Genomic DNA, 57,671 nt, shown 5'->3' on the forward strand with positions numbered 1-57,671 from the left:
ATGATTAATTCAGGATTGACCTGTCTATGGCTTTATAGTCTAAAGTACAGTTGGTAGCTTTAAAAATGAGAAACTGCCACTTCTGGATGCAGGCATAAGCCTCATACTAAATTCAATTTTTCTATTAAGATATACTCGGTATGTACAAAATATCTGAACTCGCTAAACAAGTCGGAATGTCAAGGACCGCCTTGCTGTATTACGAAAAACAAAATCTTATATCTGGCCATCGGCTTGAAAATGGCTATCGCAGTTATACACAAAAAGATGTCCAACGCGTCCGATTAATCCAACAGTTGCAGGCTGGCGGCTTAACTTTGCAAGAATGCAAAGCGTGCCTAGAAACAAAATTAGACAAAGCCATCTTAAAGAACCGCCTCAACGCATTAGATATTGAAATCGAACAAAAACAGAAATCACGCAATTTGCTCGCAGCACTGCTCGGTGAAGGAGAGTTAAAGACGTGGCATGAAAAATTAAACAAAGTAGCGCCTGACATCCACACAGATTGGCTTATACGCCAAGGCTTTGAAGAAAAAGAGGCTTTGCGACTCAAATGGTTATCGAAAGACATGAACGAACATGACCGATACATGGCTGACTTTATGCGTGTATTTAGCACGCTTGAACGCTGGGGGCCAGGGAGTGTTCAAGATACACTCAGAGCACTGAAGCATGTCCCCACAGTTGTTGAGCAAATATTAGAGATCGGCTGTGGTAAAGGTCAAGCAACTCAAGTCTTAGCCCAAAATTGTGCTGCACACATCACCGCAATTGACAACGAGCAAATCGCCCTCAACGTCGTGCTAGAAAGCTTCGAAAAGCTAAATTTGACAAACAGAATTACTACTGTGTGTACCAGTATGACTGACCTTAATTACCCAAATGAACGCTTCGACCTAATTTGGTCGGAAGGCAGTGCCTATATTATGGGAGTAGAGAACGCCTTACATGATTGGAAACCTTTATTAGCGAAATCAGGCGTTCTGGTTCTTAGCGACTTGATATGGCGTACTGGCACCCCTAGCAAAAGGGCTAATTCTTTTTGGCAAAAAGAATATCCAGATATGAAATCCCTCGCAGCCAGATTAATACATTTCAAAAACGCCGGCTATCGCCTTATCGAGCACTTCCCACTCAGTGACAAGGCTTGGGAAAATTACTATGGGCCATTACACAAACGGGTCGAAAGTCTAAAAAGAGGCGTCTTCAAATCGCCAGTACTTGATGATCTTGAGGTTGAAATTGATATTTGCACGCAATATCAGCATGAATTTGGATACCATATGTTCATTATCAGCAAGCTGTAGCCATACTTTAGACAGGACGAATCAGAGCCCCTTTTGATCAATTTAACTTAGTCAAACAGTATGCTTATGAGAGAATTTATAAGATAGGGTGTTAACATAAGTAAAATTACAGCATAACGCTAATAAATCAGATATGAAGATTGTAAAACTCTTATCTCTCATTGTTATCTCTACCCTGTTTGTGCTGACTTTTTTTCACCAAAAGGTCATTTCGATGGTATTACTGCCCCAATATATTGAGTGGGCATACACGGTTGAAGAAAAAGGCCTTATGGCGGGCAAGTCGCTATCTGACAGGGAGTTATCTCTAGCCAAAGAAATCGGGATCACAAACCCTGAGAAAATAAAAATTGTGTATGTTGAAGAAGTCCCGTTTCCCCATGAAAACTTTGCTCTAAAAACATTAGGTGAAGCGCTTGGGTTTATTGGTGAAGGTATTATCAATAATGCACAAGTTTTTGGTTATACGATATATGTCAGAAATGGCTTTGACTTAAATAAACCTAAATTAGCCCATGAGCTTGTCCACGTATTACAGATGGAAAGAATGGGACTTGATAACGTCGTTACCCAACACTTCTCTGACCTTGCACAATATGGCTATAACAATGCACCTTTAGAAGTCGAAGCATTTGAGGCCAATAAAAAGTACAGTCAAGATTGGTAATCTCGATAACCTAAATCAAAAGTGAAGCTCACTTTAAATGACAATGCAAAACGATTTGCAATGGATACTCGCATAAACATGAGGAGCACCGACCAATGGAAATGTTACAAACCAAAAATGTGATCCGGTTTTTGGCCATTTTTTTAGCATTCCCGCTTTGGGTGATTACAACTGCCATATTATTTGCAATTATGTTTGGGGAATATAAAGGCGTGTATGCATGGGCACTGACCATGGGCACATTTATTGGTGCCATGAGCTTTTCTTATGTTGCAATAACCGGCCACTCTAAAAATCCCATTTGAGCGACCTATTTAGCGTTTACGAGTAGTCAATAACAAAGCTCCAAAGTACCGCCCATAGATATCAATCTTTAGTATGAATGGTACCTGTGCGAGTATAAATTTATCGATAAAGTGCGATAGCAAGTGATTCACCTACAGGATGATTTATGATTTCTCTTTTTGATAGACGCCAATCTGAGTAATCAACAGAGCTGCGCCAATTAGTGCAAAGCCCTTGAGAAAATGTGCCTGTTGCAATGCTCGGACAACTTCATGCTCTGCGTAAAGCATCTCGTAACCGTGCACTACAATCGTCACCGGTAGTAAAAAAATCACCAACAACCACCCGCCAAGTTTAGGCCTCCAGTTTAATAAAATCATCCCAGCGCCCACCAGCTCAACAACTCCAGAAACCCAAATTAACGCGACTTTATAAGGAATTGCCTCTGGCATTAAGTTCAAATAATAAGGGAGATTGGTAAAGTGGGTAATACCCGATAACAAAAATAACGACGTAAAGAGAAAACGGGCGAGCACATTAATAGATATGTGCTGAGGCAATTGGCTTTCTGAAAACATTTAAGTGTTCCTATTCTGTACTAAACTAATTTATGACTAGTATTTAAAAAATCTGACTAATGAATACTCTTAAGAGGAAAATGCAGCGTTTTGTTCTATCCAAGCTTTAATGCGTGTTTTTCTTTCATCGCTGACATCGAGTGCAATCCCAGCGACTAATTCTGGCAGCTTTACACTGTTGAGTTCTTGCCTAAATTTATCTTCCGCATTTCGAAAAGACGCGGCAATTTTGCAAGGCGTGATGACTTCATCTGAAGATGCGCCGCATGGACCATTTTTTCTTACTTCTGTACAACGAAAGCTTGGAGTTGTTCCATCAACGGCCCCTGTTATATCCCACAGAGAAATGGTTTCTGGCAAGCGCGCTAGCTTATAGCCTCCAGCAACCCCTCGTTTCGCTTTAACTATGCCTGCTCGACTTAGCATCTGCATTTGTTTAGCCAAATAAGGCGATGGCACTCCAATAAATTCCGCGAGGGTATCTAATGCGAGTGCGGCATTCGCCGGTAGCAAAGCTAGCAATGCACAAGTATGCGCAGCCCATTCAACGCCCTTTCCTATTTTCATACTATAAAAATCCAGCTCACTCAATTACGGATAAAATTTATCTGCAATTAACACTACCGTCAAGTTCTATAATAGATATTTTTTATCCATAATAATAATCCCCATATGTTCACACGCACTAAGTAGCTGAGAGGCAAGCGAAAACGCATATAAAACAGATGCTAAAAATATATAGCTCATCAGAGCATTTATAGATACGAAATGTACCTAATTTTATATAGTGGATAGGTAATTGAGTGATAAGAAGTTTTCTTTTAGGCGTTATATGCCTATTTGTTGTTGGCTGTGCTACCACCAAGAGTGTTAAAAAAGGCTACCAGTTAAATGAAGCAACAGACAAAGGCGTATTTGTCGCTTCTATCAGTTACCAAGGCGGTTACTCTGGCTATTCCATTCGTTTTTCTGCTTCAAATGGGCAATCCAGCGGCCAAATTGAATTTGGTAAAGGCATGTCATTAATTCCTATTCCACCCAAAGGGGACTACAGCCATATAGGAAGAAAGGGACAGCTCTATGTCGTTGAGCTACCAGCCGGCGAGTATACAGTTTATGGCTGGCAAGTATCCAGTGGCTATGCAACCACAAAACCACAGATGCCAATTTCAATTAATTTTAAAGCCCAACCCGGTAAAGCTACTTATATTGGCAACTTTGATTTTGTACAAACAAATGGATTAGGCCTTACTGTCACTGGTGTAGAAGTCAATTGTACAGAACAGTCAAACATAGATCTTGAGGTCTTGAAAAGGAGATTTCCAAATATAAACGTCAGCGACATGATTATGGGTATTAAACCGAGTTTTTCAATGGAAGGCATTGGTGGTGAAAACAGCACCTCTTGGAACATGCCAATGGTCATCTTGTAGCACTTTAAAAACTGACCCCCTCAATTTGAAGTAACAAGCGCTTGCAGTCTTTGGCTGCAAGCGCACAACGTTATAGCAAATCCGCGATGAACTCCACCGGATGTTTAGGTTTAACACCTTCAAAACGCTTTACTTGGCTACGACATGAGAACCCTGTTGCAATCACCTTTTGTGACTTAACATGCATCTTCCATGACATATCATATAATTGGCGAGAGGCCGCTTGGTTCTTAGACTCATGTCCAAATGTGCCAGCCATACCGCAACAACCCGTACTTGGCGCTTCGAGTACAACACCTAAGCGATTAAAAATAGATACCCATGCTGCGGTTGAAGCTCTTGGATTTGTCTCTTCAGTGCAGTGAGAAAGGAGCGCCAAAGAACCTGCATATGATGCGACTTGAAGCCTAGATAGATCTTGCTGTTTGAGCCATTCATGGATCGCGTGGACTTTATAATCGCCTCGCTGGGACTCTGTCAGTACTTTACGATACTCATCTTCATAAACAAAGACCAAAGCCGAGTCCAACCCAACCATTGGGATCTGTAATCTTGATACTTGCTGTAAAAAGGCACTTGTTTTATGCGCCGTCGCCTTAAACGCGCTTAAAAAGCCTTTGACATGTTTAGTTTTACCATTTTCATAATAGGGTAACAAAATTGCTTGCTTACCGAGTTTTTCGATGAGCTTTATTGTCGCCTCGAGTAGCTCAGCTTCATAGTAACGCGTAAATGGGTCTAGTACGATTAACACGTACTTACCCCTTTGGTGCTCGTTGAGCTTACTCAGTTCTTCAAAATCAAAGGCTTTCGTTTTAAGCTCATGCAGACTAAGTAGAGGAAGATCTTGATAACCAATCGTTTTTTTCGCCAAAATATTTATGAGCCGCGAACCAATGACAGGGTTAAGTAACTTTGCAAAACGCGACATAATTGGTAACACGCGTTCGATATTTGCAACCAAGTAATCTTTGAGACTTCTGCCATATTTTTGGTGATAAAAATCGAGAAAATAGGCACGGGCATTAGGAATATCTACTTTAACAGGACAGGCACTCGAACAGGCTTTACATGCAAGACAGGCATCCATGGCTTGTTTTACTTCATGGTTTAATGCTTTTAAATTACCAGCTTCAGAAATCTCTACCCTAGGTAGCTGGGTATCCGGCTCATAGTAATCTGACTGCAGCTCGGGCAACTCTACCCCTTGCATGGCCTGTAATCGAGACCACTCTTTGAACAAGGTCGCTCTACCTTTTGGCGAGTCGCGTCTGTCTTTGGTGACTTTATATGACGGGCACATCTGTGTCGTTTCGGTGTAATTGAAACAGAGCCCGTTACCATTGCAGTTTAAAGTGTCTTGGAAGCTCGTTTTAATATTAATCGGTACTAATTCATCATATCGAGCTCGCAAAGGGCCTGTGACTTTAGCGAGTTCTGAGTCACTGCCCAACGGCGTACAGATTTTTCCGGGATTCAGTTTGTTACGTTTATCGAAAACAGTTTTGATTTTACGCAGTTCTAAAAAGAGCGCTTCTCCAAAAAACTCAGGGCCATATTCACTGCGAAACCCTTTACCGTGTTCACCCCAAAATAAGCCCCCATACTTTTTTGTTAACTCCGCGACTTTATCGGATATTGGTTTAAGCATCGCTCGTTGAGACTCATCACATAAGTCTAACGCAGGGCGAACATGCAAAACGCCTGCATCTACATGTCCAAACATACCATAAGTCAAATTATATGAATCTAACAGTGAGCGGAACTCGGTGATGAAATCTGCGAGATTTTCGGGAGGAACAGCCGTATCTTCAACAAATGCTATTGGCTTTCTGGTACCCTTGCTGTTACCCAATAAACCCACCGCTTTTTTGCGCATTGCATATATCTTTAGAATATCCGCCTTACTTGTCGTAATAGAATAAGATAAAACACCAGATTGATTGCTAGCGATGAGCGAATCTAATTTGGACGTTAATGTCCCAACCTTTTCTTCAATGTCATTTTGGTCTGTACCATTAAACTCCACCATATTTAGACCGTCTGATGCGATATGTGCGGGAGTTTCTAAAAAGTCCGATACGCTGCGCCATATCATGTCTGCTTTGGCTAGGTTTAGAACTTTACTATCCACTGTTTCTACAGATGTAGAGTTAGCACTCACTAAAAATGGCGAATGCCTTAGCGCTGAGTCAAAATTGTCGTAATTAATATTAACCAGTGTTTTATAGGGCTCTATGGGTACGATATTGAGCTTTGCTTCAGTAACGACCGCCAATGATCCTTCACTGCCAGCAATGATGCGGGAAAGATCAAATGTCTTCAAATCATCGCTAAATACATTCTTTAAGTCATACCCTGTCAGAAATCGATTGAGACTGGGAAATACCGATAGAATCCTGTCTCTGTTCTGTTCACAGCTTGTTAGGGTGGCCTGTAGTATCTGCCCTTTTCTATCGTTGTGTTTCGCATCTTGTTTTGCTTCTTGTGTACTGACTTTTTGCGTATCTAATTCGTATCCGTCTGACAAAAAACATTTTACAGATAGTAAATGGTCGCTCGTTTTACCATAAACCAAGGACCCTTGGCCCGAAGCATCAGTGTTTATCATTCCGCCAACAGTTGCACGGTTGCTGGTTGACAGGTCCGGCGCAAAGAAAAAACCATACGGCCTTAGAAAGTCATTCAGCTGATCCTTTATCACACCCGCTTGAACCTTAACCCATCGCTCCTCGGTATTTATTTCTAGAATCTGTCTCATGTACCGAGATAAGTCAATAACGATACCCGCCGTCAATGATTGTCCGTTAGTGCCCGTCCCACCACCTCGAGGAGCAAAATACAATTGGTTAAATTCTGGCTTTTCTGACAGCTTTAACGCCAGTTGTACATCTAAGTTTGACTTGGGAAAAAGCACCGCTCGGGGAACTTGTTGATAAATACTGTTATCAGTTGAATGCACTAACGTCGTGGAATAGCTGTTATCTATATCTCCTTCAAACCCTTGTTTATTCAATGCCTCCAGATATGACTGAACGGTCTCCTCTAGAAGGACACTTGCTATATTTTCTCGACCCATTTTCGCCCCACCCCAAAACGATACAATATAACATAACCTTTATTTTATGATAACGCCCCTTTCTGTTATTTCCTATTATGGTTCCATGGGTATATGCAGTATCCTCAAAGGGAAAGGCTAGATGGGGATAAAAGTACAGGAATACCAAGAGACTCTGTGACGTTAACTATTCATCTGTTTTATGAGAATTAGCGCTTAACTTGGACTCAAAAAACTATAGATTTATATGAATTAGGTTTAGTACCAGCAAGCCTGCCCGAGCACTTTTGTGAATCGCTTATTTCAAAACACGTGACTGTATTAAAGTTAAACTGTCTTCAATTAAGCAGCCCAACACTCTCGAGAGCTGCTTTATTTATAGCTTTAACATAAATTACTTTTACAGTTTTGCGCGACCAGCATTGATACTATAACCGTCAACATTTTTTGCAGTTAGGTCAAAACATAGTCGATTTCTGGAAATACACAGAGTGTGCTTCCCAACCGTCGCGGACAGCTCCAACCATTCTTTTTGGCCAAACTCACTTGCGGATTGGCCGTTAAAACTGACAACCTCATCACCAACTTTAATACCTGACCCAAATGCCGCCATTTCAGGCATAATGTAACGCACGACAAATGCACCATTGGTGAGCTTTCGCAGCTCCATTCCCAATAAATTGTAACGTGCCTTAAAGGTTGCACTTTTGTATGGCTTTAAATGTAACTTAAGGTTGTGGTAATCGATAACATAGCTAAAGTGACTCAATGCAGAGCTGCCAATGACAGATTTACCATCATCCCCGCCTTCAATAAAATTAGTCTTAACGTTTTGTAGTGTAAGATCTGAAATTTGGAGCTTAGGAATAGTTCCTCTTTGATGAATAGTTTGCCCACTTAAGCCAAAATCTGAGCCTGTAACCGTCACGCCGTTAAATGAGTAGCCCTCATCCTGCACATAGTAATTATTGAGTTTAAAGTAGTGCCGACTGCCCGTATCCAGCAATATTTCGTGCTCCATAATCTGGTTGTTTCCCAAATCAATTGTACTGTCAAAATACAGCTTACTGAGAAAGACGCGCATTGGGATGGTTATATCTTTGTCAGTCGAAATGTAAGGCTTGCTCGCTATCTCTATAGTACCCTTCCGCGGATCAATATGCCAAGCAAAGTGCTTCATAATGTCATGACCCAAAATTCCGTCGTACACAGCTTCATCTGGCCTCAAAAAATACTCACTTTGCGAGACTGGCAAATATGCAAAACTGACGTCTTCAAATCTAACGTCACCTAACTTAATACTCTCTACATCAGTTTGAAAACCATGGGAGTTTTTACCATCACCCCAACCACCTACTTCAAGAGGGTAACCCTCTTTGAGTGACAATGATTTTACTTTTTCAGAGTCCTTTAGGAAGGATACAGACGCCCCTGTGTCCAACATCATTTTGAACCCTTTGATGCCATTAATGGATATGTAAACATAGGGCTTAACGCCGGTATCAGCTTTAATTTGGGCACTTGTTTTCTGTCCTTGCCATTGTGGCTTAATATCGTCATTTTCATATTTAAGTCGAACATAATTAGCAACACTGCAACCGCTTAGTACGATTGAGCAAAGCATAAGAGCCAGTAGTTTCATAACACATTTCCTTTTAACCATTGCGTGCCACTACATTACTTTTATGTTTGTGAAGAGAACGTCAAATATCCACGATGGCAAATGAAAACTTTATTGCCGTATTCCACATTTAATCTCCAAAAGAGAATGGCTTATCCTATTTTTTGATTTTTTGTTCTCATGAGATAAATACTAAAATTGTCCTGTTTGTACTAAAGCTCAGATAACCCACAAAGAGGTAACCAGAACATGGCTCAACTCCTTACACCCACAAAACATGAACTTGGTGGACTTAATGTACAGCGTTTATTACCGCATATGAAGAAACGTATGGTGGGCCCGTTTATCTTCTTTGACCACATGGGCCCTACGCAGTTTTCATCTGGTCGAGGAGTTGACGTTCAACCTCATCCGCATATAGGCCTATCCACTCTAACCTACTTGATTGAGGGATCACTACTTCATCGAGATTCTTTAGGTAACCATATAGAAATTACGCCTGGTGATGTCAACTGGATGACCGCTGGAGTTGGTATTGTCCATTCGGAACGCGAGAGCTTTGAAACACGAGCACAGCCCCACACAATTAATGGCCTTCAATCGTGGATTGCATTACCCAAAGAACATGAAACAGCATCACCGAGTTTTGAGCACTTTAACCGCCATAAACTCCCGCAAACAGTAATAGGGGGCGTTATGAAGCGTGTCATTGCAGGACAAGCTTATGGACTCACTTCTCCTGTAAAAACTTATTCTCCAATGTTTTATGTTGACATCATTGCCAATAACAACAGTGATATTTCACTACCCAGCGACACCCAAGAAACAGCGCTATACATCATTTGGAGTGAAATCCGGTTGGGAAAACACCATTTCAAGACTGGCGACTTTATGCTGATAGATGACTTAACACTCACAATAGAAGTTGTACAAGATGCTAGATTTATCCTGCTCGGGGGCGATAAATGGGAGAAGGTTCCTTATATTCATTGGAATTTTGTGTCATTCAGCAAAGAACGTATAGAGCAAGCCAAGCTGAATTGGCAAAACAACAACTTTCCACAAATCCCCGACGATAACCTTGAATATGTCCCACTTCCGGTTAAACAAATAAGGGACTCGAACAGTTGAAACCATCGTAACAGACCTAAATAGCACCAAGAAATGCGCTTGTAACGTCAATCTAACCTTAACTGAGATTCAGTTAAGTCAATTGGATAGATCTTAGAGATTTTGTCCTCTTTGGTACATTTAATGGCGACTTTTTTAGATGTACCGATTTGAGACTTACGACATGATATAAATTGCGCTTTCATACCAAACTTGCGCCGATAGTCCGCAACGACCGCATCTATGCGTAATTGCATCTCTGGGCTTGCTTTGCGATGTACTTTATCGTAAAAAGCTACCCACTCTTCGATACCTGACTCTGCAGCAACGCCTAACCAACCCATGCCTATCAAAGTAGACTGTTCAACATGTTGGCCTTTTAAAAACATAAAAGCCAAGTAGTATTGGGCATCTTTGTAACCCCATGTAGCCAGCTCACCCAGCTCCTCAAACGCGCCTGCATACTGCCCTTGTTGATAGAGTTTGATCCCATTTCGCTCTTGCTTGTGAATTGCATCGATGTCTTTGATGATGGCTCTATTAGACTGACAGGCAGGCAATATAACAGCGATTATGATGACGAAGAGTATTTTATACATGATAACTATGAAGGCGTGCTCAACTTTTAACTTACAAACCATTTTACATCAGTTCGAAGAAATTAAAACTCGGAGTTATAGATAGTTAAGAAAGAAAGTTGAAATAAAAAAGCGGCGGGACACACCCCCACCGCTTTATTCAACACACTCTCTTCTTTCGAAGATAAAGGAACATAAGTATGCGAATACTTTGAATACTAACGATATTTTATTACAAAATAGCGAAAATACTCGATAAATTTTAAAGTCTGATACCACCGTCGATTTCAACTACGCGACCCGTAAAAAACTCGTTCTCAATGATGTATTGGGCAGTATGCGCAATTTCTTGTGCTTCACCCAAGCGGCCCACAGGCTTCATCTTAACCAAACGCTCTTTCGCTTCAGGCTTCATTGCATCGGTCATCTTAGTACGAATTACGCCTGGCGCAATTGCACCAACACGAATGCCGTAGCGACCGAGTTCTTTAGCCCATGTAGTCGTCATAGCCACTACACCCGCTTTCGCTGCAGAGTAGTTAGTTTGGCCGATATTTCCTGCACGCGCCACACTCGACATGTTAATAATCACGCCACCTTGATCTGCCTCAATCATTTTTACAGCCGCCTCTCGACCGCATAAAAATACGCCCGTTAGATTGACATCCATCAGTGATTGAAACTGCTCAAGAGACATCTTATTTACAACTTCACCTTCTTTGACTTTAACGAATAAGCCATCACGTAGAATGCCCGCATTATTGATAAGCACAGAAAGAGATCCAAAGTCCTCAACAATTTTGTCAAACACTTCTTCCACATTGCTCTCAATACTTACGTTTGCAACATACGTTTTAACGGTTACATCAAATTGGCTCAGCTCTTCTACCGCTGCTTGCAAGACTTCTTCTTGCATATCAACCAAAGCAAGGTTAGCGCCTAAGCTTGCCATCTTATGTGCCATAGCAAGACCTAAGCCTTGTGCGCCCCCAGTAATAACAACCGTTTTATTTTCTACATTCATATTAATTTTTTAAACCTTTACGTTTTAAGACTTTTCAGAGAAAAGTTTAAATATCGCACTGAAATCTTCTGTCCCTTTGCCTTGATTCTGCATTAGGTTATAAAGATTTTTAGCAAGTGCGCCCATTGGGGTGGCTGAATTTGTCTGCTGAGCGGCTTGCATTGCAAGTCCTAAGTCTTTTGCCATCAAATCCACCATAAAACCCGGCTTGTACTCATTTGAAGAAGGAACATTGTCCAGTACATTCGGGCATGGGTTATACACTTCAAGTGTCCAATTGCGCCCAGAGCTATTAAGCATGATTTCGCTCAATACTTTGGGGTCTAAGCCGTGATCTACACCCATTTGGAGTGCTTCGCTGGTCCCTGCCATTAAAATTGACAGCAGCATATTATTACAAATTTTTGCGACTTGCCCGGCACCGATATCCCCAGCATGATAGATATTCTTACCCATATCCTTCAACACTGTGTGCGCTTTGGCAAAATCTTCGTCGCGTCCACCAACAATGAAAGTTAACGTCCCAGCAGCAGCTCCGGCCACACCCCCAGACACTGGTGCATCAACAAAAGATACACCCGCATTTGCTAGCTCTTTACCAACAAACTGGGCTGACTCTGCATCTATTGTCGAGCAGTCAATAACCAGTGCCGACTTACTAAGGTAGTTGATTAATCCATCTTCGCCAGTATAAATTGAGCGAACATGTTTCCCTGCTGGTAGCATGCTGATCACAAAGTCTGCATCTGCGCAGGTATCAGACACTTTCGATGCTGCACTCGCACCTTGTTCAACTAGTTGATTTACAACTTCATCATTCAAGTCGAAAACCGTAACTTGGTGGCCTGCTTTTACCAAATTTGCAGCCATTGGGCCACCCATATTGCCAAGGCCAATAAATCCTACTTTCGCCATTTTTTATTTCCTTACATATCCGCCAATGGGTGGTTTTCTTCATTCCATTTCGGTTTGAAGAACCCTTCGATTACGTCAGTTTCTACATCATTAATCGATTTAAAGCGCCAGTTTGGTTTGCCGTCTTTATCAATTAACAGTGCACGCACTCCCTCTTTAAACTCACCTACCTCACCACAGTGAACGGACATAGTCAGCTCTTGTGAAAAGCAGTCTTTTAAAGACTTGCCAGCTAAGCGCTTAAGTTGTTCGCTCACTAACACGGCACTAATCGGCGAGCCATGCTTTAAGCCAGCTTGCGCTTTGCTTAGCCACTTATTCTCATTGCTGTCAAAAGATAGGATATGATCAACCTGTGCAGATAAATCGGGGAGTTCTACTAATTTAGCGATGTCATTTGCCAGTGGCCTCAACGCACTATTAGGCAACGAATGCGCACCATCTTCAATTGACAAAAGGAGTTGTGTTAGCTTGTCATGGTTTAAAACGTTGGTTTTGCCCCAATTCACTTCCCTTAAGTTGTGAAGCAAAATGTCAAAGTGATCAGCATTGATGAAGTGATCTGCAAGTCCGACTAACTTCGCATCGTTTGCATTAACAGAAGCGCCTGTCAAACCTAAGAATAATCCCATACCTGCTGGCATTTTATTTAAGAAATACGAGCCACCCACGTCAGGATACAAACCAATGGTAATTTCAGGCATAGCAATGCGTGACGTTTCGGTCACAACTCGGTGACTAGCACCGGCCATTAGCCCTAATCCGCCCCCCATAATTATACCGTTGCCCCAAAGCAAAATAGGTTTGTCGTAATTATGGATTTGGAAATCTAAACGATACTCTTCGCTGAAGAAGGTTTCGATATAATTGTTGCCGTCATTTGCAGCCATTGAATTATAAAGGCTAACAACGTCTCCTCCAGCACAGAAGGCTTTTTCACCCTCTCCCCTTAATACCACCATGGTAATGCTATCATCGTTTGCCCATTCGGTCAGTTGCGGAGCAAGTAGTCGGATCATGTCTAAATTAAGCGCATTTAACGCTTTTGGCGCATTCAAGGTGGCTATCGCCACCTTCATATCATCATTACAGTGCGCCAATTGGAACACGACTGGCGCGTCCTCTTGGTTTAATAACTGTAATTCTACCATTAGCCATTCACCCAATTTGCTTTGCGCTTTTCTAGGAACGCATTTACACCTTCTTTTTGGTCCTGCGTATCAAATAACGTTACAAAGAGCTCTCGTTCAAGCGGCAATGCACTATCAATCGTGCCTGTACGCCCTTTTTGAATAAGTGATTTACATGCTGTAACCGCCACAGGGCTTTGATCTTCAACCTTAGTCGCCAATGCAAGCGCCGCTTCAAGCGCCTGACCTTGCTCAACAACTTCTTCCACTAGACCGATTTTCTCAGCTTTATCAGCTTTTAAACGCTCGCCACATAAAATCATGCGCTTAGCCCAGCCTTCACCTACTAACCAAGCTAGATTTTGTGTACCGCCAGCACATGGAAGTAATCCTACTTTCGCTTCTGGTAACGCCATTTGTGCCTGAGCTTCAGCAATACGAATGTCACAAGCAAGTGCCACTTCTAAACCGCCGCCCATTGCAAAACCATTAATTGCCGCAATAGATACGCCACGGAAATTGCTTAGTGTTTCGAATGCTTCGCCAAACACACGTGACATATCGGCTGCAACGCCTTTATCACCATCTGCAAATACGTTTAAATCAGCACCCGCAGAGAAGAACTTCTCACCTTCACCAGTAATAATCAGCGAGTAAATCTCTTTATCCGCGTTTAGTTCATTAACCAGCTCTTTTAAACCAGCTAGCGTGTCACGGGTCCAAGTATTTGCTGGCGGGTTAGACATAGTAACAATTGCAATGTGACCACGTTTTTCAAGTTTTAATTGTGCAGACATTAATTCGCTCCTTATAAAACGCTTGCAGCGCCTTCAGCTAAAATTCGACGGGCAATGATCACACGCATGATCTCGTTTGTGCCCTCTAGGATTTGGTGAACGCGTACGTCACGTAAATGGCGCTCAAGTGGGTATTCTTTGATGTAACCGTAACCACCATGGATCTGCAGGGCATCATCACATACCTTGGTACCGACATCGGTAGCAAAGCGTTTAGCCATCGCACAGTAAGTGGTTTTTTCTGGGTCATTGCTATCAAGTTTAAATGCTGCCAATCGCACCATTTGTCTTGCTGCAACAAGCTCAGTATTCATATCGGCAATTTTAAATTGTAATGCTTGGAAAGCAGCAAGAGGTTTGCCAAATTGCTGCCGTTCTTGCATATATTCTTTGGCAGTATTAAGCGCTTGTTGTGCCGTGCCAATTGAACAAGTGGCAATATTAATACGACCTCCATCCAAGCCTTGCATAGCAAATTTAAACCCTTCGCCTTCTTTACCCATCAGATTCGCCGCAGGAATTCTGACATCTTCAAAAGTGATCAAGCGAGTTGGCTGAGCATTCCAGCCCATTTTCTCTTCTGCTTTACCATAAATTACGCCAGCCGCATCGGCTGGAACAACAAATGCAGAGATCCCCTTAGGGCCTTCTTCACCAGTACGCGCCATAACCACTAGCACATCTGTTTCGCCCGCCCCAGAGATAAACATTTTTGAACCGTTCAGAACATACTCGTCCCCGTCTAACACTGCTTTCGTTTTCAGTGATGCAGCGTCTGAGCCAGAACCAGGTTCAGTTAAGCAATATGATGCAAGCAATTCACCCATAACTAGCTGGTCCATATACTGACTTTTCACTTCATCAGTACCAAAGCTTGCAATCATCCACGTTGCATGTTGTGAATCGTCAACATGGCGGTGGTTGCTGTACAACCCATCGATAGTTGCTCAAAAATAATGCTTGAGTCAAGGCGAGACAAACCTAAACCACCGGCCTCTTCTGGTGTGTATAATCCACAGAACCCTAGCTCACCGGCTTGTTTAATTACGTCTTTAGGAAAAATATGCTCTTGGTCCCAACGCGCCGCATTTGGCGCAAGCTCGGTCATTGCAAATTGGTAAGCGGTTTCGGCGAATGCCTGTTGATCTTCATTCAGATTAAAGTCCATAAAAGACCTCTCTTGTTGTCATACCAAGCGATTTAAATCACTTGTTTTTATTCTTGTTACACCTGACTGCGTCAGGCGGTACTACTAAAAGCCCAGCATAGGTACTGGGCTTAGGGATAATGCAGAATTAACGAAGGTTAATACTCATGTTCGGGCCTGTTACTGCTTCATCAGCAAACCAGCGAGATGTAATGGTCTTCGTCTCTGTGTAGAAACGTACGCCTTGTTTACCATAAGTGTGAACATCGCCGTAGAATGAATTTTTCCAGCCAGTAAAGGAGAAGAAAGGCAGTGGTACAGGAATTGGAATATTGATACCAACCTGACCAACTTGGATTTCTTGCTGGAATTTACGCGCAGCTGCACCGCTTGCAGTAAACAATGAAACACCGTTACCGTATGGGCTGTTGTTTACAAGCGCTATCGCTTCTTCTAGCGTATCTACAAATACACAGTTCAATACTGGACCAAAGATTTCTTCTTTGTAGATGTCCATGTCTGTTGTCACATTGGTAAATAGTGTTGGACCAACCCAGTTACCGTTTTCATAACCTGCAACTGTAAAATCTGAACCATCCAGTAAACAGGTTGCACCCTGTTGTTTCCCAGACTCAATTAAAGACAAGATACGTGCTTTAGCAGCAGCTGATGTCTGAGGACCATACGCGGCTTCCGGATCATCCCAAACGCCCGGGCGTACTTTTTCAAGGCCTGCTTTTAAATCATCAACCCACTCTTGAGATTTGCCCACAAAGACAGCAACCGAAATACCCATACAGCGCTGACCGGCAGCACCAACAGATGCACCCACAAGGTTGTTGATTGTCTGTTCTTTGCTTGCATCTGGCATAATCACCATATGGTTTTTAGCACCGACACATGCCTGTACACGTTTTAGGTTTTCAGTACCTTTACTGTAAATGTATTGTCCTACACCACAAGAACCGACAAACGACACAGCACGAATTTCAGGTGCTTCTAAAATTTGGTCTACCTGATCTTTTCCACCATGAACCACTTGTAGCACGCCCTTCGGAGCACCCGCTTCTTCGAATAACTCTACCAAGCGCATTGGCGTCAGTGGGTCTTGCTCAGATGGCTTAAGAACAAATGTATTACCGCATACGATTGCCATTGGGAACATCCACAATGGGATCATTGCTGGGAAGTTAAACGGCGTGATACCCGCACAAACACCTAAAGGTTGAATGTAAGAATACGTGTCGATGTTACGCGCGACATTTTCAACCGTCTCACCCATCATCATTGCAGGCGCGTTAGCTGCTTGCTCAACCACCTCAATGCCACGCCAAACATCCCCTTTAGCGTCTTCAAATGTTTTGCCAAGTTCATGACAAATGATGGTAGCGATCTCTTCTTGGTGCTCTTTTAATAGTGCGGCATAACGCATCATGATACGTGCACGCTCTGGTACTGGCACATTTTTCCAAGTTTGGAATGCTTCTTGAGCAGAATTAATTGCTGCTTGTACTTCTTGTGACGTTGCGCAAGGTACCTGTGCAAGTACTTCTTGATTTGCTGGATTAACGACGTCTAACCATTTGTCAGACTGCGACTGTGTGAATTCACCGTTGATGTATAATGGTACCTGGTGCATTTTGCACTCCTCCCCAAATAAACTGAAAGTAGCGCCGCGTTAAAATTTAGTATAGTTACGGCGCTTTGACGATTTAAACTTCTACTGCTAGTGCAACCGCCTCACCACCACCAATACATAGTGATGCAATACCTTTTGATAGGCCGCGATTGCGAAGTGCGTGAATAAGTGTAACGAGTATACGTGCGCCACTCGCGCCAATTGGATGACCCAGTGCACATGCACCGCCATTGACGTTGACTTTTGCACTATCAAGTTTCATTTCATTGATTGCCAGCATCGTGACCATGGCAAATGCTTCATTGATTTCCCAAAGATCCACATCTTCTTTTGACCAACCAGCTTTATCTAAAAGTGAGTTCATCGCGCCAACTGGTGCAATAGTGAACTCTGCTGGCGCTTGCGAATGTGTTGCATGCGCCACGATTTTACAAAGTGGTGTTAGGCCATGCGCTTTTGCTTCAGACTCACTCATCAGAATCAATGCCGCTGCACCATCCGAAATAGACGATGAGTTAGCTGCTGTAATCGTGCCATCTTTTTTGAACGCAGGACGCAATGAAGGAATTTTGTCTGGACGCGCGTTACCTGGTTGTTCATCAGTCGTTACCTCAACATCACCTTTACGAGTAGAGATGATGTGTGGGATAACTTCGTTATCAAAACTGCCATTTTCGATTGCCGCGTTTGCTTTGCTCAAAGAGTTCAACGCAAACTCGTCCATATTTTCACGAGTGATGCCATACTGATCAGCGGTGTCTTGTGCAAAACAACCCATCGCTTTTTTGTCATAAGCATCTTCAAGACCATCTGCCATCATGTGGTCAATCACTTGATTGTGACCCATGCGCATTCCGCCTCGTGCATTTGGCATAAAATAAGGTGCATTAGTCATGCTTTCCATGCCGCCTGCTACTGCCGTTTTAATGCTACCGGCCTTGATCAAATCATGTGCAAACATTGCTGCTTTTAGACCTGAACCACAAACTTTGTTGATAGTTGTTGCCCCTGTCGAACGTGCAAGGCCTGCGTGCAGCATTGCTTGACGCGCTGGCGCCTGCCCAAGACCTGCTGGTAAGACACAGCCCATAATGACTTCATCGATGCTGGCATCCGATAAACCAGTATCATTCATTACAGCTTTAATTGCAGTTGCACCTAAATCAGTTGCTGCTGCACCTGATAGGCTCCCCATAAAACCACCCATAGGTGTACGTTTTGCTGCTACAATGACTACGGCTTCGTTACTCATTTAAAACTCCTGTTAACAAGCAAATAGCTTGCTTTTAGTAATCTATTACGTCGAGCATACCTAAAATTTACGTTTACGCCAACGTAAATCTAAAATCAAGCGTTTTGCGTTTTTTAAAAATGTAAAGTTTACTTGCACAGTTATCTTGCCAGATTGGAAAATAACCGCGCATTCCCTTGCTATATCCTATGTCGAAGAGCAATTTAACAAAGCATATAGTGCCTTATGCGAGCTAAAAGTAGTTCAAGATCCAGATTTTGCATATGCGACTAAAGCATGATGCCAAAAACGACACTTTACCTTTACGTAAACTTCACTTATATTGGTCTAATCAGTTTCGAAGTAAGCGTGTAAATAATGCAAGACACCAATAAAGAACCAACCTACTCAATAAGCGAGCTCGCTAAGGAATTTGACATTACCACACGAAGTATTCGTTTTTATGAAGATCAAGGATTACTTTCGCCTGAGCGTAATGGACAAACCCGAATTTACTCAAAAAGAGACAAAGTTCGTCTCAAACTCATTTTGCGCGGTAAGCGACTTGGTTTTACGCTTGCCGAAACTGGCAGACTATTTGAGCTGTACGATGCGGACAAGTCCAGTGAAAAGCAGCTACATACCATGCTGCAACTAATTGAAGAGAAAAAAGCAGATCTCAGCCAACAAATGGATGACATCAAAGTCGTTTTGATGGAACTCGTTACAGCAGAAAGACGCTGCTTAGATACATTAAAAGAACTACAAGATTAATTAATACACAGTATGTGTCAGCCCGGAGTGATTAACTATTTGAACAATCACTTCGGTTCCCAATGGGAAACGAAATACACAATCTCACACAGGATGACAACAAATGAGCACTGTATCACTATATAAAGAACTGAATTTTGGACTTGGCGAAACAGCAGACATGATCCGAGATCATGTAAACAACTTTGCGACAAGCGAAATCGCACCTCTTGCTGAGAAAACAGACCAAGAAAACACCTTTCCAAATGAGCTTTGGCCTAAGTTTGGCGAAATGGGCTTACTGGGGATCACAGTGCCCGAAGAGTTTGGTGGTGCAAACATGGGTTACTTAGAGCATGTCATCGCAATGGAAGAAATCAGCCGTGCAAGCGCGTCCATTGGTCTAAGTTATGGTGCACATTCAAATCTGTGTGTAAACCAAATCAATCGTAATGGTAATCAAGCACAAAAGGAAAAATACCTTCCAAAACTAATCAGCGGCGAGCACATCGGTGCACTGGCTATGAGTGAGCCAAATTCAGGTTCAGACGTCGTATCGATGAAACTAAAAGCTGAGAAAAAAGGCGATAAGTTTGTTCTTAATGGCAACAAAATGTGGATCACGAATGGGCCAGACGCTGATGTTTTTGTTATCTATGCAAAAACCGAATTAGATGCGGGGCCTCGCGGTATCACCGCTTTCATTGTTGAGCGCGATTACCCTGGTTTTTCTACCGCACAGAAGCTGGATAAACTAGGTATGCGTGGCTCAAATACGTGTGAACTGGTCTTTGAAGACTGTGAAGTGCCTGAGGAAAATATTCTAGGTACTTTAAATGAGGGCGTGAAAGTCCTCATGAGCGGACTTGATTATGAGCGCGTTGTATTAGCAGGTGGCCCGCTCGGTATCATGCAAGCATGTATGGATGTGGTTGTACCTTATATTCATGAGCGTCAACAGTTCAATCAATCGATTGGCGAATTCCAATTGGTACAAGGCAAAATCGCAGATATGTATACGCAAATGAACGCTGCCCGTTCTTATGTATACACCGTAGCCAAAGCCTGTGACCGCGGTGAAACAACCCGTAAAGATGCAGCAGGTGCAATTCTATATGCTGCCGAGCTAGCGACCAAATTAGCGTTAGACGCCATTCAGCTTCTCGGCGGTAATGGTTACATCAATGAATACTCAACGGGCCGCTTGTTGCGTGATGCCAAACTGTATGAAATTGGGGCCGGTACCTCTGAAATCCGCCGTATGCTTATCGGCCGTGAGCTATTCAACGAGAGCCGCTAAGGAGAATTGGCATGACAGTATTAAATACGACAGTTAATACGCATGACCAACAGTTTAAAGACAACCATGACGCTATGGCGTCATTGGTTGCTGATTTAAACGATAAGGTCGCAAATTTAAGCCAAGGCGGTGGGGAAGCCCTTATTGCTCGTCATCAAAGTCGCGGAAAACTCTTTGTCCGTGACCGTATCGATACCCTGCTCGACGAAGGCTCGCCATTTTTAGAAATTTCACAGTTTGCTGCGTTTGGCGTGTACGAGCAAGATATACCGTGTGCTGGCGTTGTTGCAGGTATTGGCCGCGTAAAAGGTGTTGAATGCATGATTGTGGGCAATGATGCGACCGTTAAAGGTGGAACTTACTTCCCACTGACCGTTAAAAAGCACTTGAGAGCCCAAGAGATTGCTGAACGTTGTCACCTACCTTGTATTTACCTAGTCGACTCTGGCGGTGCTAACCTACCCGAGCAAGATGAAGTATTCCCAGATAAATTGCATTTTGGCCGTATATTTTACAATCAAGCACGTATGTCAGCAAAAGGCATACCGCAAATTGCAGTGGTCATGGGCTTATGTACCGCTGGGGGTGCTTATGTACCCGCTATGGCAGATGAAAGTATCATTGTAAAAGAGCAAGGCACGATTTTCTTAGCTGGCCCACCGCTGGTTAAGGCCGCAACGGGTGAAGAGGTCAGCGCAGAGGACCTTGGCGGTGCCGATGTCCATTGTAAGGTGTCTGGCGTAGCCGACCACTATGCAGAAAATGATGAACATGCCCTGTCAATTGCTCGCCAATGTATTGAAAGACTCAACCACCAACGCCCTACCCAACCCATACTGAAAGACATAAAACCACCTAGATACGACATCCGAGAAGTTTACGGTATTGTCGGCACAGATCTTAAAAAGCCATTTGATGTTCGTGAAGTAATTGCACGTATTGTTGATGATTCTCAATTTGATGAGTTCAAGCGCTACTTTGGTGAAACTTTGGTAACTGGCTTTGCTGAAATCTTTGGCCGACCCGTTGGTATCGTCGCGAATAACGGCATTTTGTTCTCTGAGTCTGCACAAAAAGGGGCTCATTTCATTCAGCTTTGTGCGCAACGCGATATCCCATTACTGTTTTTGCAAAATATTACTGGCTTTATGGTTGGTCAAAAGTACGAAGCCGAAGGTATTGCAAAACACGGAGCCAAAATGGTGACAGCGGTATCTTGTGCGGATGTGCCTAAATTTACGGTGTTAATCGGTGGCTCATATGGTGCCGGTAACTACGGCATGTGTGGTCGCGCATACGAGCCGACTATGATGTGGATGTGGCCAAATGCACGTATTTCTGTCATGGGTGGCGAACAAGCTGCGGGTGTGTTAACTCAGGTTCGTCAAGATGGACTGGCTCGCAAAGGTATGAGCATGAGCGATGAAGAAGTCGCCGAGTTCAAAAAGCCTATTGTTGAACAATATGAGAAGCAAGGCCACCCATATTATGCGAGCGCACGACTTTGGGATGATGGCATCATAGATCCAGCCGAAACACGCAACGTTTTGGGGCTGGCGTTAGAAGCTGCGGCCAATGCACCGCGCCAAGAATCTAAATTTGGTATATTCAGAATGTAGGGGGCGTACATGTCTGTCACTTTAAATATTACGAAAAGCAAGGTGGCGATTTTAGAACTAAGTCGCCCCGAAAAACACAATGCATTCAACGCTGAGATCATTGCCGAGCTAATAAAAACAATAGAATATGCAAATGAACTCGACGTAAAAGCTTTAGTTTTGAAAACACAAGGCAAACACTTTTCAGCTGGTGCAGATTTGGCTTGGATGAAATCAATGGCGGATAACAATTACGAAGAAAACGTCGCCGATTCAATGGAGCTTGCAAAACTCATGCACGTGCTGGCCAGCTCTCCACATCCAACTCTTTGCTTGGTACAAGGTGCTGCATTTGGCGGTGCACTGGGGCTTATCGCCTGCTGTGACATTGCCGTCGCAGCGAATGACGCTAAATTCTGTTTAAGTGAAGTTAAGCTGGGACTCATCCCTGCGGTTATTAGTCCTTACGTGATTAAAGCCATTGGCGAAAGGCAAGCTCGTCGGTACTTCTTAACAGCAGAAGTCTTTAAAGCTGAAAAGGCACTGGAATTGGGTCTTATCCACGAAGTAACCGACAACCTAGGTGAAAGCGAAACGCACTTCATTGAATTGCTATTAAATAATGGGCCTATGGCAGTAAAAAGTGCGAAAGCACTGATAGAAGAAGTTGCAGGCAAGCAGATTGAAGATGCTCTGATTAAACACACTGCAAAGCGCATTGCTGAGATCCGTGTCAGCGAGGAAGGGCAAGAAGGCCTCAGCGCCTTTTTCGAAAAACGCGCCCCTAATTGGCAACCCGCGGCAAGCGAATAAGGAGTTAATCATGTTGAAAAAGATTTTAGTCGCTAATCGTGGTGAAATTGCCTGCCGCGTCATGCGCACTGCTAAACGATTAGGTATGAGTACTGTTGCTGTGTATTCAGACGCTGATGCTAATGCATTGCACGTACAAAATGCAGATGAAGCTTATTATATTGGCGCTGCGCCGAGTAAAGACTCGTACTTGGTGAGTGATCGTATATTAGAGGTCGCCAAGCAAAGTGGCGCGGACTGTATCCACCCAGGTTATGGTTTTCTGTCAGAGAATGATGCCTTTGCAAATGCTTGTGAAGACAACAACATTGTTTTTGTAGGTCCTCCAGCCAGTGCAATTGAAGCAATGGGATCTAAAACTCGCGCTAAAGAGATCATGGCACAGGCTAATGTCCCTTTAGTCCCTGGCTACTACGGCCAGCAACAAGATACTGAGTTTTTAACTGCCGAAGCCGAGAAAGTTGGTTACCCTGTGCTGATAAAAGCGGCATTTGGTGGCGGCGGTAAGGGCATGCGAGTAGTAAGAAGCGCGGATGAATTTCTTGGTGCCCTAGAAGGCGCTAAACGTGAAGCACTCGCTAGTTTTGGTAACGATCTCGTATTATTAGAACGCTTTGTTGATAAACCCCGTCATGTTGAAGTACAAGTATTTGCGGATAATCACGGTAACTGCGTTTACCTAGGTGACCGAGATTGCTCGTTGCAGCGACGCCATCAAAAGGTTATCGAAGAAGCCCCTGCGCCAGACTTGAGCGATGCACTGCGCAAAGAAATGGGTGAAGCGGCTGTACGCTGTGCGCAAGCCATTAATTATCGCGGTGCAGGTACTGTTGAGTTCTTATTGTGTGGCAATGAGTTTTTCTTTATGGAAATGAACACGCGCCTACAAGTAGAGCACCCAGTAACTGAAATGGTCACAGAACAGGATCTGGTTGAGTGGCAAATTCGTGTCGCAAACAATGAACACTTACCCCTCGAGCAATCTCAAATCACGTTACAGGGTCATAGCTTCGAGGCACGTATTTATGCAGAAGACCCAGAAGAAAACTTTATGCCCTACTCTGGTAATCTTGCCCATTTAAGCTTTCCAAAAGCTCAGCGTGGTGTGCGTATAGATACAGGCGTAAAGCAAGGCGATGAAATTAGCCCGTTTTATGATCCGATGATTGCCAAACTCATTGTTCACGGTCACGATAGACGTACCGCTTTACTCAAGCTCAGATCCGCGTTAAATGAAGTGCATTTAGCGGGCGTAAAAAGCAATATTGCATTTTTACATCACCTTGCTGAACACCCTACCTTTATGGCAGGTGCACCGGATACGCATTTCATAGATACTCAAACCGAAGAGTTAACAGCATCACAGGCCCCAAGCGATACGTTAGTGTGTTTAGCTAGCATTGCCTATCTGGCACATAAACAAGCGCCCAAAGCGCAATCTCCGTGGCAGCAAGTTGGCTTTAGACTCAATCAACCTCGCAAGCTCACCGTGCCATTTACTGAGCACTTTGTGGTAGCGCAAGCACAAGGTCACCATTGGCAAGTTCACTATCACGACTTTGAGCATCGTGTTGAAGCTAAACTTGAAGGCCATAAGCTAACTGCAAACATCGATGGTAAACGCCTCATCGCAGATGTGCTAATTAGTGAAACTGACATCACTGTCATGTATGGTCCTTATCAACACACTTTCGAGCTAAAGACCAAGCACTATGTTAGTGAACACGAACATCAAGAAGCACCACTCGCCGCCCCACTAAACGGTACCGTGGTTAAGCACCTGCAGGAACTTGGCGCTCAAGTATCCAAAGGCGACCCTATCGTTGTGATAGAAGCAATGAAAATGGAATATACACTCAATGCACCTTTTGATGGCACATTGACAAGTTACTGTTTTGACGAAGGTGAGCTTGTTAACCATGGTGCAATGCTCGCAATCGTAGAGGAAGCTTGATATGCCCAATTACCCAACTCAAGTAAAAATTGTTGAAGTTGCGCTCGAGATGGCCTGCAAAACGAAGCGGCAGTTTCCACTGCCGATAAAGTTAATTTGCTCAATGCACTCGCGGAGGCCGGCCTCAAACACCTTGAAGCCGGCGCATTTGTGTCACCCAAATGGGTGCCACAAATGGCTGACTCTGCAGATGTGATAAAAAGTATAACTCGTAAAGACGGCGTTGAAATAAGCGCATTAACACCTAACTTAAAAGGTGCTGAACTCGCCCTTGAAAATCAAGTGGACGAATTTGCTATTTTTACTGCTGCGAGTGAAGCTTTTACTCAAAAAAACATCAACTGCTCCATAGAAGAAAGCATAGAACGCTTTCGACCCGTCGTTGAACTTGCTCAAAAAAACAACATAAAAGTAAGAGGTTATGTTAGTTGTATCGCCGGGTGCCCATATCAAGGTGAAGTCGACCCTCAGCAAGTTTTAGCAGTCTGTAAACAATTATTGGCACTTGGCTGCTATGAAATAAGTCTTGGCGATACGATTGGTGTTGGGACGGCAAATCAAATAGAGAATTTACTTACCCTATTGCTCGAACATATACCAGCGCAAAGGCTTGCCGTGCATTTCCATGACACCTACGGACAAGCCTTAGCAAATATTCACAAAGCACTCGAAATGGGGATCTCGACGATTGATAGTGCAGTCGCGGGTCTCGGTGGGTGCCCATATGCAAAAGGTGCGTCAGGAAATGTTGCCACAGAGGATGTTATTTACTTGCTCCAAGGACTTGGCATTAGTACCGAAATTGATTTAGAAAGGCTTGCAAAAGCAGGTTGGCAAATTTGCGATGCACTCAATAAGGCACCTGTTAGCAAGGTATCTTTAGCACTTAAAAATACCTGCCAATCTTAACAATAAGACAATATTGACAACGAGGAGTGGGCTAATGGCCGGTTTCGATAAAGTAGTTTCTAGCTACGCAGAAGCGATGGAGGGTCTCAAAGACGGAGACACCATCATCGCAGGTGGTTTTGGACTATGTGGTATTCCAGAAGGTTTGATCGCTGAAATTAAACGTAAGCAAACTAGAGAGCTTACAGTTGTTTCGAACAACTGTGGTGTGGATGATTTTGGGTTGGGTATTTTGCTACACGACCGCCAGATCAAAAAAATCATCGCATCTTATGTTGGTGAAAATGCGTTGTTCGAGCAACAATTGCTCGATGGAATCATCGATGTAGAATTAACTCCACAGGGCACATTAGCAGAAAAAATGCGTGCCGGTGGTGCTGGTATTCCTGGTTTTTATACTGCAACTGGTTACGGTACTCCTGTTGCTGAAGGAAAAGAAGTCAAAGAATTTGACGGCCGCCCATATATTCTTGAAGAATCAATTACAGGTGAATTTGCCATCGTTAAGGCATGGAAAGCAGACCGCTACGGCAACCTTGTTTTCCGCCACACGGCGATGAACTTCAACCCAATGGCAGCAACCGCTGGTAAGATTACTGTGGCTGAAGTTGAAGAGATTGTAGAGCCTGGTGAACTTGAACCAAGCCAGATCCATACACCTGGTATTTATGTAAATCGCGTTATCAAAGGTGATTTTGAAAAACGCATCGAACGTGTAACAACGCGCAAGTAAGGAGATCACCATGGCTTTAAATCGTGAACAAATTGCAATGCGCGTTGCGCAAGAACTTCAAGATGGTTATTACGTCAATCTTGGTATTGGTATTCCAACGCTTGTAGCTAACTATGTGCCAAGCAATATGGAAGTCATGCTTCAATCTGAAAATGGCTTGCTGGGCATGGGTCCGTACCCAGATGAAGACCAAGTTGACGCAGATATGATCAATGCGGGTAAAGAAACCGTGACAGCAGCCACAGGAGCGGCTATTTTTAATAGCGCAGAAAGCTTTGCCATGATACGTGGTGGTCATGTAGACTTAACGGTATTAGGTGCATTTGAAGTGGATCAGAACGGTAATATTGCATCGTGGATGATCCCGAAAAAGTTAATCAAAGGCATGGGTGGCGCGATGGACCTCGTCGCTGGCGCACAAAATATTGTTGTGACTATGACCCATGCTAGCAAACACGGCGATTCCAAATTACTTGAGTCATGTACACTACCATTGACTGGGGTAAATTGTGTGAAAAAGATTGTCACTGATCTCGCTGTGTTAGAAGTAAAAGATGGCGCATTTCATTTGCTTGAGCGCGCGCCAGGTGTTAGTGTTGATGAAATTATCAGCAAAACTGCAGGTAAATTAATCGTCGATGGCGATATCCCTGAAATGCAGTTTGCAGAATAGATTAATCAATAAGGTCAAAGACCTAGTCAATAACTAGCAAAAATGTACCGACCTCATTCCCAGTGCCAAAGGCGCTGAGTTACCCAAAATCCCTCGCAAGAGGGATTTTTTTTATCCTTCTACGACAGCTTATATGTCACCTCAAAAAAGCCAAGCAGTTTTACGCACAATTGCACATCACAACATCTTGTAACACTTCATCGCCAAACTGACACTTGAGAAACACCGCACGGCCTCCATATTGGTAGTATGTGTTAAACGTTTTTTATCTAGCAAGAGTAAAACTAGTAAGTAAACTTTAAAGAGGTGACTATGAAACGCGTGTTACTTTTCTTAGCGACAAACCTAGCCATCATGGTGGTTTTGTCCATTATCTTATCTATTCTAGGGGTATCCTCTAGAAGCTATACTGGCATGCTAACCATTGCTGCTGTATTTGGCTTTGGTGGTGCCTTTATCTCACTGTACATCTCTAAGTGGATGGCAAAAAAATCAACTGGCGCTTATGTCATCGATCAGCCTCGTAATGAGACTGAGCATTGGCTTGTTAGTACGGTCGCTGAACAAGCGCAAAAAGCGGGTATTAAAATGCCTGAAGTCGCTATCTACGACAGCCCAGAGATCAATGCCTTCGCCACAGGCCCGAGCAAGAATGACAGTCTCGTCGCTGTCAGTAGCGGACTGTTAGCGGGTATGAGCCAAAGTGAAGCTGAAGCTGTATTGGCCCATGAAGTATCACATGTTGCAAACGGTGACATGGTCACGCTGACGCTGATCCAAGGCGTAGTTAACACCTTCGTTATTTTCATTTCTAAAGTGCTTGCCAATATCGTAGACGGATTTTTAAATGGCGATGAAGAAAGTGAAGGGTTTAGCTGGACATATATGATCTTTGATCTCATATTCCAAATTCTATTTGGCTTCCTCGCGTCGATGATTGTGGCGTACTTTAGCCGTAAACGCGAATATGCAGCGGATAAAGGCGCTGCTGACCTTGTGGGAGCACACAAGATGAAAGCAGCACTGGAGCGCCTTCGCAGCAACCAAGAGTCGAAACTTGAAGGCTCAATGATGGCATTTGGCATCGCTTCGGGTAAAAGTGTGATGGACCTGTTTGCTTCCCATCCCCCACTTGAACAAAGGATCGCTGCATTGTCTTAAGTTACAATGTAAACAATTTGTATGTATTATAACCAAAGGCCCACTCGGGCCTTTTTTATGACGATTTACAATTAATTAAATTTAGTCATTTATCGCCACGCCATTTTCCCAAATCTGTTATAAAAAATAATATTGTTATACGACAAGGGCATATAGAATTCGTAACCTTTATTTAAGTCAAAAGTAGCAATCAAATAAATCTCATAGAACTAAATCCAGTAAATACAGCGTAGTATTTTTAAACAAAATGGCTTTATTCTCAACTTAAGGTTAAAAATTAACCTCAAATTAATTGTAATATTAATTTAAACCATACTTTTTGCGTGTATCCATACCGGGCCCATTTGTTTAAAATATGTAACTCATTTTATTGATATAATAGCAATATTAAATTTCAGATAAGGTAAAAAAGAAGTATGCTAATCAAAACCCGATTACTCATTTCATTTATGCTTATTGGCTTAGTACCAGCAGGCATACTCGCGATGATTTCACTGTGGACTGCGTCTTCGGCGCTTGAGGAACAAGCATACAATCAGCTCACCTCCATCAAACACATTAAACACAAACAAATCGATGACTACTTAACCGCTCGAAAAGGTGACTTATCGGTCATCGCCAAAAAATGGCAACTGGTTGTACAGCAGAACCCAGACCAAACTAATGCACAACTTGCGCATAACTACCACTCCCTTTTCGACACCTTTATCAATGAAAAAGGGTTCTACGATCTGTTTGTCATTGAGCGGAACGGATTGATCAGTTATACCGTTGCGAGAGAATCGGATTATCAAACAAACCTTATTACGGGTCCTTACCGAGATTCTGGCCTTGCAACGCTCTTTAATCGTGTTGTGACCTCAAATCAATTTGTGATTTCAGATTACAGCCCGTACGCCCCAAGCAACCAAGAGCCAGCAGCGTTTATCGGTATACCGGTAGTGATTGATGGACAAGTGCATTCAGTGATGGCCTTGCAATTATCTATCGATGCAATCAATGCCATAATGCAACAACGTGATGGCATGGGCGAGACCGGTGAATCTTATCTAGTTGGTGATGATCTTCGCATGCGCTCAGACTCCTACTTAGACCCGATTAACCATACTGTGATTGCGAGTTTTGCCGGTACGGTTGCTGCAAATGGCGCTGATACGGAAGCCGTCAGAAAAGGGCTACAAGGAATTTCAGACACAGAGATCATTATTGATTACAACGGCAACCCAGTACTCTCCGCTTATCTCCCCTACACTTTCGCCGGATTAAAGTGGGTATTGCTTGCAGAAATAGACAAAGCAGAAGCGTTTGCACCTGTGCACAAATTGTATTGGGTAATTGCAATCATCTTTGTACTCACCGTGTTGAGTGTTGCAGTGGCTACTGTGATAATTTCGCGAGCAGTGCTACGCCCGTTAGGCGGAGAACCAACAGAAATGCGTATGATCAGTGAGCGTATTGCCTCTGGTGATTTACGTGAAAACTTTGGTTCTGAGCAACACGCTATCGGTGTTTATGGTGCGATGAAGCAAATGAATACCTATTTAACCAGCGTCATTGGTACAATTGTAGAAACCACCTCTCAACTGGCCTCTACAGCAACACAAACAAGTGCTGCCAGTGAACAAGCAAATGCCAGCTTACAAGAGCAACATGCCAATATTGAGCAAGTGGCAGAAGCAATTCAGCAAACCTCGTACTCCATTGACGAAGTCGCGACTAACGCACGTAACGTAGCTGATCTTAGTTTAGATGCGGAACAAACTTCTCTGTCTGCCAATCAAACGCTGCGCCAAACAGTTGCCCAAATGGAGTCACTTAACAACGCAGTTGAAAACTCTGAATCAGCGATTAAAGAAGTAGAATATAACACCCAAAATATCAGCCGAGTTATTGAAGTAATTCAAGCAGTCACTGAACAAACGAATTTATTGGCCTTGAACGCCGCCATAGAAGCCGCACGCGCAGGTGAGCACGGTCGCGGGTTTGCAGTGGTTGCTGATGAAGTAAGGCAATTAGCGCAAAAAACGCAGGCTTCTACCGCAGATATTGAAACGATGATCGCTAATTTACAGTCTACGTCTCAAACCGCTGTATCTGAGATGCATGCATCTGCAGAAGCAACCAGGGAAACAATTGCCGCGGCAAATGACAGCGCCGCACTGCTTGAGCAAAGTGTTAGTCAGATAAACCAAATTGCACAGAGTGCGCAAACCATCGCGCAAGCAGCACAAGAGCAATCAGCGACTACCGAAGAAATTTCTTACAATGTGGAATCTATTCGACAAGCTGCGATTGATAATGCAGCGGGTGCCGACCAAGTAACCTCAGCAAGTCTAGAGCTAGACAAGCAATCAAAAACGTTAAAACAAGTCACGGCGAGCTTTAAATTACCAAGCAACTTTAGCTAGCAAGCGACAAAGGGCAAGCGCTTAACTGCGCTTGCTCAGCCCGATAGTAAACACGCTCGCCATAACCAACATGGCACTGGATACGAGTAAACACGCTTGTAAGCCATAAAGTTGAAATACCAACCCGGATAGTACCGTACCAATTAACCGCCCCATCGCGTTGGCCATATAGTAAAAGCCGACATCCATCGATACTCCGTCACTGTCTGCAATTTTCACTATCAAAAAGCTATGAAGTGAAGAATTTACGGCAAACACGGCTCCAAATACTAGTAAACCACCGATGATAACCAACTTGGGTTGCCACTCTAGCCATAATCCTAGCGCCAGTAGGGCTGGGATAAAAGACAAAATCGTGACCCAGAATAAGGCCTGTTTAAAGCTATTTCCCGTATTTTTTGTGATCTTTGGTGCATTTGCTTGCACAATACCGTAAGCAATCACCCAGCTGGCCATAAAGCCCCCGACCCACCAATGGTCCCACCCAAACGTCGATGCCAAAAATACCGGTAAGGCAATGACAAACCACACATCGCGAGATGCAAACAAGAACATTCTCGCAGCTGCCAGCAAGTTTAACTGTCGGCTTTTGGACAAAATCTCACTAAACTTGGGCTTGTTCTTTTTCTTTCCTAGGTCTTGCTTGAGCAATAATAAACTCATCAACCAAGTCATTGTCAGCATTGCTGCCATAAACCACAGCGCGCCTTGAAAACCTAACAAAGTAAGTAATAAGCCCCCCAGAAAGAAACCGACGCCTTTGAGTGCATTTTTAGACCCAGTCAGGATAGCCACCCACTTATATAGCGTGCTATCTTGGTCTTTAGGGACCAGTAATTTTATGGCACTTTTAGCACTCATCTTATTGAGGTCTTTTGCTATACCCGATAAAGCCTGCGCAACCATCACATACGCAATGGACAACAGCTGCTCATCAAGTGCGAGCATCGACACCGCAACAATCTGCAAAAACAATCCAATATTCATTGTTTTATTAAGACCTAGACGAGCACCCAGCCAACCGCCCAATAAGTTTGTGACAACCCCAAAGAACTCATAAAACAAAAATAATGAAGCGATAGCCAAAGGGCTATAGCCAAGCTGATGGAAGTACAATACCACCAGCATGCGTAGTGCGCCGTCAGTCAAAGTGAATGACCAATAGTTACCTGTAATGACTAAATACTGTTTTATTTCAGGCGACAACCTTGAACTGAGCGACTGAGTCATGAACTCACCCCCAACGCTTTGAAACAACTAAACGAACCAAATCTGCTGTGCGATTTGCATAGCCCCATTCGTTGTCATACCAAACATATAATTTAACTTGAGTACCATTAACAACCATGGTTGACGGGGCGTCGATGATAGCGCTTCGAGGATCCGTCTTGTAATCAATCGATACCAATGGACGAGTTTCATAACCTAAAATGCCAGATAACTGACTATTTGCTGCTTGTTCCATCCACCCATTGATTTCTTCAACTGTCGTTTCTCGACTCACTTCAAACACACAGTCTGTTATTGATGCATTTGTCAAAGGTACACGTACCGCATGTCCGTTTAACTTCCCTTTTAATTCCGGGAAGATATGCGTGATAGCGGTAGCAGAACCTGTTGTTGTCGGGATCAAGCTTGTGCCGCATGAACGCGCACGACGTAAATCTTTGTGAGGTGCATCGATGATAGTTTGCGTATTGGTAATATCATGGATCGTCGTCATCGAGCCGTGTTTAATGCCGATATTATCTTGAAGTACCTTCACTACAGGCGCCAAACAATTTGTAGTACATGAAGCCGCGGTCACAATTTCATGATTTTGTACATCAAAGTCATGGTGATTTACACCCATGACCACATTTAACACACCTTCTTCTTTCACTGGTGCAGTAACGACGACTTGTTTGACTCCTTGCGCGAAGAAATTGGCAAGTTTTTGCTTACTTTTCAGTTTGCCTGAAGCCTCAATAACCAAATCACACATTGACCAGTCGTTTTCTGCCACACTCACTTTTTGTGTCACTTCAATGCGTTGACCACTGATCACTATGTCATCATCGTCAACCAATGCCTCATGCGCCCATTTTCCATGTACAGAATCAAAGTTCATTAAATGTGCTAGGGTGACAGCATCACCCGCAGGGTCATTTATTTTGACTATCTCTATTTCGCTCGACTCCCACAGTGCACGCATTGTTAAGCGCCCCATTCTACCGAAGCCGTTAATTCCTACTTTAATTTTCATCTTATGGATACTCCAATTGATAATAAGTGATGCCGCGCAGCATCGAACTTAGTCAAATATAAATCACTTTGTAGCCAATATTCTGCATATGAGTACGCATTCTTGACCTCACTCAATATGCGGTAAATCATATATTCGATTTTTCATATATACAACCCTTTAAAAGTGAACCTTTTGTATTATTTTAGTTAAATTTATTTGAAATTAATTCTTAGTTAACTAACATGAAAATGGAAGCAATGAGTAAATGAAATCTTTAAAGGAGCTAACTATGAAGCTTAAAGTCAACAAAAGACCACTAAAGAAACTCAATTTCGACAAACTACCGCTAGATAAAAAACTGACCCCTTTAATTGGAGGTGCAGGCTTGAGTAACGGACCAACGCAAGAGTGTGAATCGTATTACCGCTGCGATTCAGAAACCCCCTAATTCACGAATACAGATATCCATATCGCAAACGTCATGTCCTTTCCCCTCATGGCGTTTGCTAACATCTCCAAACCTCCCAAAAATATTTCCATTAATGGTAAACTAAGGCCAATCCGAATTGTTTCGAGTAATTAAGATTGGATAAAAATACCTATATTCCCGAAAACTTTATTGATGACGTAAAAAGTTATATTCCCCCTCACCTCACAATTGAGGATTTTCTATCTAGCTGCCAAAAGCCTCTTCGGCTTTCTATACGCGTCAATACACTCAAAATGTCGGTCGCAGAATTTGAACTCGAAGCACAAAAAATCGGTTGGCAGATCACCCCTATTCCTTGGTGTCCAGAAGGCTTCTGGCTTACTCGAAGCGCTGAAGAAGAAGCCGCTCTGCCAATCGGCAATACTGCGCTTCATTTGAGTGGCTGTATTTACGTGCAAGAGGCAAGCTCTATGTTGCCCCCCTTGGCTTTACGTGATGAAATTCAAGCCATACATGGCGATGAACTGGCCGTGTTGGATGTCGCGTCAGCACCGGGGTCAAAAACATCGCAACTTTGTGCGCTGATGGAGAATAGAGGGCTACTGGTTGCAAACGAGTTTTCGTCTTCGCGATTGAAAGTGCTCGCGGCCAATATGAAGCGTATGGGCGCATCTAATGTCGCTCTGTCACACTTTGATGGCAAGATATTTGGCGACTATATGTTTGAATGTTTCGACCATATATTGCTTGATGCGCCTTGCTCAGGAGAAGGTACAGTTAGAAAAGATCCAAACGCGCTAAAGAATTGGTCAATCGAATCTAACGTCGAAATTGCTGAAGTACAAAAATCACTTATAAAGAGTGCTTTTTTAGCTCTAAAACCTGGCGGCACTTTGGTTTATTCTACCTGTACACTCACCCCACTGGAAAATCACCATGTTTGCGAGTATTTACTAAACGAGTTTGGAGACGCTGTTGAAACGGCATCTCTGGCCAATCTTTTCGAAAATGCAGAACAAGCCACCACAGAGCAAGGTTATCTGCATGTGTGGCCACAAATCTTCGACAGTGAAGGGTTTTTCATTGCTAAGTTTGTTAAAAAGGACTCCGTTGATAATGAAAACCAACAAATCAAAAAGGGGTCATTTCCTTTTGAGAGTTTCGCGCCAAAGGCACAGCAAGCTTTTTATGCCTACCTTAAAAAGCAATTTAAGATAACAGAGCTTCCCGGCACCTTAATGCAACGAGACAAAGAGCTTTGGTTATTCCCTAAACAATTAGACGCTTTGAAAGATAAAATTAAATACGCAAGATTGGGTATTAAACTCGGTTCGATTCATAAAAACGGGGTCCGACTTGAGCATGAACTCGCGACCGCCTTAGGTCATTTGGCTAAGCAAAACACACATGCATTAACACAAGCGCAAGCTGTGGATTACTTTCAAGGAAAAGATGTTCGTTTGGAATCTCCATCTACTCAGAGTGGTGAAGTCATTCTGACGCTATGCGGTGCTCCTATTGGTCTCGGCAAATGGCAAAAAGCCAAAATTAAAAATAATTTACCACGGGACTTAATTGCACAAGGGCAGTTGATAACTTGGGTATAACCTGAATAGAACTTTTTGACAACTTTAAGATTATTAATTTATATACGCATAAGAAATTGATTTTTAACAGTTTTAAAAATGTCAGATTGTTTGTAAGTTTTTAACTGTATTAACTACACTTAATAGACTTTCTACTTCTCCCTTATATGTAAATAGAAGGTGTTAAAGTTAGCGCACGGCTCCATATGAGCCTTCCCCTACGCCCAGATTCACACATTACTGGGCGTTTTTTTTGCCTTCTCTGACCAGATAATTCCCCACCAGACATGTTCATAAATTTGTCATAAAACAATTTTCATACACAGCTCATGGTTATCTGTTGATTTTTAATTCACAGCTTATACAATACATATATAAATTGCTATATAACGTATATCATGGGTATCGTAAAAATTTCTGATGAACTTCATGAAGAAGTTAGGCTAGCTAGCCAAGTTATGTCTCGTTCCATTAATTCACAAGCTGAATTCTGGTTAAAAATCGGTCGTCTTGCAGAGCAAAACCAAGACAAGTCTTTTGTAGAGCTAATCCAAATAGAATTAGAACAAGTAAGAAAAAAGCAGAATGAAACCAGTCATAATTAAAAATGATGCGCATATACGTTGCATGAGAGAGTCTGGGGCACTACTTGCCAGCGTATTTAAAGCTCTGGACGAGTATATTGAAGTCGGCATGACGACTATGGATGTTAACGACTTTGTAGAAGCTTACATTACAGACAAACTTGGCGCTATAGCCTCTACAAAGGGCCAATATGGCTACCCTTATGCAATCAACGTGTCTACTAATGAAGTCGTATGTCATGGCATGCCTAAAGTCAGCCAAAAAATAAAATCCACCGATATTATTAATATCGATGTGACGTTAAAACACAACGGTTACTTGGCCGATTCAAGTAAAATGTACGTGATGCAAGAAGCCTCCGCCCTTGCCAAAAAACTTGCTAAAGAGACTTATCAAGCCATGTGGGAAGGGATCAAGCTCGTAAAACCTGGCGCTAAACTTGGTGATATCGGCTATGCGATTCAGAGCTATGCGGAACGCAGGGGTTACAGTATCGTAAGGGAGTTTTGTGGCCATGGGATTGGCAGTGAAATGCACGAAGGCCCAGATGTACTCCACTTCGGTAAAAAAGACACCGGATTGGTATTGAAACCGGGTATGACTTTTACTATTGAACCTATGGTCAATCAAGGTTCACATAAAGTCAAAACGCTTAAAGATGGCTGGACAGTGGTCACCAAAGATAAAAAACTTTCTGCTCAGTGGGAGCACACTATCCTCGTGACAGAAAATGGCTATGAGGTCTTAACTTTGCGATACGATGAATCTTTGCCATGCGACTGAGTACTGATTGCGCTAGACGCTGCATCTAAATTTAGGACAAACTGAACACGTTTTCCAAATACACATAGATATGGCCAATGCAAGGAGCAAGAGGAATGAAAAAAATCAGCACAGTGGTGTGTCATAGCCGCCATTACATTTGCCGCCATGTTACTCATTTATAATTCATTGTCCGATGGCGCAGTATTTACTGGTGTAGCCAAAAATGGGGCCGAAAAATCCCTCGATTATGCAAAGGATGCAACGCTTTGCTTAGCGGATATGCAAACATCTATATTAACCGCACTCGCCTTTCTCACGCAAAATGGCAGAAAAGTTCATGCGTTAAGTGGTCCTGCAACAATTGTCTTGATTGGTGCTACGCTATTATGTGCAGCTTGGATCATTAAAGGGTTACCCTCTGTTGCTATTAGAGTAGAAATGACCAAACCTATCTTTCTAGCCAACCCTCTAAGTGTACAATCGTTACAAAACTTTTACGATTTCACGGTGAGTCTGATTGATGTTTGTAGAGAGTTTGACGATTAAGAATGTATATCGGACTCTATGGATAACCGTTATGCTCGGTTACGAGATCATATTGAAGGACAACTTAGTCAACAAGCTAGATTGATTTATGGTGCCATACCCAATAATGATAACTGCATGTTTCAAGCTTAAAATAAAAGAAAAAGTGGTAACCTAGTCACATGAAAAAACGAGTCACGTCAAATTATAAATTTACTTTTGTACTCTGGTGGAGCAGAAAAGGGAGAGTATTAGGGTTTGTGCTACCAATCGTTACAGCCATAGCCACCTCAATAGAAGGCCCAAACGCCGCCTTCAATTGGGAGATGTTTATCAGTGTGGGCAGTCTTATGCTCTTATTCGGTATTGGTATAGGTGTATTGGTTGATTCAGCATGCAATTCACACTACTCACATACCAAGCGTGAGAAAGATGCTTGTCCACCACCTCCTGAACATGGCGGAGGCCCATTAGATTAGAGAGCAGCTCGCTATGAAGGTTTGCATCGTTTTTATCTAATATAATAATATCCGCCCAATTCTATGCATTAGTGAGATACTCCAACTAATGCATCTTCGTTTTACCTCTCTTTATAAACCTCTGATATAAACTTCAAATGTCATAATTCTATGACTCTGCATGTTTATGCTAGCGCAAGTTTTAATCAGTTGTTTTGCTGCGCAATAATACATAATAAGAAGGAGTATGGAATGAAGCGTATAAATCTCGGTCTCATATCATGTGCACTTGTTGCTAGTCTAACAGCGTGTGATGGCGATGACGGCGCACAAGGTGCTACCGGTAATAATGGCGCGAATGGGGCCGCTGGTAAAGATGGCAATGCAGGCTTATCTAGCCTCGTAAACCAAACGGTGTTGCCCATGGGTGACAGCACCTGTTTCTTTGGCGGGATTGCGATAGAGTCTGGGCTGGACACCAATAACGACGGTGTATTGAGTAGTTCAGAGGTATCCCAGAATAACCCAGTATGCCAACCTTCTCCATTAACAGCACAAGGGGTCGCCTTGCCCTATACGGCACTTAGAAGCGACTTACAAAACGGACATGTTGAGGGCAGTGTATTCGAAATTCGAAATGGGGGATTTGGCTCAGATATGGTGGCTCACCCTCAAATCAAAAACCAATTTTATACGCTGACAGATAGAGGCCCAAATGCGACTTATACTGGCGACTACGGCAAAGGCAAGAAATTTCCAATACCTGATTATACACCTCGCATTGGACTATTCGAGTTACAGCAAAATGGCAGTATCAAAAAGCTTAAAGGCGTTTTATTAAAGCGTCCGGACGGTACTCCAATCTCAGGGCTTCCAAATACCAGTAACTTTGGCGGTACAGGTGAAACCCCTTACACAGCAGACGGTCAACCTGTGTTGGTAGATCAGACAAAAGTATTCGATGAATTCAATAACCCTATCAAGTTGGACGATTATGGGCTAGATGGCGAAGGGCTAGTGGCACTGTCTGATGGCAGTTTTTGGATAAGTGACGAATATGGACCGCACATCGTACACTTTGATGCAGAGGGCAGAGAAATCGAACGTATCAATGCCTTTAAAAATGATGATCGTGTCTCTCTTCATTTACCGCAAGAGTTTGCAAACCGCAGAGCGAATAGAGGCATGGAAGGGCTTGCAATTACACCGGATGAAAAAACACTCGTCGGCATTATGCAGTCGACGATGTACAACCCAGATAAAGCGGTAAAATCACTAGATGTTACACGCATTGTGACCATAAATTTAGAAACTAGACAGATAAGCCAGTACTTATACAAGCAGGAAAAAGCACAAAATTCCAATTCTGGCATTGTCGCACTATCCAACTCAGAGTTCCTCGTCATCGAGCGTGATGGTGCGTTTTACCAACAATCTCCTGATGCAATGAAACGTATTTACAAAATTAGTTTGTCTGACGCCACCGACCTTGAACAAGTAAATACGAATAACGACCTATCTCAAGACCCTGATCTTGGCCTGTTAATTTCAGGAAAAACCATTGAGCAAACAGTACTTGAAAATAGCTGGGATACACTCACTACACATGGTATTCAGCCTGTCAGCAAAACGTTAGTACTCGATCTTGTCCAAGAAATTGCCTACCCCCACGATAAGCTGGAGGGGATGTGGTTAATTGACCATAGTCGCTTGGCTGTGATTAACGATGATGACTTTGCTACTTGGTCTAGCAACGGCGTATTAGAGCAAAAGTATTTGGATGCAGGGCGCACCCAAATCGATGGAAATAAGCTCTATTTGTTCGAAAACTTGCAACTCAATCAATAATTATAAAAGCGGCGAAAGCCGCTTTTTAGATATAAAGGCCTGTTATGAAACATCTCCTCATTTTTCTTACCCTAGTCGCGCCGCTGAAATTACTCGCCGCTCCCACTATTGATTCTAAAGAATACAAAGTCATGCTGAGTGCGGCGTATTTTTCAAAAATTAATGAACATCATAGGGTTAACCAAGTATTTAATGAGGTTGCTGATTTGACCTTCTCCGCAACAAGTAAGCCGCTGCTTGGCACTTCGTATTTATCAAAAGTACGCCAAGTTCGCTTTTATGATGTAGCCCATGCATGCACCTTAAACACGCTTGGGTATATATTCAGAGAACGTATCGAGAATGACAGTTCAGAGATCACTTTAAAATATCGTCATGTAGATAGCTACTTGTCTGGCTTTGAAGATGTCTCAAGTCAGCATAATGAAGCAAAAACAAAGCTAGAAGCGGATTTTAGTATCGCAAACAGTGGTGTGTGGAAAGTTGTTTATGGACACTCGACTAAAGTACCTAACAGTAGAAATATCAATGAAGTAAAAGATATTAATAAACACTTTGCAGGCTTTGAGAGTACCTATGAGTTACCAGACTCAACACCTTTGCGTCTTGTCTCCGGATTAACCGTAAATGAGCGAGTCTATGAAGGGTATACTGTTGATTTAGGGTGACAAGAGGCAGAATTTTCCCTGACCCTTTGGTACCAAAATGAATTTGCCGAAATACCTCTGGTAGCCGAGCTCTCGTTCAAATATGCAGATAAGCAAGGTGATTTTAGTAAAACCGTAACACAACGTGCCGCTCGCTTATTTGAAAGCATCGCAAGTCAGCTTAGCTATGTAGATAACACCAGTATGACCAAGACACAATTTATATATCAATATCAACCAAGCTTCTGCACTCAGTGAATAAAATGCAAAAAAGAAGGGCTAATAGCCCTTCACTTTACTCTAGAGGATATTAAAGACTTCAATATCTTTTGACGCGGCCCCCGCAATGGATGTTTTAAACAATATAATTTGGTCATCTGTCATACTTACTATCTTGTAGTTATAGACTACACCTGATGGCAACCAACATTGACCTTCATCCCAAATGTTGCATTCCGTCATGTTTGCACTACCATCATCCAAATATTCAACAGGTTGCAGGACAGGCTGCTCGAAATTGGCATATGTAAAGGCTACCTCTGATTCTTCGAATCGAATAATTTCGCCTGTATAGGGGTTTTGAAACTTTTGACTTAAATGGTCTTGTAATCGAATGCCTTCTTGAACTTCTGTCAAAATCTTTAGGCTGGCAAAAGTTTTTAGAGGTTCAGCTCCAATGGCATACTCAAATGTGTTGATTAAGAATAGCAAATCACTGTTTGGGATGTTAACTAAATTGAATTTACTTGATTGGCTGTCCAGTTCTATATCAAGGACTCCGTCTGAAATCGTATAGCTCGCTTCTCGTGTTACCCCTGAATCAAGCTCTAGAATTACACTTCCGGGTCCTTTTGTAACAAAGTAACTCAAAGATTCTGATTCTTGACTTCCTTGCTTGTCAACTTTATTTTCTAAGCCCACCATTGTTACATATCTTGAATTCGCGGCCAAAGCTACATCGGTTGCTTTCGTTATGGCACTGATCGCCATCATACCTTGCTGAGGCGCTAAATATGCATCAATATAAGCTTTCGCTTCTGGTGTAGGTGCGAGGTCTGGATCGTCATAATTGCTATGAAGCTCACCTTCATAGCTTGTATCGAAAATAGCATATTTTTTAGATGCATATAAAAGATCTAAACTTTTATAGGTATTACGATATAGGTATCCGGAATAATTTGATGTTATGGATTCTGGAATATCTACAAAGACATTACGCTTTTTTTCTGAAAAAACCTTCGAAACTTTACCACCTTCAAACTCTGCGTACACTCCAGCTGTAAAAATATTCGCTGCACTATCTGGCCCGTAGTGAAGTACTTTTGCATAAATAATAGATTCAGACTCGCCCGATGTGTCTATTTTACTGACTCCCGTAGTTCTACCAAGAAACGACGAAGTCGATATCCCAAAGTCAAACTCATCATTAATCTTCGGATCTATTTGCTTGTGCAAGGTTTTTATCAATTGCGTTTGGTTTTGAGGCTGATAAACAACGCGTATTTTATCTTCTTCATTTGCAATGACTTTAAAGTCAACCGAAACACGTGCCGAACATTTGCTTGGTTCAGCAAATGCGTTCACATATTGGCAATCATAAACGTGTGTTTGTAACTTTCCTTGAGCATCCTTTTCTAGTAGTAGTTGCCCTAGCTTTCCTTGATTAATGGCCATGCCTTTATTCGCACTATTAAAGGCTAGAACTAAACTCTCATCTTCAGTTGCCCAACCGCCCAGAAGTAGTTCATTTGTGAGCGTATGCTCTTCCCATTGTGCTGGGTTTTCATTAATAGTAACCTGCAAGTCAAACTCTGTGGTTGCTTTACCATCTGAAAGCTCGATTTTTACTTGATGTTGGCCAACATCAAATAACGTCGGCGCAAATTTTAGCGTCAATGTCGTATCAGTCTGCGCTGCAGTTATCCATGTTTGCTCGGATATAATAGCAACGCTAATGTCATCATCCTCACTGTCCTTAATAGACAATTCGAGGCTACCACCGTCGACCGCTAAAAAATCAGTCGCTTCGTTAACTGAAATAGTCGGTGCTGTATTGGTTGTTGGCGCTGGCTGCTCTGGTACTTTTGATTGCTCTGGAGCTTGTGGCTGTTCGGAGCTTGAAGACCCCCCACAACCAGATAAAATGAGCGCGATTGCACTGACTAATGCTATTTTTTTTATCATAATTCTCGCCTGAAGATATTAAAAACCGCAAAATATTAAAACAATAGAAATGAAATGGATACATCTTTTTATAAGTGCATTATTAAGATGAAAAATTGCATGGTGGGCGATTGGGTTATACTGAAAATAAAAACGATTATATTAGACTTAAAATCACCGCCTTTTAACATATTACACTTACTGGCTAAAATCGTCTGTGCCGTTTTCACTCAAAACTTTTGACCACTTGCGCTGTATTTCTTTTAGTTTACCATTCTCCAGTATTCGCTTTTTCCCTAAATCAAACTGCTTTAACAACTTTCTCCCCATTGGATTTCCTAAAGAGGCAGCTAGATACTCTTTATTACTGTCAAACATGGGAAGTTTTATGATGTCTTTATCTAATTTATGTTGCTGAAGTACCGTATCCCAGACCCCCTCATAACCAACAAAGCCTTCGACGCGTTTGCTCATCAGCATCTCAAACCCTTGGATGATTTCACCTACATCATATTTTTCAACACTCTTGAGCAACGCCCACCTTTCTCCATAGTTAAAGCCCCGCATTTGCGCAATGGTCATTCCGCGTAATGCTTCGAGTGACTGCCATTCAATTGGCTGGGATTTTAGAATGTATAAACGGTAAAAAACACTGTTAACATGTTCTTTAGAGTAACGATAAATTTTGAGTCGCTCTGCACTGATACTAACTGGAAAAATTAAATCAACTCGCCCTGAGTCAATATAAGTAAGCGCCCGAGCCCATGGCACAACCCACAGCTCTATGGTGTAGCCCATTGAATGAAAGCTCTCACGTACAACATCCCAAGCAAACCCTTCAAAAAGCTGGCTATCCTCTCCGGGCGGGACTTTAACAACATGCGTGTCACCTTGGGCCAAAGAACCAAATGGCTCATAATCAGGTAAAGTGATCACTGAGACAATTTTGTTTGCAGCACAGCAATAAGAAGTCACAATAAGAATTATCATGGTAATTGCTCTACACCAAAATGACATTGTGCACCTTACAAAAATACTCTGTTTACATGAGCATAGTTAACCATCAAAAAAATAGACAAGTTTAGAGTGTGATTTAAACACCTAACCTGCACATCACTCCCTCACCGTATAACTTAGCTATAATCTGTATAAAAAATAATGTAGATTAACAGCATAAATAACTATAAGTAACCTCTATGCAATCACCTCGCCTATTTTGCCTTTGTGCAATATTTCTGCTTATCTTCTCCTCTTTTTCTAGCTTTGCTAACGAAGCTTTTAGACTGCCTCAACATACTCACCTCTCCAAACAAGCAGTGCATTTAAATATCGACCCTCAAAAGCAGGTTTTTTCTGGTGTAACGACACTTCACCTGAGCTTCGCCAAGCCTACTGATGTCATCTCTTATCACAGTAAGGCACTCAATATTAAAGATGTTTATCTGCAATACCATGGCAAGCGATACCCCCTAACAGTACAAGCGCCTAATCAATATGAAATAGTCAGCCACAAAGCGCCTTTAAAACTAAAAGACTCGGCAACTTTGCATATACAGTTTAGTGGTAACCTATCTTCGCATCATGAGGGATTGTTTAGAGGGCGAGAACAGGCATACCTACTCACGCAATTTCAATCAATGGAAGCGAGGGGCGTTTTTCCTTCTCTAGATGAACCAAATAAAAAGTCGATATTTAAATTCAGCGTATCAACGCCGATAGAGTATGACGTACTGCACAATACCCGTGTGCACTCTATTACAAAACAACACGCAACCAAATTAACTCAATTTAAAGCGACGCCACGGCTCAACACAGATATACTGTCTTTAGCCATAGGTCAGTTTAATGCAACACCACTGGACACCGGCCACCTCAAGTCGAAAGTCTACGTGCCCAAGCGCATACCTATCACTCTACCAACATATTTCAATCAGATTGTGAACGCCTCGATATCGCATATAGAAACGTATTTGGACGCGCCCTTTCCATTTAAAAAGCTGGACTTTATTGTCGGTAATTATGGCAGCGTGGCCGCGATGGAGAATCTGGGTTTAGTTTCAATAAACTATAATCAGATACCCGATCTGGACGCCACAGACAAAGCCCACTGCCAATTTAAAAAACTGATAGCCCATGAGGTTGCGCATAGTTGGTTTGGCAACGACATCACAATGGCTTGGTACGATGATTATTGGCTAAATGAATCCTTTACAGAATTTATTGCGGCTAAAGTCATACAAAACCTGTATCCAAACCAAGATTTATGTACTTACACACCACAATCACGCGCATTCAAAGATGACAACAGTAAAGCAATGCCACTGGTCTTTGATGTAAAGTCCAGAAAAGATACGCTTGCGTATGGCCAGCTGCATTACACCAAAGGACGTGCTCTATTAGAAATGCTTGAACAAGCGGTGGGAGAAAGAGCATTTCAATCCCTTATGAGACGCTATGTAGATTTATACCACGGTCAAAACGTCAGTACTAAACAGTTTATTAAACTGTTTGAAGATCCCAATCTACAAAGCGTCATCTCTAGTTTTACGCGCCAAACTGGTTATCCACTGGTAACCCTTTCGCGTCACAACAATCAGATTTTTATCGAACAAAAAGACTTATTTAATCGCCCTGAGCAACTTTGGACAATTCCAGTTTCTCTGAAGCTCTGGGACGGAGGTAAAATATCTACCCACAAACTCATGCTCTCACAGCACAAGCAGAAAGTGGCTCTAAACAAAGACGTCAAGGCTGTCTTTCTCGATGCAGGCGGTGTGGGTTATTTCCGATTTGTAAATCAATCAGATTTTGAAGACATACCAATACATAAATTATCACGTCAGGAGAAAGCCTCCTTTAACGACAATTTGCAAGCCCTTGCAATTACTGGACATGTCGATTTCATGAAGTACACAAACGCGCTAGTCACTGAGCTCAACCTTTTACAACTAGGTACCCCTCGCGCGGATGAAATTGTCAGTACTTTAATTGATGCATACCTTGAACATGTGCAACTAAATAGTGTCTCCCCTTATACTTCATACTTGCAGAAGCACATTAAACTGAAGATCCAATGGCAACAAGCCCTGGAGAAGCCGTATGGGAATAGTTTAATGAAACTTTATGGGGTTTATATGCAAGACTCCAATGCGGTAAACGCCGCAAAGCGTGTCTACCAATCAGGTGAACACATCGGGCACGCTCACTTTGATGCTATCGTCATGACATTGGCAAAAAACGCAACAAATGAAGAGTATAAATCTCTCATTCAGGACTTTAGCGCGATACCTACAACTGAAAAAGAAGCATTTCTGTCTGGGCTGGGTTATGTCGATTCAGCATTTAAAGCGGCGTTGTATTACGATTTACTATTGAGCGATGAAACACAGGGCATGGTCATAGACTACCGCTTTCAATTCCCTATTTTTAACCCAGCTCTAAGAGTTTCTTCTGTGCAGCTCATCAATGCGAGAAAAAATGAGATTTTCAACAGAATTTCCAGCGAATCTTTACAGTGGTTTCCTTATAACTTTTTACTCGCCTGCTCAGATGAGCAAAATAAAGCGGTCCACCAACTTTTTGAGAGTTGGCAATCAATTTCTGGCTTGAAAAGTAAACTGAGCATTGTGTCTGATGGTATTGAACAGTGCACTCTAAATAGTGAACGCATTGGTAAAAGTATTTTGGCAGCTTCTCCCCACTCCAAGCAATAGTGATATGTCATGACCAAATAACAGAAAGTAAAAAGGCGCTGTTTAATTAAACAAGCGCCTTTTATCAATGAGCTACTTTAGCCAATTTAGAAAGAGTAAGTTACTCTTGCACCTACTTGACGTAGGCCTTAACTGACTTCAGCCATGCGTTTCAGCCAGCTACATAAGTTTAGGGCTGTCATTATCATATCGCGCATTCACATAGATTCACGAAACAGCATTACTCCATTGAACACTCCTGACATCTAGGCTTCAAGTGATTAAATACCCACATAACAAAGCGCTCACTCCTAAGTCCCATATGCACACCACAGAGGGCTCTTTACACACGTACTAAATACGCTGATTTCATAATTTTTCCAATCATAGGCGTGATAGAATTTTGAATGGCAGGTCAATTTCCAAAGTTAAAATAGTGAGCTACAGTAGCCCTTTATATTTGCGCCATCGCAAACAACTTCGCGCACAAAAACACGCTTTCAAAATCATTTCTCTGAACAGTGTTCAACTTTCGGACAACCAGTCATGAAAAGCCACCAAACTGGTGGCTTTTCAAATGTGAGTTCTATCGTTTAATAATTACGATACTATCTTTGCCATTTTCTCTCGATGTCATAACAATCGATGTCCCGCCATCATTATGCTCAAAGAGTCCAGCTCCCGATTGAATGCCTAAGCCCGCAACTGTCATTTCTGTTCGCTTTGTTAGGTCACTATTAAACTCAATCAGTTGTGTTTTCCTCTCATCACTGTTCATGTTATATGAGGCAAATAATACTCCATGTTTCGAAGGTATGATCGGTGGTTTGCCGTTAAAAGCGACACCATTATTTTCTTCGAAAAAGTAGTTAGATAATCGGTTAGTTTCTCTATCGATTCTAGCAACCCAGTAACCCATCATGACTAATTCCGCGCCTAGAACAAAGTCTCCATTTTCTAATTCATAGGTTCGTGTTGAATAAGGCATTAAATGCGATGACTCTAAGCCGTTCCAACTGAATGTGGGTGACATACTACTATCTAAAACCTGGATATACGGTGCAAACCCTGAATGTAATGGTGCCCCTTCCTTCACATGCTGTCCAGAGACAAGCAAATCTCCACTCTTAGTTGTACTTAAATTATGCCAATTAGTAAAAGTTGTACCGTCAATTTTAGGCATTGCAATGGCTTCAGTCAGTACTCCTGACTCTAAATTGATACCATGTACAGATACTGTTGTTGCACAGTACCAATCTGTGCACGAGTCAAAGCTAACAAAAGCACCAAACTTGGTATCAGCGAAGCCTTGTAAGTGCTGCCCTTGCACAGGTGGAGTAATTTCAAACTCCCTCACAAACTGACCTTCAGCGGAAACAACGGTGGCTGAATACGTCGTATTATTTTCAGTTGCTAAAATAATTAACGAACCATCAGTTAGCATCTCAAAACCACTAATTGTGCGCTTTTTATAATTGGTTGTATCTAAGAAAGACTGCCACTGAATGTTACCATTCAAGTCCACTTTAAATAACCAAAATACACCATCAGAGCCAACGTCCTCTTTTACTTCAATGGAATTAGTGTGGGCTAAGATAATTTGCCCATCAACAACATTCAAAACTGATTCGACTGAATCCATGCCACTACCACCAAGGGTACGAGTAAACGTACCAATGTCTATCGCATCAGCAGCGCTCCAAGGACCTTTAACATTGTCTGGATTTGTCGTACGCATACGTACATAATACAATCCAAGTGCTTGTTCGAACTCTAACGAGTTAGACGAGCTGACAGCACTATAAGCAAGCTCTGTTAACCCTTCATCGGTATATAATTCTATATCGTAGCTTTGCGCATACTTAATAGCTTCCCAACTTAGTGCAACTTGCTTTTTCTTATATCCTGCATCCGAAACATCGCTGTTGACTGTCGCTGGCGCTGCCAACTGAGAATATTTTACCTCAATGGAAAATTCTGGCAGTGAAACTGTATATTCGCCGTCGCTTATTGAGATTTTTACACCTGAATATGTTCCAACATCCTCGTTATTTGGAGTCCCTTGTAAGCTGCCATTACTTGAATTGAACGTGGCCCAGCTAGGTAGGTTTTCCACCGAAAATTGCAATAGATCGCCGTCAACATCAACATAGTCAGGCGCAAACGCATACTCTTCTAATGCCGTAATTTGGCTATTTGGCTCGCCATAAATTTCAGGCGCGTCATTTTCAGCAGTCACAATTAATGTAACCGTGACCAAATCGCTCACTTTATTTTCTTGTGTAAGCTTGTATGTAAAACTATCTTGCCCTACAAAATTTAGATTAGGGGTATAACTCAGCTCTGGAAACACACCGGAAAGTAACCCAAATTTTGGTAAAGACTCAACAGTAACGCCAATCGGCGTGCCCAGTGGATCATTTGCAGTCACGTCAACTGTAGCAACTGTATCCTCAGGAAGCGTGATCGACTTGTCATTGACAATAAAATCTGGTTTGAATGGGGACTTATCCAGCTCATCCTTGACGCCGTCATTGTCATCATCCTCATCTGTGATGTTAGGCGTTCCATCCAAGTCAGTGTCTAAAAATACATTGATATCCGGTATTTTTATTGCTTCGTTATCTTCTCTCCATTCAAGTAAGTGTTCCTTAACCTTCGCTGGATCAATTTTCTTATGCGACACTCTTAACCCATCAAGTATTTGACTCGCTGCAAAACTGCCATCTTCGGCAAAATCGCTTTCTAGCTCATTAAGCAACGCTGTCAATTCAGCATCTGGGTTAGTCGATTTAACCGTCGCTTCATCCAAGGCATACTGATAGGCAAGAGACGAAACGGCTAAAAGATAAGCACTGGCTTCCTGATTAGTATCTTCTAAAATTGACAGGTTGGAGAAATCCAGAGCTTCAGATTCGGCGATCACACTGTTAAATGCCGACAAAAACTCTGTTTCAGCTTGCTTCAGCGCAGCTTCAAACTGTAAACCGTTATTTTCGATAAGACTCAACGCTCTAGCACTTGCTAAATGAGTCAATAAGTTTACGTTGGCTATCTGCTGTTTTGAATCTGTTGATTTATAGATAGAGCGAAGGGTGATGGTTCCCTCTGACAGCTCGCCTGTTATCTCATTGCGATAATATCCGGTGGCTGAAATTTGTAGCAAGCTATCCCTCTCAACCGAAAACTTAAAATTACCTAGTTTATCGACTGTTTTAGTTACTATCGTTGAGCCTGTGTTTTTTCCATCATCGGATAAAGTATTGATAATTACATTTGACCCAACAACAAAGGGGCCTTTTTCAATACTGCCGACGACATCAACCAGTGGCTTTTCAATTACTGAATTATCAGTTTGTATTTCTTTAGTTACATCACCGCCACTACATCCGGTCACGCCCATTAAGGCAAGTGCTAAGATGGTTGCTTGACTGAGTGGTTTCAAGATTGGATTCCCTTACTTTATATATGAAAAAATAATAAAATATGTATTGACGTTAGGCTAAAAAATACAGCAACCCAATACCAAAGTTACATACTATTTTAAAATGCCTAAATAATAATATTTATGTTGAAAACCGCAACACGCCAAATGTTATTAATTGTAAGAGTCAAGCCAAAAAACTTATTTATCAGTAATCATAAACCAACCAAAATGATTAAAAATAACACAAAAAATATTAATTTAATCATAATTAACCTTTTATTCTTTTCCTTAACTTCGATTGAGACTTTTCCATAAAAACTAAGCACTCAATTTTTTAGTTTTGATACTGCCTGCTGTCTCTTCCCCCAATCACAAAGCATATCTATAATTGGTCGTAACTCGTCAGACAAATAGGTACTCTGATATTCAACCCTTGGGGGTACTTCTGGGTACACAGTCCTTTTTACCAACCCATCCCTTTCCAACTCTCTTAACTGTTGGGTCAGCATCTTCTGTGTGATGTTCGGTATCCGTTTCTTCAATTCTCCAAATCTTAAAATTGAGTCTCTCAAGTGATACAAAATAATTATCTTCCACTTTCCACCTATTACATTCATCACAGATGTCATAGGACAGCCCTCAGAACTTTTTGAAATATCTTCTTTTTCTAACTCATTGATTTTATTCATTGGTTACCTCGACCATACTATCTTACAAAATTGTGCTTACTTGAATGCCCGTTCCATTCACCTCTATAGTATAAAAAAGTAACTAATATAACAAAGTAATACTAAAGACGTTAATTGGGACTCTGCCTTACTTTGTTCGAATAAGCTAATTGTAATAGGAACCAATTTCATGATTAAAAGCACAGCATCAACCTTGGCAGCACTACTTTTTTCATTCTCTGCTGATGCCCACGTACCAGAATTTACCTACAAACCGGCCTCAAAAATCGAGATTGTGCAGCCAAACCAAAAAGTCAAAGGTACTCATGTCGAGAGGTTTACCTTGCCTTATGAAGTACAACGACTCAGCGAGCAAGTATATTGGGTTTCGGTATCTAACTATAATGTGACAGTCGTTGTTGGTAAAAAAAGTGTGCTACTTATCGATGCGCCTTATGGCACTGGGGAGCGTTTACTTAGTGCAATAAAATCTATTACCGATAAACCATTAAGTGCAATTTTGTACTCTCATGCCCACGCTGATCACGTTGGCGACTCTCGAGTTATCGCCAAAAAGTTGTTAAATAAAAACATTAAAGTTCTGGGTACTAAAGAAGTTAAAAATGCGCTTATTTCTCATGGCGTGACCATGCCATTACCTATCACCGAAACCGTGTCGGAGTCTTTTTATTTTGAAGGCCAAGAAATCAAAATATTCGACGACTTTAACGGTCACACACCTGACAATACAGCATTTTTAATCAGCAACAACGGTCGAAAAGTCATTCATGCAATTGATTTGGTGCACCCCGACCAGCTTGAGTTTAGAAGCTTTTCGAATGTTGAAGATGCCATCGCATACAAACATGATATTGACAAGCTCATGGAGCTAGATTGGGATGTCATGGTAACTGGGCACAGTAATATTGGCTACAAAGCGGATGTAGCATTTGTGCAAGAATATATCAAAGACGTCCAATCATTCATTCGCCAAGGCTTGGCTAATACAGATTTTGAAAAGCATTTTAAAGGCCAATCTCCGTTTTCTTGGTATGCCGGTTATACCAATGAAATTATCGACTTCGCACTAGATAAAATGGCGCATAAGTATCGAGCAGGAAGAGAAGAAGAGTTTGATATTGTTGCCCACTCCCATGTTAGAGTCATGTTTTGGGCAATGTTTGCCAGAGCACTTTAAACATACGAAGTATTGAGCTAAAACAAGTATAAAGGTGCGAGTCGATATCATGATCATCAGCACCTTTATTCTAGATTTAAAGTTCATAAAGCTCCAAAGGCAACCCGTCTGGGTCTTGAAAAAACGTGAACCTCTTACCCGTGTACTCGTCAACACGAATTGGCTCCACTTCGATCCCATAACCTTCAATATGTTCAATCATTTGAGTTATCGATTGCACACTGAATGCTAAGTGCCTCAGGCCACACGCTTCTGGTCCATTCACCCTCTTTGGAGGCGTTGGAAATGAGAATAACTCTATTTGCCCCCCATCCGGTAACGCTAAATCTAACTTATAAGAAGATCGAGATGGCCGATAATTTTCAGCAATGATAGTCAGCCCTAATACCTGTGTATAAAAAGCTTTTGACTTTTCATAGTTAGAACAAATTATCGCTGCGTGATGCATGCTTTTTAAATACATAAGTCTCCTATCTATTTAAATTAGAAATAAAAAGCGAAATAATGGCACATTCAAGTTCACTTAATTTGAGCTTAAATGAGAGCAGATTCACTTTCAGATAAAGTATACACCAGCATCGTATTCAATCTGACGCATTAGGACAGCGTTCTTCATATCAATCCAACAGCCCTTCTATTCAAAACCCTCTGAATGAACAGAGCTGACTTGTTGCCTAGAATCTCTTTAATAAGGTCTTTGATAAAGTGACTTCAAATAAAAACGCTTGCATTTAATTTACGCTAAGTAGCCAATAATATATGAGGATTTAAGAATACTGCTCAGTACGAATCGACAGACTTTTCAAAGCCAATTTTTTGTGCCTAGATCTTCAAAGTATTACTGACTAGAAGGGTGATTTGTTCGCTGATACATAGCTTGCCGAGTTTAAAAAGTTAAAGCAGACTCATAGTATGTAAATTTAGAGCCATTATCAGGTGTGACTTAATAAGGTGGCACACATCAGTGATTTCAATCGCCGTACTTGTGATATCGAGTGTAATGATAAAAATAATATTTTATCTTTATCCAAAGGATAATTACCAAAATTGAATAAATAATGATACATAACGTATTGATGTAAATTATAAAAAAACAGTCCAAAGGCAGATAAAAAAAACAGTTAAAATCATCATAAAAAAACTCATGAGAGAACACAATAAAAAAACAAATTTAACTTTAATTTAAACAATCTTTCCTTATAATGTGTTTTCGATTCTTGGACTTGAAATCACAGGTAACTAGCACTCTATCGTGAAGGTGCTTTATCTAAAATATAAAACTTATTTACAATGGTATGTTTAGTTTTAAAGCGCATATTTCATCACTCTGCTAGATACTCATAAAACCAAGTGACAAAACAAGGCTCTGACAAACTATTATCGATATCACAATATAACCCTTAACTAAATGGACAAATGATGAAAAAAATTCTTCTACCATTGGCATTAACGCTCCTTCCTTTACTCTCTCAAGCAGGGGTAAGTGAAATAGCAGGCGCAAAGATTGAATACGTAGAATTCTATGATAATCAGTTTACGATAGGGATAGATTCGCTTCACTCTTCAAAAGGGTGTGGGCACCCTGGAAATGTTGTCGCCGTTGACTCCTCCAAAGAACCGGGCAAAACACAGTATGCCGCTCTGCTGGCAGTATGGATGGCAAACAAGCCTATCAATTTAATCATAACAGATGAGTCTTGTAATGGAGACAGGCCTACACTACTTCACTTTGCCGCATTCCATAGGTAGTTTAAGGGTCAATGAAACTTGAGCGGTTGTTATCATGATAAAGAACAACTGGAGCAAGCATGTCGTTGCAATCATGCGTCCTTCTCCAGTTGTAATCGTTTATTGGCGGAAACTTAATTTTGTTGAGTCATTAAAAATTTTCACAGCTATTACTTAGTACCTCCGTTATTTTCAGGCTTGTGAAAATTGCGAATTCTATTGCCGCACTGGTTTAAGCTTAAAATACGTATACAATAAAGTCTTAACTGTATAGCTTCAATCGCTCTAACTAATTGTCTACTTTTAAATTGGCGAGGATAAATAGAACCTCTCTACTGACATCTCAATGAGCACTAGCCATTAAAGAACGAAAATGAAATAGTAAAACTGATTATTGTTTATGTGCTATGATCATTTCTTTTGCAACAATAGCTGCCGAGTCTAAAAATAGCGTCGAAACAATTCGCTCGTCAATCACGACTTGCGTTTTATCATCTAAAGTCTTTTTATTTTGAGCTATCGCACCGTTTTTATTCAGTTTGTCTTCAACCATGATAGGTAAAAGTGTGCCTTGCTTTGCCCAAGACTTCGTAACTTCTGTCGAATTGGGGAACCCTGCCACTTTTTTACCTTTAACCATATACTCCCCTGAAGAAAGCATAACATCTGCGAATGCCCCAGCACCGTGCCCAGCAGAGCCAACAACACCTCCAGCCTCATATATTTTCGCAATGATTGATTGAATGTTTTTGTCATTTGCCACATCAAAAAGTGGACCATAGCCACCGCCAATGTATACACCCCAATAATCATCAGCATTGATATCTATAGGCTTAAGGGTATTGTTTGTCTTATCTAAGAATCCCTCATATTTTATCGTGTATTTACTGATCCCCATCGCAAACATCTGGAACTCTACTTTACCGCCTTTTGGTGATACAAAGTCCACTTCAAAGCCGTGACTCAAAAAAATATGATATGGCGGTGCGACTTCCCATAGGTTGTTTCTTGCATCATGTTTTTCAGGGTCGCCCATATCAACTAGGTTAGAAGTTAAAATCAACACTTTTTTAGTCGGCTTTGCATAGGTACCGCTCGTAAATAGAACCAAAACACACAATATTACAGACACTAGATACTTCATTTTATTCCTTTTTTCATTGTCTTTTTCAATTTGACGATAGAAATAAAGAAAAGGTTTAAACACAAGTCATTAAATGAAATTATTCATAATATTAAGCGTCAATTAATACATAAAAACGCTCCTCTTTAAAATAAAATTACCGCTATATGTATATATCTATTAATAACGGTACTAAAACGTGATGCGTATCACTAAGTATTAAAATATGGTTACACACATCACTTAACTTTTTTAATCTAGGGTATGTGGGCAGGATCTGCCTATTTTCCTACAGGCTCTATTAAACAGACATACACTGGGGCCAAATTAAACGCAATACTTAGCGAAGATTACGGGATTCAGGGCTTAACCTCTCACTTGACACTTACCGTGTAGAAATTTTGAAATTAAACACAATCACTGGCAATGTGCTCGTCTCTAATCGCTAAAATTGAACCTAAAAACCCCACACAGTAAACCATTGCATCGAACACAACTCACACACTCCTACTTTGTATATTGTATGCAATTACAGATTCAGATATAGTGAACTTGACCCCAACATCGATAACTTTGTCTGTCTGTGACCACGTTACATCTTCAATAAAACAAGAATAACTAGGTAAGCGACGCACTAAGAGATTGATGCAACAAGTAAGGAGTATGTTTTATGCCACATTTGAAAAGCGCTGCTTTAATGGCAGCGTTAAGTCTATTGGCTGGGTGCCAAAGTAGCCTGAACTCAACCAAACTAGAGTCAAGTACAAAGCCCAGTTTAGAGCGCTCTGATTACCACAGAGCGCAGCAGTTTTTACCGCAAAATTTAACGCCATTAGTAAAAAACACCAAGTTAGTCCCCAATTGGATTGAAGAAGGAAATACCTTTTGGTTTAAACAAGAGAATCAAACAGGTCATCAATATATTTTTGTAGATCCGCTTAAAAACCTCCAAAAGCCTTTGTTCGATCACAGTAAATTAGCAAATGCTCTTTTGCACTCTGGTGTTGAAGATATCAATCAGGATTCACTATCTCTAAAGTCTCTGAACGTAGAGCTGCCGTTAATTAACTTTACAGTCCAAAACAAAGGGTTTCAGTGTGACGTTAATCTATATATTTGCGCAGAAAACCAACATCCCAGCGTAGAAAATGCGCCTGGAGTGTCTCCCGATGGACAATGGCAATTGACTGTGGAGCAGTACAATTTAGTATTGGAGCACCTAAAAAGTGGTAACAAGACACAGCTGACGACAGATGGACATGAGGGCTTTCCATATGGCTTAATGCACCCGAATCCCGCATATGACCTGCGCGATAATCAGCCCTATCAGCCTAAGCAAGTTTATGCTAACTGGTCCGAAGATAGTCGCTATATTATGACCTATCAGATTGACCGCCGTAACACCGGTAAATATGCACTTGTTCGTGCTTCTCATCAACGAGGAAAACGCCCTGAGACCACAGAGTTCTACTACCCGTCCGCAGCTGAAGATAAGTTGCCTATGGCACAATTAGTGTTAATTGACATTGAGAAAAAATCCGCAATACACCTACAAGCCCCTCCTGTAATGCAAACCTATTATGGCGCAGCCGTTTGGGGGTGGTGGCAAGACGACGGTAAGTTTGTCTATCACAATCGATTTAGAGGTAATCGTCAGTACTTTATGCGCGAAGTTGACCCTGAAACAGCCAGAGTACGGGTGCTTGTTGAAGAACGTGATGATAAATATATCGATCCTTGGGTGCAGCAATATTGGGCACTCCCAGAGTTAAATGCATTTATTTGGAGCTCACAAAGAGATGGCTATCAGCACCTTTATCTATACAGCTCATCTAACGGCAAACTCAAAAATCCGATTACTCAAGGAAACATGACTGTTCGCGTGATACGTGGCGTAGATATAAAAAATCAGCAAGTCTACTTTGAGGCGTCCGGTAAAGAAGCAGGCAGAGACCCTTACTTTCGTCACCTCTATAGAGTTGACCTTGACGGCAGTAACTTAACGCTACTGACTCCTGAAGCGGCTGAACACGACACACGCATATCTCCTGACTTTAAGTATTTCATTGATACATATTCAACCGCAACAGAAGCCCCCATATCATTATTGCGCAGTACCCGAAATAGCAACATCGTTCGAACATTGCAAAAAGCAGATGCGAGTGCTTTATTCGCCTTAGGTTGGCAGCCGCCTAAGCCATTTTCTGTGCTAGCAGGAGATGGAAAAACACCACTTTACGGATTGATGTATTTACCCTCACATTTTGACCCCAACAAGAAATATCCTGTCATTGATGACATTTATACTGGCCCGCATAATTTCTTTACTCCTAAGTCTTTTGATACCTATCGCAGTCAAGCCAACGCACTTGCTGAGCTTGGGTTTGTGGTCATAAAAATGGATGGTCGCGGCACCAACAAACGGGGCCGCAAGTTCCACGAATATTCTTTCAAAAATCTAAGTGGTGGCAGTGATGATCACGTTACTGCAATCAAGCAGCTAGGTGAACGTTTTGATTATCTTGATCTCAATCGAGTCGGTATTTTTGGCTTTAGTGCCGGAGGCTACGATACGGCTCATGCGATGTTTAAGTACCCTGACTTTTTTAAAGTCGGCGTATCAGCATCTGGTAATCATGACTTTAGAGTCGACAAAGCAGGTTGGAATGAAATGTGGATGGGCTACCCTGAAACACCAGAATGGGAAGCGCAGTCCAATTTAAACTGGGCTAAACATTTGCAAGGTAAATTACTTATAGCCCATGGTGAGTTAGACACCAATGTGCACCCAGCTGCTACTATCCAATTGGCTGATGCACTTATGAAAGCTAATAAGGACTTTGACCTTATGATTTATCCAAATATGGGGCACGTACTGGACCAAAACCCATACTTTGTAAGACAGCGTTGGGATTATTTTGTACGTCATTTATTAGGCATGGAACCGCCCAAGTCATATTTGATAACGAAGTAGCTTTTGCAGATTTAAATTATTCAAAACGCTGTAGAGCCGATGTAAAAAAGCCCCAGTTTTACTGGGGCTTTCAATTTAACTGAAAGGTGTCAAAACCTTCCCAGCTCTAATAAACATTGAGTGTAGCTTAGTTGATAGGTAAAGTGAGAGTACCTGTTTTAACTTCAGCATTACTCTTTAGCTGATAGCTGTAGTAAACCGTCACTGAGTTTGCTTTACCAGTTTTGTTATCTGACAGCGATAAGTAATTAGTGGAATAAGCTCTTGTAAAACGGTAAAAACCATTCTCTACATTTGCACCAGCACTTAAGCCCCAATAATGTTCATTGTTCGCAACATTGGCCAAATATTCACCGTAAGTGTTATAGTGATAACCGTTTCTGACGATCTCAATCTCATTAGGGTTTTCATTAGTGACTGACGTATTGTTCATCACATATGAATCAATTCTAAGCGTAAGGTTTTCTACTGAATTAAGGTCTTGCGGCAGAATAAAACGTATGTCACTAGAGTAATCAGTTGCTGTTGAGGCAACACCTGCGCTGTTAGCTGCAACGATTGGCGTACCATTGGTAGTAAAGTTAAAGTTATCTGCAGTTAGGGTATTTATATCAAAATCAGTACCCTTCGAAAGGTAATCATGTGACTCATAAACTCCAACATGTTCAGTTTCACCTGAAACTAGATTCTTGATAGAACTAACATTCACTCGATATTCGTAGTTAGCCTCTAACTCGCCATCTGCTGTGATAGTTAATCGCGTGTTATCCAAGTCTAAAACGGCTTTATGTGCTACATCAGT

General features: G+C 41.9%; 46 protein-coding genes and 2 pseudogenes (1 of these 48 running past the window's edge). 27 read left to right on the plus strand and 21 right to left on the minus strand.

Features of this window, described 5'->3' with window-relative positions:
- Positions 1–140: 140 nt before the first annotated feature.
- The 3 genes from A7985_RS06625 (at position 141) to A7985_RS06635 (ending at position 2,282) form a co-directional block, all read left to right on the plus strand.
- Positions 141–1,310 carry a MerR family transcriptional regulator gene (locus A7985_RS06625; protein WP_065789627.1) on the plus strand — a complete coding sequence of 390 codons (1,170 nt, stop codon included), beginning with the start codon at positions 141–143 and terminating at the stop codon, positions 1,308–1,310.
- Positions 1,311–1,443: 133 nt separating this feature from the next.
- A complete protein-coding gene (locus A7985_RS06630; RefSeq protein WP_065789628.1) occupies positions 1,444–1,977 on the plus strand; it encodes a hypothetical protein in 534 nt (177 codons plus the stop codon).
- 95 nt (positions 1,978–2,072) lie between these two features.
- A complete protein-coding gene (locus tag A7985_RS06635; protein ID WP_065789629.1) occupies positions 2,073–2,282 on the plus strand; it encodes a hypothetical protein in 210 nt (69 codons plus the stop codon).
- 144 nt (positions 2,283–2,426) lie between these two features.
- On the opposite strand, the gene A7985_RS06640 is transcribed toward A7985_RS06635, so the two are convergent.
- Positions 2,427–2,840 carry a DoxX family membrane protein gene (locus A7985_RS06640; RefSeq protein WP_065789630.1) on the minus strand — a complete coding sequence of 138 codons (414 nt, stop codon included), beginning with the start codon at positions 2,838–2,840 and terminating at the stop codon, positions 2,427–2,429.
- Between the two features lie 69 nt (positions 2,841–2,909).
- The gene (locus A7985_RS06645; RefSeq protein WP_065789631.1) at positions 2,910–3,407 is read right to left on the minus strand and encodes an RrF2 family transcriptional regulator; all 498 of its coding nucleotides are present in this window, start codon (positions 3,405–3,407) and stop codon (positions 2,910–2,912) included.
- Positions 3,408–3,643: 236 nt separating this feature from the next.
- Here A7985_RS06645 and A7985_RS06650 point away from each other — a divergent pair, with 236 nt between their 5' ends.
- Positions 3,644–4,273: a hypothetical protein gene (locus A7985_RS06650; RefSeq protein WP_065789632.1), complete on the plus strand. Its 630-nt coding sequence runs from the start codon at positions 3,644–3,646 to the stop codon at positions 4,271–4,273.
- A gap of 70 nt (positions 4,274–4,343) precedes the next feature.
- On the opposite strand, the gene ydiJ is transcribed toward A7985_RS06650, so the two are convergent.
- Together ydiJ and A7985_RS06660 are read right to left on the minus strand one after the other, a co-directional pair.
- Positions 4,344–7,352: a D-2-hydroxyglutarate dehydrogenase YdiJ gene (ydiJ, locus tag A7985_RS06655; RefSeq protein WP_065789633.1), complete on the minus strand. Its 3,009-nt coding sequence runs from the start codon at positions 7,350–7,352 to the stop codon at positions 4,344–4,346.
- A gap of 379 nt (positions 7,353–7,731) precedes the next feature.
- Positions 7,732–8,973, minus strand: a complete 1,242-nt coding sequence (locus A7985_RS06660; RefSeq protein ID WP_065789634.1) for an aspartyl protease family protein — start codon at positions 8,971–8,973, stop codon at positions 7,732–7,734.
- Between the two features lie 228 nt (positions 8,974–9,201).
- Here A7985_RS06660 and A7985_RS06665 point away from each other — a divergent pair, with 228 nt between their 5' ends.
- Complete coding sequence (locus tag A7985_RS06665) at positions 9,202–10,083, plus strand: pirin family protein (RefSeq protein ID WP_065789635.1); 882 nt, start codon at positions 9,202–9,204, stop codon at positions 10,081–10,083.
- 47 nt (positions 10,084–10,130) lie between these two features.
- Here the strand turns inward: A7985_RS06665 and A7985_RS06670 are convergent, their stop codons facing one another.
- The 8 genes and pseudogenes from A7985_RS06670 to A7985_RS06705 all read right to left on the minus strand — a co-directional run bounded on the left by A7985_RS06670 (position 10,131) and on the right by A7985_RS06705 (position 18,544).
- Positions 10,131–10,661: a sel1 repeat family protein gene (locus tag A7985_RS06670; protein WP_141685275.1), complete on the minus strand. Its 531-nt coding sequence runs from the start codon at positions 10,659–10,661 to the stop codon at positions 10,131–10,133.
- A 241-nt stretch (positions 10,662–10,902) separates the two neighbouring features.
- A complete protein-coding gene (locus A7985_RS06675) occupies positions 10,903–11,664 on the minus strand; it encodes an SDR family oxidoreductase (RefSeq protein ID WP_065789636.1) in 762 nt (253 codons plus the stop codon).
- 24 nt (positions 11,665–11,688) lie between these two features.
- Complete coding sequence (mmsB, locus tag A7985_RS06680) at positions 11,689–12,579, minus strand: 3-hydroxyisobutyrate dehydrogenase (protein WP_065789637.1); 891 nt, start codon at positions 12,577–12,579, stop codon at positions 11,689–11,691.
- A gap of 11 nt (positions 12,580–12,590) precedes the next feature.
- Entirely contained in the window at positions 12,591–13,730 is a 1,140-nt protein-coding gene (locus A7985_RS06685) for an enoyl-CoA hydratase/isomerase family protein (protein ID WP_065789638.1), read from the minus strand.
- Entirely contained in the window at positions 13,730–14,506 is a 777-nt protein-coding gene (locus tag A7985_RS06690; protein WP_065789639.1) for an enoyl-CoA hydratase, read from the minus strand. Before A7985_RS06690 ends, A7985_RS06685 begins: the two co-directional genes overlap by 1 nt.
- Positions 14,507–14,517: 11 nt before the next feature.
- Positions 14,518–15,674 (minus strand): annotated as a pseudogene (locus A7985_RS06695) (acyl-CoA dehydrogenase family protein).
- A gap of 127 nt (positions 15,675–15,801) precedes the next feature.
- Positions 15,802–17,292, minus strand: coding sequence for a CoA-acylating methylmalonate-semialdehyde dehydrogenase (locus A7985_RS06700; protein ID WP_065789640.1), 1,491 nt, complete (start codon positions 17,290–17,292; stop codon positions 15,802–15,804).
- Between the two features lie 73 nt (positions 17,293–17,365).
- Positions 17,366–18,544, minus strand: a complete 1,179-nt coding sequence (locus A7985_RS06705; RefSeq protein ID WP_065789641.1) for a thiolase family protein — start codon at positions 18,542–18,544, stop codon at positions 17,366–17,368.
- A 357-nt stretch (positions 18,545–18,901) separates the two neighbouring features.
- Between A7985_RS06705 and A7985_RS06710 the strand changes: the two genes are divergently transcribed.
- The 10 genes and pseudogenes from A7985_RS06710 (at position 18,902) to A7985_RS06755 (ending at position 30,825) form a co-directional block, all read left to right on the plus strand.
- Positions 18,902–19,297, plus strand: a complete 396-nt coding sequence (locus A7985_RS06710) for a MerR family transcriptional regulator (protein ID WP_023400459.1) — start codon at positions 18,902–18,904, stop codon at positions 19,295–19,297.
- A 103-nt stretch (positions 19,298–19,400) separates the two neighbouring features.
- On the plus strand, positions 19,401–20,576 hold the full coding sequence (locus A7985_RS06715; protein WP_065789642.1) for an isovaleryl-CoA dehydrogenase: 1,176 nt from the start codon (positions 19,401–19,403) through the stop codon (positions 20,574–20,576).
- Between the two features lie 11 nt (positions 20,577–20,587).
- Positions 20,588–22,195, plus strand: coding sequence for a carboxyl transferase domain-containing protein (locus tag A7985_RS06720; protein WP_065789643.1), 1,608 nt, complete (start codon positions 20,588–20,590; stop codon positions 22,193–22,195).
- A 9-nt stretch (positions 22,196–22,204) separates the two neighbouring features.
- Complete coding sequence (locus A7985_RS06725; RefSeq protein ID WP_065789644.1) at positions 22,205–22,987, plus strand: enoyl-CoA hydratase/isomerase family protein; 783 nt, start codon at positions 22,205–22,207, stop codon at positions 22,985–22,987.
- Positions 22,988–22,997: 10 nt separating this feature from the next.
- Complete coding sequence (locus tag A7985_RS06730; protein ID WP_065789645.1) at positions 22,998–24,941, plus strand: acetyl/propionyl/methylcrotonyl-CoA carboxylase subunit alpha; 1,944 nt, start codon at positions 22,998–23,000, stop codon at positions 24,939–24,941.
- 1 nt (position 24,942) lies between these two features.
- Positions 24,943–25,850, plus strand: a pseudogene (locus A7985_RS06735) (hydroxymethylglutaryl-CoA lyase).
- A gap of 34 nt (positions 25,851–25,884) precedes the next feature.
- A complete protein-coding gene (locus A7985_RS06740; protein ID WP_065789646.1) occupies positions 25,885–26,583 on the plus strand; it encodes a CoA transferase subunit A in 699 nt (232 codons plus the stop codon).
- Between the two features lie 10 nt (positions 26,584–26,593).
- The gene (locus tag A7985_RS06745; RefSeq protein WP_065789647.1) at positions 26,594–27,256 is read left to right on the plus strand and encodes a 3-oxoacid CoA-transferase subunit B; all 663 of its coding nucleotides are present in this window, start codon (positions 26,594–26,596) and stop codon (positions 27,254–27,256) included.
- 312 nt (positions 27,257–27,568) lie between these two features.
- The gene (gene htpX / locus A7985_RS06750; protein ID WP_065789648.1) at positions 27,569–28,417 is read left to right on the plus strand and encodes a protease HtpX; all 849 of its coding nucleotides are present in this window, start codon (positions 27,569–27,571) and stop codon (positions 28,415–28,417) included.
- A gap of 416 nt (positions 28,418–28,833) precedes the next feature.
- Positions 28,834–30,825: a methyl-accepting chemotaxis protein gene (locus tag A7985_RS06755; protein ID WP_065789649.1), complete on the plus strand. Its 1,992-nt coding sequence runs from the start codon at positions 28,834–28,836 to the stop codon at positions 30,823–30,825.
- A gap of 21 nt (positions 30,826–30,846) precedes the next feature.
- On the opposite strand, the gene arsJ is transcribed toward A7985_RS06755, so the two are convergent.
- Both arsJ and A7985_RS06765 read right to left on the minus strand, forming a co-directional pair.
- Positions 30,847–32,055 (minus strand): organoarsenical effux MFS transporter ArsJ, encoded by a 1,209-nt coding sequence (gene arsJ, locus A7985_RS06760; RefSeq protein ID WP_065789650.1) that lies wholly within the window; start codon positions 32,053–32,055, stop codon positions 30,847–30,849.
- A gap of 4 nt (positions 32,056–32,059) precedes the next feature.
- On the minus strand, positions 32,060–33,070 hold the full coding sequence (locus tag A7985_RS06765; protein WP_065789651.1) for an ArsJ-associated glyceraldehyde-3-phosphate dehydrogenase: 1,011 nt from the start codon (positions 33,068–33,070) through the stop codon (positions 32,060–32,062).
- A gap of 271 nt (positions 33,071–33,341) precedes the next feature.
- Here A7985_RS06765 and A7985_RS26410 point away from each other — a divergent pair, with 271 nt between their 5' ends.
- The 8 genes from A7985_RS26410 to A7985_RS06800 all read left to right on the plus strand — a co-directional run bounded on the left by A7985_RS26410 (position 33,342) and on the right by A7985_RS06800 (position 39,917).
- Entirely contained in the window at positions 33,342–33,500 is a 159-nt protein-coding gene (locus A7985_RS26410) for a hypothetical protein (RefSeq protein WP_176716694.1), read from the plus strand.
- Between the two features lie 137 nt (positions 33,501–33,637).
- Positions 33,638–35,089 carry a 16S rRNA (cytosine(1407)-C(5))-methyltransferase RsmF gene (gene rsmF, locus A7985_RS06770; RefSeq protein ID WP_065789652.1) on the plus strand — a complete coding sequence of 484 codons (1,452 nt, stop codon included), beginning with the start codon at positions 33,638–33,640 and terminating at the stop codon, positions 35,087–35,089.
- Positions 35,090–35,466: 377 nt separating this feature from the next.
- Positions 35,467–35,673 carry a ParD-like family protein gene (locus A7985_RS06775; RefSeq protein WP_065789653.1) on the plus strand — a complete coding sequence of 69 codons (207 nt, stop codon included), beginning with the start codon at positions 35,467–35,469 and terminating at the stop codon, positions 35,671–35,673.
- Positions 35,654–36,436, plus strand: coding sequence for a type I methionyl aminopeptidase (gene map / locus A7985_RS06780; protein ID WP_065789654.1), 783 nt, complete (start codon positions 35,654–35,656; stop codon positions 36,434–36,436). Before A7985_RS06775 ends, map begins: the two co-directional genes overlap by 20 nt.
- 147 nt (positions 36,437–36,583) lie before the next feature.
- Positions 36,584–36,964 carry a hypothetical protein gene (locus A7985_RS06785; RefSeq protein ID WP_065789655.1) on the plus strand — a complete coding sequence of 127 codons (381 nt, stop codon included), beginning with the start codon at positions 36,584–36,586 and terminating at the stop codon, positions 36,962–36,964.
- 161 nt (positions 36,965–37,125) lie between these two features.
- Positions 37,126–37,422, plus strand: coding sequence for a hypothetical protein (locus tag A7985_RS06790; RefSeq protein ID WP_065789656.1), 297 nt, complete (start codon positions 37,126–37,128; stop codon positions 37,420–37,422).
- 231 nt (positions 37,423–37,653) lie between these two features.
- Complete coding sequence (locus A7985_RS06795; RefSeq protein WP_065789657.1) at positions 37,654–39,249, plus strand: esterase-like activity of phytase family protein; 1,596 nt, start codon at positions 37,654–37,656, stop codon at positions 39,247–39,249.
- Between the two features lie 44 nt (positions 39,250–39,293).
- Positions 39,294–39,917, plus strand: a complete 624-nt coding sequence (locus A7985_RS06800) for a hypothetical protein (RefSeq protein ID WP_081310447.1) — start codon at positions 39,294–39,296, stop codon at positions 39,915–39,917.
- Between the two features lie 279 nt (positions 39,918–40,196).
- Here the strand turns inward: A7985_RS06800 and A7985_RS06805 are convergent, their stop codons facing one another.
- Together A7985_RS06805 and A7985_RS06810 are read right to left on the minus strand one after the other, a co-directional pair.
- Entirely contained in the window at positions 40,197–42,080 is a 1,884-nt protein-coding gene (locus A7985_RS06805; protein ID WP_065789658.1) for a hypothetical protein, read from the minus strand.
- A 177-nt stretch (positions 42,081–42,257) separates the two neighbouring features.
- Positions 42,258–43,049, minus strand: coding sequence for a substrate-binding periplasmic protein (locus A7985_RS06810; protein WP_176716695.1), 792 nt, complete (start codon positions 43,047–43,049; stop codon positions 42,258–42,260).
- Positions 43,050–43,255: 206 nt separating this feature from the next.
- Between A7985_RS06810 and A7985_RS06815 the strand changes: the two genes are divergently transcribed.
- Complete coding sequence (locus A7985_RS06815) at positions 43,256–45,772, plus strand: M1 family aminopeptidase (RefSeq protein WP_065789660.1); 2,517 nt, start codon at positions 43,256–43,258, stop codon at positions 45,770–45,772.
- 565 nt (positions 45,773–46,337) lie between these two features.
- Here the strand turns inward: A7985_RS06815 and A7985_RS06820 are convergent.
- A complete protein-coding gene (locus A7985_RS06820) occupies positions 46,338–49,196 on the minus strand; it encodes an Ig-like domain-containing protein (RefSeq protein WP_065789661.1) in 2,859 nt (952 codons plus the stop codon).
- 308 nt (positions 49,197–49,504) lie between these two features.
- On the minus strand, positions 49,505–49,867 hold the full coding sequence (locus tag A7985_RS06825) for a winged helix-turn-helix transcriptional regulator (protein ID WP_065789662.1): 363 nt from the start codon (positions 49,865–49,867) through the stop codon (positions 49,505–49,507).
- 169 nt (positions 49,868–50,036) lie between these two features.
- Here A7985_RS06825 and A7985_RS06830 point away from each other — a divergent pair, with 169 nt between their 5' ends.
- Positions 50,037–51,044 (plus strand): MBL fold metallo-hydrolase, encoded by a 1,008-nt coding sequence (locus A7985_RS06830; RefSeq protein ID WP_065789663.1) that lies wholly within the window; start codon positions 50,037–50,039, stop codon positions 51,042–51,044.
- Between the two features lie 76 nt (positions 51,045–51,120).
- Here the strand turns inward: A7985_RS06830 and gloA2 are convergent, their stop codons facing one another.
- Positions 51,121–51,507, minus strand: coding sequence for an SMU1112c/YaeR family gloxylase I-like metalloprotein (gloA2, locus tag A7985_RS06835; RefSeq protein ID WP_065789664.1), 387 nt, complete (start codon positions 51,505–51,507; stop codon positions 51,121–51,123).
- Positions 51,508–52,460: 953 nt separating this feature from the next.
- Between gloA2 and A7985_RS06840 the strand changes: the two genes are divergently transcribed.
- Positions 52,461–52,793, plus strand: a complete 333-nt coding sequence (locus A7985_RS06840) for a sugar-binding domain-containing protein (RefSeq protein WP_256096651.1) — start codon at positions 52,461–52,463, stop codon at positions 52,791–52,793.
- 370 nt (positions 52,794–53,163) lie between these two features.
- Here A7985_RS06840 and A7985_RS06845 read toward each other — a convergent pair whose 3' ends face one another.
- Positions 53,164–53,916, minus strand: a complete 753-nt coding sequence (locus A7985_RS06845) for a type 1 glutamine amidotransferase domain-containing protein (RefSeq protein WP_065789666.1) — start codon at positions 53,914–53,916, stop codon at positions 53,164–53,166.
- Between the two features lie 649 nt (positions 53,917–54,565).
- Here A7985_RS06845 and A7985_RS06850 point away from each other — a divergent pair.
- Positions 54,566–56,869: a S9 family peptidase gene (locus A7985_RS06850; protein ID WP_065789667.1), complete on the plus strand. Its 2,304-nt coding sequence runs from the start codon at positions 54,566–54,568 to the stop codon at positions 56,867–56,869.
- A 127-nt stretch (positions 56,870–56,996) separates the two neighbouring features.
- On the opposite strand, the gene A7985_RS06855 is transcribed toward A7985_RS06850, so the two are convergent.
- Positions 56,997–57,671, minus strand: partial view of a hypothetical protein gene (locus A7985_RS06855; RefSeq protein WP_065789668.1) — the 3' portion only. Its footprint extends 1,326 nt past the window's final position; the window shows 675 of its 2,001 coding nt (coding positions 1,327–2,001); its start codon lies off the right edge, out of view; its stop codon occupies positions 56,997–56,999.

Source organism: Pseudoalteromonas luteoviolacea (genome assembly GCF_001696455.1).
GTDB lineage: Bacteria > Pseudomonadota > Gammaproteobacteria > Enterobacterales > Alteromonadaceae > Pseudoalteromonas > Pseudoalteromonas luteoviolacea_C.

What these genes read in the sequence shown, in the direction of transcription:
- A7985_RS06665 (WP_065789635.1), top strand. Translation starts at nt 9,202, where the DNA reads ATGGCTCAACTCCTTACACCCACAAAACATGAACTTGGTGGACTTAAT.
- A7985_RS06625 (WP_065789627.1), top strand. Translation starts at nt 141, where the DNA reads ATGTACAAAATATCTGAACTCGCTAAACAAGTCGGAATGTCAAGGACC.
- A7985_RS06685 (WP_065789638.1), bottom strand. Translation starts at nt 13,730, where the DNA reads ATGGTAGAATTACAGTTATTAAACCAAGAGGACGCGCCAGTCGTGTTC.
- arsJ (WP_065789650.1), bottom strand. Translation starts at nt 32,055, where the DNA reads ATGACTCAGTCGCTCAGTTCAAGGTTGTCGCCTGAAATAAAACAGTAT.
- A7985_RS06795 (WP_065789657.1), top strand. Translation starts at nt 37,654, where the DNA reads ATGAAGCGTATAAATCTCGGTCTCATATCATGTGCACTTGTTGCTAGT.
- mmsB (WP_065789637.1), bottom strand. Translation starts at nt 12,579, where the DNA reads ATGGCGAAAGTAGGATTTATTGGCCTTGGCAATATGGGTGGCCCAATG.
- A7985_RS06645 (WP_065789631.1), bottom strand. Translation starts at nt 3,407, where the DNA reads ATGAAAATAGGAAAGGGCGTTGAATGGGCTGCGCATACTTGTGCATTG.
- gloA2 (WP_065789664.1), bottom strand. Translation starts at nt 51,507, where the DNA reads ATGTATTTAAAAAGCATGCATCACGCAGCGATAATTTGTTCTAACTAT.
- A7985_RS06830 (WP_065789663.1), top strand. Translation starts at nt 50,037, where the DNA reads ATGATTAAAAGCACAGCATCAACCTTGGCAGCACTACTTTTTTCATTC.
- A7985_RS06765 (WP_065789651.1), bottom strand. Translation starts at nt 33,070, where the DNA reads ATGAAAATTAAAGTAGGAATTAACGGCTTCGGTAGAATGGGGCGCTTA.
- A7985_RS06675 (WP_065789636.1), bottom strand. Translation starts at nt 11,664, where the DNA reads ATGAATGTAGAAAATAAAACGGTTGTTATTACTGGGGGCGCACAAGGC.
- htpX (WP_065789648.1), top strand. Translation starts at nt 27,569, where the DNA reads ATGAAACGCGTGTTACTTTTCTTAGCGACAAACCTAGCCATCATGGTG.
- A7985_RS06800 (WP_081310447.1), top strand. Translation starts at nt 39,294, where the DNA reads ATGAAACATCTCCTCATTTTTCTTACCCTAGTCGCGCCGCTGAAATTA.
- A7985_RS06775 (WP_065789653.1), top strand. Translation starts at nt 35,467, where the DNA reads ATGGGTATCGTAAAAATTTCTGATGAACTTCATGAAGAAGTTAGGCTA.
- A7985_RS06690 (WP_065789639.1), bottom strand. Translation starts at nt 14,506, where the DNA reads ATGTCTGCACAATTAAAACTTGAAAAACGTGGTCACATTGCAATTGTT.
- A7985_RS06700 (WP_065789640.1), bottom strand. Translation starts at nt 17,292, where the DNA reads ATGCACCAGGTACCATTATACATCAACGGTGAATTCACACAGTCGCAG.
- A7985_RS06725 (WP_065789644.1), top strand. Translation starts at nt 22,205, where the DNA reads ATGTCTGTCACTTTAAATATTACGAAAAGCAAGGTGGCGATTTTAGAA.
- A7985_RS06755 (WP_065789649.1), top strand. Translation starts at nt 28,834, where the DNA reads ATGCTAATCAAAACCCGATTACTCATTTCATTTATGCTTATTGGCTTA.
- A7985_RS06845 (WP_065789666.1), bottom strand. Translation starts at nt 53,916, where the DNA reads ATGAAGTATCTAGTGTCTGTAATATTGTGTGTTTTGGTTCTATTTACG.
- A7985_RS06840 (WP_256096651.1), top strand. Translation starts at nt 52,461, where the DNA reads ATGATGAAAAAAATTCTTCTACCATTGGCATTAACGCTCCTTCCTTTA.
- A7985_RS06660 (WP_065789634.1), bottom strand. Translation starts at nt 8,973, where the DNA reads ATGAAACTACTGGCTCTTATGCTTTGCTCAATCGTACTAAGCGGTTGC.
- A7985_RS06705 (WP_065789641.1), bottom strand. Translation starts at nt 18,544, where the DNA reads ATGAGTAACGAAGCCGTAGTCATTGTAGCAGCAAAACGTACACCTATG.
- A7985_RS06785 (WP_065789655.1), top strand. Translation starts at nt 36,584, where the DNA reads ATGTTACTCATTTATAATTCATTGTCCGATGGCGCAGTATTTACTGGT.
- A7985_RS06640 (WP_065789630.1), bottom strand. Translation starts at nt 2,840, where the DNA reads ATGTTTTCAGAAAGCCAATTGCCTCAGCACATATCTATTAATGTGCTC.
- ydiJ (WP_065789633.1), bottom strand. Translation starts at nt 7,352, where the DNA reads ATGGGTCGAGAAAATATAGCAAGTGTCCTTCTAGAGGAGACCGTTCAG.
- A7985_RS06790 (WP_065789656.1), top strand. Translation starts at nt 37,126, where the DNA reads ATGAAAAAACGAGTCACGTCAAATTATAAATTTACTTTTGTACTCTGG.
- A7985_RS06745 (WP_065789647.1), top strand. Translation starts at nt 26,594, where the DNA reads ATGGCTTTAAATCGTGAACAAATTGCAATGCGCGTTGCGCAAGAACTT.
- A7985_RS26410 (WP_176716694.1), top strand. Translation starts at nt 33,342, where the DNA reads ATGAAGCTTAAAGTCAACAAAAGACCACTAAAGAAACTCAATTTCGAC.
- A7985_RS06740 (WP_065789646.1), top strand. Translation starts at nt 25,885, where the DNA reads ATGGCCGGTTTCGATAAAGTAGTTTCTAGCTACGCAGAAGCGATGGAG.
- A7985_RS06815 (WP_065789660.1), top strand. Translation starts at nt 43,256, where the DNA reads ATGCAATCACCTCGCCTATTTTGCCTTTGTGCAATATTTCTGCTTATC.
- A7985_RS06635 (WP_065789629.1), top strand. Translation starts at nt 2,073, where the DNA reads ATGGAAATGTTACAAACCAAAAATGTGATCCGGTTTTTGGCCATTTTT.
- A7985_RS06710 (WP_023400459.1), top strand. Translation starts at nt 18,902, where the DNA reads ATGCAAGACACCAATAAAGAACCAACCTACTCAATAAGCGAGCTCGCT.
- map (WP_065789654.1), top strand. Translation starts at nt 35,654, where the DNA reads ATGAAACCAGTCATAATTAAAAATGATGCGCATATACGTTGCATGAGA.
- A7985_RS06805 (WP_065789658.1), bottom strand. Translation starts at nt 42,080, where the DNA reads ATGATAAAAAAAATAGCATTAGTCAGTGCAATCGCGCTCATTTTATCT.
- A7985_RS06630 (WP_065789628.1), top strand. Translation starts at nt 1,444, where the DNA reads ATGAAGATTGTAAAACTCTTATCTCTCATTGTTATCTCTACCCTGTTT.
- A7985_RS06720 (WP_065789643.1), top strand. Translation starts at nt 20,588, where the DNA reads ATGACAGTATTAAATACGACAGTTAATACGCATGACCAACAGTTTAAA.
- A7985_RS06825 (WP_065789662.1), bottom strand. Translation starts at nt 49,867, where the DNA reads ATGAATAAAATCAATGAGTTAGAAAAAGAAGATATTTCAAAAAGTTCT.
- A7985_RS06670 (WP_141685275.1), bottom strand. Translation starts at nt 10,661, where the DNA reads ATGTATAAAATACTCTTCGTCATCATAATCGCTGTTATATTGCCTGCC.
- A7985_RS06850 (WP_065789667.1), top strand. Translation starts at nt 54,566, where the DNA reads ATGCCACATTTGAAAAGCGCTGCTTTAATGGCAGCGTTAAGTCTATTG.
- A7985_RS06715 (WP_065789642.1), top strand. Translation starts at nt 19,401, where the DNA reads ATGAGCACTGTATCACTATATAAAGAACTGAATTTTGGACTTGGCGAA.
- A7985_RS06810 (WP_176716695.1), bottom strand. Translation starts at nt 43,049, where the DNA reads ATGATAATTCTTATTGTGACTTCTTATTGCTGTGCTGCAAACAAAATT.
- A7985_RS06730 (WP_065789645.1), top strand. Translation starts at nt 22,998, where the DNA reads ATGTTGAAAAAGATTTTAGTCGCTAATCGTGGTGAAATTGCCTGCCGC.